The 55,563-nt window shown below is 41.9% G+C and carries 44 protein-coding genes and 1 pseudogene; 11 read left to right on the top strand and 34 right to left on the bottom strand.

What is annotated here, in order from left to right; all coding sequences use genetic code 11:
* The first annotated feature begins 384 nt into the window (after nucleotides 1-384).
* From AB204_RS05450 to pcp, 3 genes are read left to right on the top strand one after another with little or no spacing between them, the layout of a single operon-like run.
* Nucleotides 385-1,113 carry a DUF969 domain-containing protein gene (locus tag AB204_RS05450; RefSeq protein ID WP_047962369.1) on the top strand — a complete coding sequence of 243 codons (729 nt, stop codon included), beginning with the start codon at nucleotides 385-387 and terminating at the stop codon, nucleotides 1,111-1,113.
* Nucleotides 1,110-2,129, top strand: coding sequence for a DUF979 domain-containing protein (locus AB204_RS05445; protein WP_200898204.1), 1,020 nt, complete (start codon nucleotides 1,110-1,112; stop codon nucleotides 2,127-2,129). The genes AB204_RS05450 and AB204_RS05445 overlap by 4 nt, the downstream gene beginning before the upstream one ends.
* A 20-nt stretch (nucleotides 2,130-2,149) precedes the next feature.
* A complete protein-coding gene (pcp, locus tag AB204_RS05440) occupies nucleotides 2,150-2,797 on the top strand; it encodes a pyroglutamyl-peptidase I (protein WP_047962367.1) in 648 nt (215 codons plus the stop codon).
* An 81-nt stretch (nucleotides 2,798-2,878) separates the two neighbouring features.
* Here pcp and pgpA read toward each other — a convergent pair whose 3' ends face one another.
* The 11 genes from pgpA to queA form a co-directional block, all read right to left on the bottom strand.
* Nucleotides 2,879-3,370, bottom strand: coding sequence for a phosphatidylglycerophosphatase A (gene pgpA / locus AB204_RS05435; protein WP_047962366.1), 492 nt, complete (start codon nucleotides 3,368-3,370; stop codon nucleotides 2,879-2,881).
* A complete protein-coding gene (thiL, locus tag AB204_RS05430) occupies nucleotides 3,363-4,409 on the bottom strand; it encodes a thiamine-phosphate kinase (protein ID WP_047962365.1) in 1,047 nt (348 codons plus the stop codon). The genes pgpA and thiL overlap by 8 nt, the downstream gene beginning before the upstream one ends.
* A 101-nt stretch (nucleotides 4,410-4,510) precedes the next feature.
* Nucleotides 4,511-4,927, bottom strand: coding sequence for a transcription antitermination factor NusB (gene nusB, locus AB204_RS05425; RefSeq protein WP_047962364.1), 417 nt, complete (start codon nucleotides 4,925-4,927; stop codon nucleotides 4,511-4,513).
* A 28-nt stretch (nucleotides 4,928-4,955) separates the two neighbouring features.
* A complete protein-coding gene (ribH, locus tag AB204_RS05420; protein ID WP_047962363.1) occupies nucleotides 4,956-5,426 on the bottom strand; it encodes a 6,7-dimethyl-8-ribityllumazine synthase in 471 nt (156 codons plus the stop codon).
* A gap of 98 nt (nucleotides 5,427-5,524) precedes the next feature.
* Nucleotides 5,525-6,646, bottom strand: a complete 1,122-nt coding sequence (gene ribD, locus AB204_RS05415; protein WP_047962362.1) for a bifunctional diaminohydroxyphosphoribosylaminopyrimidine deaminase/5-amino-6-(5-phosphoribosylamino)uracil reductase RibD — start codon at nucleotides 6,644-6,646, stop codon at nucleotides 5,525-5,527.
* A 5-nt stretch (nucleotides 6,647-6,651) separates the two neighbouring features.
* The gene (nrdR, locus tag AB204_RS05410; RefSeq protein WP_047962361.1) at nucleotides 6,652-7,101 is read right to left on the bottom strand and encodes a transcriptional regulator NrdR; all 450 of its coding nucleotides are present in this window, start codon (nucleotides 7,099-7,101) and stop codon (nucleotides 6,652-6,654) included.
* Nucleotides 7,102-7,223: 122 nt separating this feature from the next.
* Nucleotides 7,224-8,192, bottom strand: coding sequence for a protein translocase subunit SecF (secF, locus tag AB204_RS05405; RefSeq protein ID WP_047962360.1), 969 nt, complete (start codon nucleotides 8,190-8,192; stop codon nucleotides 7,224-7,226).
* A 10-nt stretch (nucleotides 8,193-8,202) separates the two neighbouring features.
* On the bottom strand, nucleotides 8,203-10,050 hold the full coding sequence (gene secD / locus AB204_RS05400) for a protein translocase subunit SecD (protein WP_072061395.1): 1,848 nt from the start codon (nucleotides 10,048-10,050) through the stop codon (nucleotides 8,203-8,205).
* A 28-nt stretch (nucleotides 10,051-10,078) separates the two neighbouring features.
* The gene (yajC, locus tag AB204_RS05395) at nucleotides 10,079-10,417 is read right to left on the bottom strand and encodes a preprotein translocase subunit YajC (protein ID WP_047962359.1); all 339 of its coding nucleotides are present in this window, start codon (nucleotides 10,415-10,417) and stop codon (nucleotides 10,079-10,081) included.
* Nucleotides 10,418-10,588: 171 nt separating this feature from the next.
* Nucleotides 10,589-11,713, bottom strand: a complete 1,125-nt coding sequence (gene tgt, locus AB204_RS05390) for a tRNA guanosine(34) transglycosylase Tgt (RefSeq protein ID WP_047962358.1) — start codon at nucleotides 11,711-11,713, stop codon at nucleotides 10,589-10,591.
* A gap of 111 nt (nucleotides 11,714-11,824) precedes the next feature.
* Nucleotides 11,825-12,925 carry a tRNA preQ1(34) S-adenosylmethionine ribosyltransferase-isomerase QueA gene (queA, locus tag AB204_RS05385; protein WP_047962357.1) on the bottom strand — a complete coding sequence of 367 codons (1,101 nt, stop codon included), beginning with the start codon at nucleotides 12,923-12,925 and terminating at the stop codon, nucleotides 11,825-11,827.
* 104 nt (nucleotides 12,926-13,029) lie between these two features.
* Here queA and AB204_RS05380 point away from each other — a divergent pair, with 104 nt between their 5' ends.
* The 3 genes from AB204_RS05380 (at nucleotide 13,030) to ggt (ending at nucleotide 16,430) form a co-directional block, all read left to right on the top strand.
* Nucleotides 13,030-13,617, top strand: a complete 588-nt coding sequence (locus AB204_RS05380) for an acyl carrier protein phosphodiesterase (protein WP_047962356.1) — start codon at nucleotides 13,030-13,032, stop codon at nucleotides 13,615-13,617.
* Between the two features lie 191 nt (nucleotides 13,618-13,808).
* Nucleotides 13,809-14,411 carry a peroxiredoxin C gene (locus tag AB204_RS05375; RefSeq protein WP_047962355.1) on the top strand — a complete coding sequence of 201 codons (603 nt, stop codon included), beginning with the start codon at nucleotides 13,809-13,811 and terminating at the stop codon, nucleotides 14,409-14,411.
* A gap of 255 nt (nucleotides 14,412-14,666) precedes the next feature.
* Nucleotides 14,667-16,430 (top strand): gamma-glutamyltransferase, encoded by a 1,764-nt coding sequence (gene ggt, locus AB204_RS05370; protein ID WP_047962354.1) that lies wholly within the window; start codon nucleotides 14,667-14,669, stop codon nucleotides 16,428-16,430.
* Between the two features lie 119 nt (nucleotides 16,431-16,549).
* Here the strand turns inward: ggt and brnQ are convergent, their stop codons facing one another.
* The 3 genes from brnQ to phoB all read right to left on the bottom strand — a co-directional run bounded on the left by brnQ (nucleotide 16,550) and on the right by phoB (nucleotide 20,406).
* Nucleotides 16,550-17,890, bottom strand: coding sequence for a branched-chain amino acid transport system II carrier protein (gene brnQ / locus AB204_RS05365; RefSeq protein ID WP_047962353.1), 1,341 nt, complete (start codon nucleotides 17,888-17,890; stop codon nucleotides 16,550-16,552).
* 381 nt (nucleotides 17,891-18,271) lie between these two features.
* Nucleotides 18,272-19,582, bottom strand: a complete 1,311-nt coding sequence (gene phoR, locus AB204_RS05360; RefSeq protein WP_047962352.1) for a phosphate regulon sensor histidine kinase PhoR — start codon at nucleotides 19,580-19,582, stop codon at nucleotides 18,272-18,274.
* A 134-nt stretch (nucleotides 19,583-19,716) separates the two neighbouring features.
* On the bottom strand, nucleotides 19,717-20,406 hold the full coding sequence (gene phoB, locus AB204_RS05355; protein WP_047962351.1) for a phosphate regulon transcriptional regulator PhoB: 690 nt from the start codon (nucleotides 20,404-20,406) through the stop codon (nucleotides 19,717-19,719).
* 277 nt (nucleotides 20,407-20,683) lie between these two features.
* Here phoB and sbcD point away from each other — a divergent pair, with 277 nt between their 5' ends.
* Nucleotides 20,684-21,922 (top strand): exonuclease subunit SbcD, encoded by a 1,239-nt coding sequence (sbcD, locus tag AB204_RS05350; protein WP_047962350.1) that lies wholly within the window; start codon nucleotides 20,684-20,686, stop codon nucleotides 21,920-21,922.
* The gene (locus AB204_RS05345; protein ID WP_047962349.1) at nucleotides 21,919-25,599 is read left to right on the top strand and encodes an AAA family ATPase; all 3,681 of its coding nucleotides are present in this window, start codon (nucleotides 21,919-21,921) and stop codon (nucleotides 25,597-25,599) included. The genes sbcD and AB204_RS05345 overlap by 4 nt, the downstream gene beginning before the upstream one ends.
* Before the next feature lie 295 nt (nucleotides 25,600-25,894).
* Here the strand turns inward: AB204_RS05345 and AB204_RS20775 are convergent, their stop codons facing one another.
* From AB204_RS20775 to mak, 17 genes and pseudogenes are all read right to left on the bottom strand, one after another.
* The gene (locus tag AB204_RS20775; RefSeq protein ID WP_053067837.1) at nucleotides 25,895-26,896 is read right to left on the bottom strand and encodes a sterol desaturase family protein; all 1,002 of its coding nucleotides are present in this window, start codon (nucleotides 26,894-26,896) and stop codon (nucleotides 25,895-25,897) included.
* A gap of 29 nt (nucleotides 26,897-26,925) precedes the next feature.
* Complete coding sequence (locus AB204_RS20770) at nucleotides 26,926-27,960, bottom strand: Gfo/Idh/MocA family protein (RefSeq protein ID WP_053067836.1); 1,035 nt, start codon at nucleotides 27,958-27,960, stop codon at nucleotides 26,926-26,928.
* On the bottom strand, nucleotides 27,935-28,228 hold the full coding sequence (locus tag AB204_RS05330; RefSeq protein WP_047962348.1) for a pyrimidine/purine nucleoside phosphorylase: 294 nt from the start codon (nucleotides 28,226-28,228) through the stop codon (nucleotides 27,935-27,937). Before AB204_RS05330 ends, AB204_RS20770 begins: the two co-directional genes overlap by 26 nt.
* On the bottom strand, nucleotides 28,221-28,823 hold the full coding sequence (locus AB204_RS05325) for a hypothetical protein (protein WP_047962347.1): 603 nt from the start codon (nucleotides 28,821-28,823) through the stop codon (nucleotides 28,221-28,223). Before AB204_RS05325 ends, AB204_RS05330 begins: the two co-directional genes overlap by 8 nt.
* Nucleotides 28,824-29,573 (bottom strand): ferritin-like domain-containing protein, encoded by a 750-nt coding sequence (locus AB204_RS05320; protein ID WP_047962346.1) that lies wholly within the window; start codon nucleotides 29,571-29,573, stop codon nucleotides 28,824-28,826.
* Complete coding sequence (locus AB204_RS05315) at nucleotides 29,557-30,735, bottom strand: MFS transporter (RefSeq protein ID WP_047962345.1); 1,179 nt, start codon at nucleotides 30,733-30,735, stop codon at nucleotides 29,557-29,559. The genes AB204_RS05320 and AB204_RS05315 overlap by 17 nt, the downstream gene beginning before the upstream one ends.
* Before the next feature lie 432 nt (nucleotides 30,736-31,167).
* Nucleotides 31,168-31,476, bottom strand: a complete 309-nt coding sequence (locus tag AB204_RS05310; RefSeq protein ID WP_047962344.1) for a hypothetical protein — start codon at nucleotides 31,474-31,476, stop codon at nucleotides 31,168-31,170.
* A 201-nt stretch (nucleotides 31,477-31,677) separates the two neighbouring features.
* A pseudogene (locus AB204_RS05305) lies at nucleotides 31,678-33,300 on the bottom strand (ABC transporter substrate-binding protein).
* 293 nt (nucleotides 33,301-33,593) lie between these two features.
* Nucleotides 33,594-33,749: a hypothetical protein gene (locus AB204_RS23010; RefSeq protein WP_167336738.1), complete on the bottom strand. Its 156-nt coding sequence runs from the start codon at nucleotides 33,747-33,749 to the stop codon at nucleotides 33,594-33,596.
* A gap of 81 nt (nucleotides 33,750-33,830) precedes the next feature.
* Nucleotides 33,831-35,453 carry an ABC transporter substrate-binding protein gene (locus AB204_RS05300; RefSeq protein ID WP_047962343.1) on the bottom strand — a complete coding sequence of 541 codons (1,623 nt, stop codon included), beginning with the start codon at nucleotides 35,451-35,453 and terminating at the stop codon, nucleotides 33,831-33,833.
* A 107-nt stretch (nucleotides 35,454-35,560) separates the two neighbouring features.
* Complete coding sequence (locus tag AB204_RS05295; protein WP_047962342.1) at nucleotides 35,561-37,195, bottom strand: ABC transporter substrate-binding protein; 1,635 nt, start codon at nucleotides 37,193-37,195, stop codon at nucleotides 35,561-35,563.
* A 128-nt stretch (nucleotides 37,196-37,323) separates the two neighbouring features.
* Entirely contained in the window at nucleotides 37,324-38,958 is a 1,635-nt protein-coding gene (locus tag AB204_RS05290) for an ABC transporter substrate-binding protein (protein WP_200898202.1), read from the bottom strand.
* 251 nt (nucleotides 38,959-39,209) lie between these two features.
* Nucleotides 39,210-40,847 carry a bifunctional metallophosphatase/5'-nucleotidase gene (locus AB204_RS05285; protein ID WP_047962341.1) on the bottom strand — a complete coding sequence of 546 codons (1,638 nt, stop codon included), beginning with the start codon at nucleotides 40,845-40,847 and terminating at the stop codon, nucleotides 39,210-39,212.
* 11 nt (nucleotides 40,848-40,858) lie between these two features.
* A complete protein-coding gene (locus tag AB204_RS05280; RefSeq protein WP_047962340.1) occupies nucleotides 40,859-41,632 on the bottom strand; it encodes a ribonuclease T2 family protein in 774 nt (257 codons plus the stop codon).
* 67 nt (nucleotides 41,633-41,699) lie between these two features.
* Nucleotides 41,700-43,655: a bifunctional 2',3'-cyclic-nucleotide 2'-phosphodiesterase/3'-nucleotidase gene (locus AB204_RS05275; protein WP_047962339.1), complete on the bottom strand. Its 1,956-nt coding sequence runs from the start codon at nucleotides 43,653-43,655 to the stop codon at nucleotides 41,700-41,702.
* A gap of 62 nt (nucleotides 43,656-43,717) precedes the next feature.
* A complete protein-coding gene (locus tag AB204_RS05270; protein ID WP_047962338.1) occupies nucleotides 43,718-44,914 on the bottom strand; it encodes a porin in 1,197 nt (398 codons plus the stop codon).
* 914 nt (nucleotides 44,915-45,828) lie between these two features.
* Nucleotides 45,829-46,737: a fructokinase gene (gene mak, locus AB204_RS05265; protein ID WP_047962337.1), complete on the bottom strand. Its 909-nt coding sequence runs from the start codon at nucleotides 46,735-46,737 to the stop codon at nucleotides 45,829-45,831.
* A 191-nt stretch (nucleotides 46,738-46,928) separates the two neighbouring features.
* Here mak and rdgC point away from each other — a divergent pair, with 191 nt between their 5' ends.
* Nucleotides 46,929-47,840: a recombination-associated protein RdgC gene (gene rdgC, locus AB204_RS05260; protein ID WP_047962336.1), complete on the top strand. Its 912-nt coding sequence runs from the start codon at nucleotides 46,929-46,931 to the stop codon at nucleotides 47,838-47,840.
* Between the two features lie 159 nt (nucleotides 47,841-47,999).
* Here rdgC and AB204_RS05255 read toward each other — a convergent pair whose 3' ends face one another.
* Nucleotides 48,000-49,148, bottom strand: coding sequence for a porin (locus AB204_RS05255; protein ID WP_047962335.1), 1,149 nt, complete (start codon nucleotides 49,146-49,148; stop codon nucleotides 48,000-48,002).
* Nucleotides 49,149-49,717: 569 nt separating this feature from the next.
* Here AB204_RS05255 and AB204_RS05250 point away from each other — a divergent pair.
* Both AB204_RS05250 and AB204_RS05245 read left to right on the top strand, forming a co-directional pair.
* A complete protein-coding gene (locus AB204_RS05250) occupies nucleotides 49,718-50,356 on the top strand; it encodes a TetR/AcrR family transcriptional regulator (protein WP_047962334.1) in 639 nt (212 codons plus the stop codon).
* A 94-nt stretch (nucleotides 50,357-50,450) separates the two neighbouring features.
* The gene (locus AB204_RS05245) at nucleotides 50,451-52,847 is read left to right on the top strand and encodes a beta-N-acetylhexosaminidase (protein WP_047962333.1); all 2,397 of its coding nucleotides are present in this window, start codon (nucleotides 50,451-50,453) and stop codon (nucleotides 52,845-52,847) included.
* A 68-nt stretch (nucleotides 52,848-52,915) separates the two neighbouring features.
* Here the strand turns inward: AB204_RS05245 and AB204_RS05240 are convergent, their stop codons facing one another.
* Together AB204_RS05240 and AB204_RS05235 are read right to left on the bottom strand one after the other, a co-directional pair.
* Nucleotides 52,916-53,968 carry an alpha-xenorhabdolysin family binary toxin subunit B gene (locus AB204_RS05240; RefSeq protein ID WP_047962332.1) on the bottom strand — a complete coding sequence of 351 codons (1,053 nt, stop codon included), beginning with the start codon at nucleotides 53,966-53,968 and terminating at the stop codon, nucleotides 52,916-52,918.
* Nucleotides 53,969-54,013: 45 nt separating this feature from the next.
* A complete protein-coding gene (locus AB204_RS05235) occupies nucleotides 54,014-55,228 on the bottom strand; it encodes an alpha-xenorhabdolysin family binary toxin subunit A (RefSeq protein WP_411354703.1) in 1,215 nt (404 codons plus the stop codon).
* Nucleotides 55,229-55,563: the final 335 nt, after the last annotated feature.

Genomic DNA, 55,563 nt, shown 5'->3' with positions numbered 1-55,563 from the left:
GAATTAATAACATACAAAAACTTATAATAAATAGCTCGTAAATACATATCAATCACTCCCGAAATGGAGTTTTTGGCATCATATTACTATTTATCAGAAATATATTTTTTATATTCATCATGTCGAATTTCTTCTCCGAATTCTGATACCTCTAAACATATCTCTTTATTTGTAGATAATGTGCAAAATATTTTCACCAAATAAGCTCGTTTTACATTCAATTAGTGATCTGCATTCCATTTTTACAATTCGATGCAGATTTTTCTTGCCTGTTTTTTGATCGCAATCTATTTATTGTTCAACAATATAAAAACAATGGATTAACAATAAAGGCATTTAAACCAACAATAAAACAACACCGTATTTGTCAGGGGGAAGTAGAATATGCAGCACACGATCAATTTTTGGCCCCTCATCGGGATTGCCGTCATTATCATTGGTTTTATCATCAGATTTAATCCTGTTCTGGTTGTTACCGTTGCCGGCCTTGTCACCGGGCTGTCAGCCAAAATGCCATTAGTCGATATTCTGGAAAAGCTAGGTTCAGGATTTATTAATACACTAAATCTGACGCTGACGATTTTGTTTCCCTTGGTCATCATTGGGCTATTGGAAAGACATGGATTAAAAGAACGCGCCCAGAAATCCATTGCCCATATCAAAACTGCCACTACCGGAAGGTTACTGATTATCTACCTGTTTATACGTGAAACTGCCGCCGCATTGGGATTAACCAGTTTAGGTGGTCATCCACAAATGGTTCGCCCTTTGCTGGCCCCTATGGCAGAAGGTGCGGCTGAAAACCAATATGGTGAATTACCGGATTCAGTCCGCTATCGCATTCGTGCTATGTCCGCCGCAACGGATAATACGGGTTTGTTCTTTGGTGAAGATATTTTTGTCGCCTTTGGGGCAATTATTTTTATGCACAATTTCATGCTGGAATCGGGTGGTATTCAAACCGAACCGCTGCATATTGCCCTTTGGGGTATTCCCACCGCCATTTGTGCTTTTCTTATCCATTCTGTTCGTTTATATCGCCTGGATTACCGTCTTGCCAATGAACTTGGCTCTTTAAATCACACCAGTACTAGCAGCAAGGAGACAAGATAATGTTTCAATTACAATATCTCTATGTGCTAGCTGGGCTACTCTTACTGGCTGTTGCCATTATGTCATGGCGTGATAAAGCCAATCCTCGCCGCTTAACAACAGGCTTATTCTGGGCACTGTATGGTTTGATTTTTCTGGTGGGGAAATGGAGCGGTCATCTGGCAGCTATCTGGATCAGTGATGAAGCCCACGCCCAGAAAATAGCCCATATCAGTGTTGGTGTGTTGGTCGTTGTTATGGCGCTGCTGGCAGGATTCGGTGGAGTGCGTTTGGGAAATTATCATCAACGTACACCAGAACAACGGCAGAAAAGTGCTGATCGTCTTGGTCACCGGTTATTTTTGCCCGCCCTGCTGATCCCTATCGTCACAATGCTAGGGGTGCTAATGTTTAACCACATTCCCGGCTTACAGCAGGCTGTATTTGGTGAAGGCAATCACTCCACGCTGGTAACACTCTTTTCCATTACTCTTGGTTGCCTGATTGGGTTAATTATCGCGTTGCGCATGAGCCGCGATACCATCACACAGCCTATACAGGAAACTCGCCGCCTGTTGGATGCCATTGGTTGTGTATTTATTTTGCCGCAGATTCTGGCAACGCTCGGATTGTTGTTTACCGCAGCCGGTGTGGGTACGGTGATTTCTTATTTAACTGAAAATTATTTGTATGTCGATAATCGTTTTATTGCAGTGGTAACGTATGTCTTTGGCATGGCTCTGCTGACTATGATAATGGGGAATGCTTTCGCCGCTTTCCCCATCATCACTGCCGGTATTGGCATCCCCATTCTGATTTTACAGCACGATGGTAATCCCGCAGTTATGGCGGCCATCGGGATGTTTTCCGGCTATTGCGGGACGTTGATGACACCTATGGCAGCAAATTTCAATATCGTTCCCGCAGCACTGTTAGAGTTGCCTGATCGCAATGCCGTTATCAAGGCTCAGATTCCCACAGGATGCGCTTTACTTATTACCAATGTGTTCTTGCTCTATTCTCTAATGTTCTTATAAAACAACAAAAAGGAATCATCATGAAAACTATTTTAGTCACTGGTTTTGAGCCTTTCGGAGGTGATAGGATAAATCCATCATGGGAAGCCATTAAACCATTACAGGGCTGCCAAGTCGCTGACGCGATTATTGAAGTTTGCCAACTCCCCTGTATTTTTGATATCGCCTTGCAACATCTTAATACAGCGATTGACCGGACTCAGCCAGAATTGGTGATTTCAGTAGGGCAGGCAGGAGGCAGGGCAGATATCAGCGTAGAACGCGTCGCAATTAATATCAATGATGCCAGTATTCCCGATAATAAAGGGAACCAGCCGATTGATACGCCTGTTATTTCCGGTGGCCCTGTAGCATATTTATCTAACCTACCGATCAAAACTATGGTTAATACGTTGAGGCAGGCGGGAATTCCTGCATCAGTTTCCCAAACTGCCGGTACTTTTGTTTGCAATCATGTGATGTATGGTTTATTGCATTATTTAACACAAAATTACCCCTCTGCACGTGGAGGATTTATCCATGTTCCTTATCTTCCAGAACAAGCCAAAATCCTCTTTGATACACCAAGCATGACGCTAGAATTGATGACAAAAGCACTAAAAGTAGCTATTGAAACTGCATGGGAAAATAAATCTGATACGGTTGTAACGGGCGGTGCTATACACTAAGAAATGTACGCATTAAGAGAATAAATCAGTACAGGAAATAGATTAGCCACTGTATTCAGTGGCTAATCAGAAAAACAATGGTCAGAAAGGCAATAATTGGTAGAAATTCAGTAACCAGATAACCACAACCGCAAAGATTGCCGCAATAATGTCATCCAGCATGATGCCGACACCGCCTTTTACATAGCGGTCAAACCAGCGAATCGGCCACGGTTTCCACATATCAAAAATGCGGAATACCACAAAGCCAACCAAAACCCATTGCCAGTTGAGCACCGGAATGGCCATCAGTGTGATCCACATGCCGATGAATTCATCCCAGACCACACAACCCGGATCTTCTACATTCATGGCATCGGCAGCTTTTTGACAAATCACACAACCAATGACAGTTCCTAACAAGATGGCTACCCATATTCCCCATGTAGGCAATTGCACCAGCAATAACCAGAAAGGGATCGCCGCCACTGAGCCCATCGTGCCCGGCATAATCGGCGATAAGCCACTACCGAACCCCGTAGCCAACAAATGCCACGGATTGCTCATCTTTAAGCGGCGCTTTGCATCATCCATGCGTTCCCTCCGTTTGGTCATTTTCCTCTTGCTGTGCGGCCGAACAAGGTGCTACAGGTTTTTTATCAGTTTTAAAATGGTCAAAACCGTTCAGATTCAGCTCAATTTCTTCGTTATGATTAAAATAGCGGATACCTTCTGATTCTGGCCTGATTTGCCCAATACAGCAGAAACTCGCACCAGAATGGGCCAATGCCATATTTAACGCACCACGGTTAAGCTCAGGTACAGTAAAGCACAATTCATAATCTTCACCACCGCTCAGCGCCCATTTCAATGCTTGCTCAGGGGCAACATATTGCTGCATGGCTTCCGAATAAGGCAGCGCATCCAGATTAATACGTGCACCACATTGGCTGGCTGTCAAAATATGGTTGAGATCAGAAATTAAACCATCGGACAGATCAATTGCGGAAGAAGCAAGATCGCGTAATGCCTGCCCTTGTAGAACCCGGGGTTGTGGACGGAGATGACGTTTGACCAACCAGTTATGGATCGCCGCATCCTCCACCGTCAGACGATCTTGCAGCAGAGCAAGCCCTGCGGCACTATCCCCCAGTGTTCCGGTTACATAAATCCAGTCACCATTTTTCGCCCCTGCACGGCGCAGTGCCCTGCCCGCCGGAACCAAACCATGTACGGTTAACGTCAAACTCATGGGGCCTTTCGTCGTATCCCCACCGATCAACTGCATACCATAATAATTCAGTTGCTCAAACAAACTGTCACTGAATCGCTTTAACCAATCCTCATTGACATCAGGTAGCGTTAAAGCCAATGATGCCCACGCGGGATCTGCCCCAACAGCGGCCAAGTCACTGATATTGACAGCCAGTGCCTTATAGGCCAAATCTTCCGGTGAGATGTCAGGGAGAAAATGAACGCCGGCAACCAACGTATCTGTAGTTACCGCTAATTCTTGCTTATCTGCAACGGTCATCAGAGCACAATCATCGCCAATCCCGAGATTGACATCACGGCGACGGCTGACATGGCGATTGAAATAACGTGCAATGAGGTCAAATTCACCACATGCCATAGTAGAATTCCAAAAAGTGACTAACGATGAGCACACAAGGCCGGGAAACCGGCCTCATAGGTAAAATCATCGAGTTATAATGGGGAACTCCTGGCAAGCAATCACTTTTTCTTGCGTGCTGCCGGGCCAGCTTTATCCAACACCCCATTCACGAATTTATGGCTATCTTCAGCACCAAACGTTTTTGCCAGTTCGATGCCTTCGTTAATAGCCACTTTGTAGGGAACATCATCACGAAAGCTTAGTTCAAACATTGCAACGCGCAAGATGGCTTTTTCTACCTGACCTAACTCTTCGAGCTGGCGTGAAAGATAAGGAGCCATCAGTGCATCTAATCTTGTAACATTGATCGCTACCCCGGACAGCAACTCACGGAAATAGGTGATATCAACACCAGTTACGTCCTGCTCTGACAGAAACTGCAATTCAACATCAGCAATGCTGTTTTTGGATAATTGCCATGAATAAATTGCCTGAACAGCACACTCACGAGCACGACGACGAGCAGCAGGTTTCACAAAATTCCCCTTAATTAAAACTAAAAATTCAGCCTTTGATGGCTTTGATTACATTAATCATTTCCAATGCGGTCAAGGCAGCTTCTGCCCCCTTATTACCCGCTTTAGTGCCAGCGCGTTCAATCGCCTGTTCAATATTTTCAGTCGTCAGAACACCAAATGTGACAGGAATGTTGCTGGACATTGCCACGTTGGACAAACCAGAGCTGCACTCGCCAGCAACATATTCGAAGTGGGCTGTACCGCCACGGATAACAGTACCCAAAGCGATAACCGCATCATATTTTTTGGACTCAGCCAGTGCCTTGACCGTCAGCGGCAGTTCATAAGCACCCGGTACCCATACTACGGTGATATTGTCTGAAGAAACCTGACCGATACGATCCAGCGCATCCACGGCCCCTTCCAGCAGGCTGTCATTAATGAAGTTGTTAAAGCGGGCAATCGCAATAGCGATACGAGCTTCAGGAGCTGCAACAACACCTTTGATTACGTTCATAGCCTTCCTTATATCTTATTCATATCCGCAGGGGCGCGGATCTTATCACATTCTTTTTCTCTGCGTCTTGATTTATGTCCAGACTTAGATCAGGACACTCAGAGTGGTCGTAAACGAAGACGCACATCAGGGCCAACCTGTTTTACATCAAACAGAGCAAATTCAGGCGCATCGGATAATCTTTGCAATTCAGGAATAGCAAACAATCCACGGGCATTATTTCCCAGCACCTTAGGAGCGATATAAAGGATCAATTCATCTACCAGCCCCAATGATAACAACGCCCCGGCCAGAGCAGGGCCGCATTCCGCCCAGACTGAATTTACCTGACGCTTACCCAGCTGCATCATCAACAGTACCAAGTCAACGCCATCACCATGTGTCGGCAATAAAATTTGTTCGACGTGATCAGGCCATTCCTGTTCATCTTTGTCAGTGCCCAGCAAGTTAGTACGTGCTAACCAACATTGCCCTGTTTGCCGGATAACATGGTGTTGTGGCGTCACGCGATTCTGGCTATCAGTAATGATACGGATTGGCTGGCGGAGACGTTCTTGGGGATAAGCCGCTTGTGTATCAGCATCCAGTTCATTCCAACGGACAGTCAGTGAAGGATCATCCGCCAATACTGTTGCACTGGAACTCAAAATGGCGCTGCACTGCGCTCGCAATTTCTGCACATCCTGACGCGCTTCAGGTGAAGTAATCCACTTACTTTCTCCCGAGGCCAACGCGGTACGGCCATCCAATGAAGCTCCCAGTTTCAATTGCAGGTAAGGGAAACCGGTGCGCATACGTTTAAGAAAACCTTTATTCAAGGATTCCGCCTGCGCCATCATCAGGCCATGTTCTACAGTGATGCCCGCCTGCTGCAATTTATACAAGCCGCGTCCAGCCACTTGGGGATTGGGGTCTTGCATCGCAACCACAACGCGACTTAAACCGGCAGCAATCAAAGCATCAGCACAAGGCGGTGTTTTGCCATGGTGACTGCATGGCTCAAGCGTGACATAAGCTGTGGCGCCTTTCGCTTTTTCACCGGCCATGCGTAGGGCATGGACCTCTGCATGCGGTTCACCGGCTCGTAAATGAAAACCTTCCCCGACTATCTGATCATCTTTAACGATGACACAACCTACATTTGGATTCGGAGAAGTTGTAAAACGCCCCTGTTGCGCTAATTCCAGCGCTCGGGACATATATATTTCATCGAGTGTCATGGTATTTAGTCTTGTAATCTGGCTATTTCTTCGCCGAATTCACGAATATCTTCAAAGCTGCGGTAAACAGATGCAAAACGGATATACGCCACTTTATCCAGTTTCTTCAGCTCATCCATGACAAAATTTCCAATCATCTTGGACGGAATTTCACGTTCACCTGTTGCCCGCACTTGTGATTTGATATGGATAATTGCCGTTTCCACATCATCAGAGCTGACAGGACGTTTTTCAAGTGCCTTTTGCATGCCACGACGCAATTTTTCTTCGTCGAAAGGCTCCCGAATATCATCACTTTTAATGACCCGTGGCATCACCAATTCTGCAATTTCAAATGTAGTGAAGCGTTCATGACATTCTAGGCACTGACGGCGACGGCGCACTTGTGAGCCATCCCCAACCAGACGGGAATCAATAACTTTAGTATCAACGGCTGCGCAAAATGGGCAATGCATATCGTTTCCTGACAGTTAACCGAAGGAATAACAGTGTACCTTGAAGTGATAATGAAAAACACCCTGTCAGTAAGTACTCACAGAGTGTTTAAGCGATATCAGAGCTTGATCATGCTAAATCGTTAAGGAAGAATAGAAGGCTGATCCGCCCCTTCTTTCTCAACTTTCTGCTGAATCATATGTTCACGCTTCATGCCCAACTTCAGAGCCAGTGCAGAAGCAACATAGATGGAAGACACTGTACCGATAGAAACACCGATTAACATTGCCAGTGAGAAGCCTTTCAACATTTCACCACCGAAAATGTACAGCATCAGTACAACCAGCAGCGTGGTTGCAGAAGTCATGATCGTACGGCTCAGAGTCTGAGTCAGGGAAACGTTCATGATTTCATAAGACGTACCACGGCGGATTTTGCGGAAGTTCTCACGAATACGATCCGATACCACGATGCTATCGTTCAATGAATAGCCGATAACGGACATCAACGATGCAACGATAGTCAGGTCAATCTCAATGTGGAACAACGACAAAGTGCCCAATGTAATGATCACGTCATGCGCAAGCGCGATAACCGCCCCTAATGCCAGACGCCACTCAAAGCGGAAACCGACATAAATCAGGATACTGATAAGGGCAACCAATAACGCCATCGCTCCGGTTTGCGCCAGCTCGCTACCCACACTTGGGCCGACAAACTCCACACGTTTGACCGTGGCATCTTTATCGATATTCTGGTTAATAATAGAAATAACTTTATTACCCAGTTCTTGCCCCGCATTCCCTTCCACTGGTGGCATGCGAACCATCACATCACGGCTGCTACCAAAATTTTGCAATAGTGGATCAACAAAACCATTCTGGGTCAGGCTCTCACGCATTTTGTCCAGATCCGCAGGCTTACTCAGGTTCACTTCAATTACCGTACCCCCGGTAAAATCAAGCCCCCAGTTAAATCCACGAACACCAATTATCACGATGGAAGCGACCAATAGCAGGAACGAAATCCCAAAGGCAACGTTGTCCCAGCGCATAAAGTCGATAACTTTACGCCCGTAGTTTAATTGTTCAACAGTATAATCCTGTGCCACAACGTGCTCCTTAAATTGACAACTTATTGATACGCTTGCCACCGTACAGCAAGTTCACGATTGCACGAGTTCCTACAATAGCAGTGAACATTGAAGTCGCCACACCAATACTGGTAGTAATCGCAAAGCCCTTGATAGAGCCAGTGCCCACGGCATACAGAATAACGGCTGTAATCAGCGTAGTCAGGTTTGCGTCGATGATACTGGAGAACGCGCCTTTATAGCCTTCGTGAATCGCTTGCTGCACCGTACGGCCATTACGCAGCTCTTCTTTGATACGTTCGTTTATCAACACGTTCGCATCCACAGCGACGGCAAGTGTCAGGACGATACCCGCAATCCCCGGCATGGTCAGCGTCGCTCCCGGCAACAGGGACATGATACCGACGATCAGCACCAGGTTAGCCAGCAGCGCACTGCTCGCAATCAGACCAAACTTGCGATAGTAAATCACCATGAACAAGATGGACGCAATCAGGCCCCATAAACACGCCTCAAGACCCTGCTCGATATTCTGCAAGCCCAGAGTTGGCCCAATAGTACGCTCTTCGACAATCTGAATTGGTGCAATCAATGCACCCGCACGTAGCAACAGCGACAACTGGCGAGCTTCGGTAGGATTGCCAATGCCAGTGATACGGAAACTGTTACCCAAACGTGACTGAATGGTGGCAATGTTAATGACTTCTTCTTTCTTAACTAAGATCGCACGACCATTGGCATCTTTCTTACCGCTGTCCTTATATTCCACAAACAGCGTTGCCATCGGTTTTTGCAGATTATCTTTGGTGAAATTGGACATCGCCGTGCCACCAGCACTATCCAGAGAAATATTCACCTGCGGATAACCGTTCTCATCCGTGCTGGACGTGGAGTCAGTAATATGGTCGCCTGTCAGAATAACACGCTTGTACAAGACAACAGGACTGCCATCACGGGTATATTTCAATTCTGAATCAGCCGGAATTCGGCCAGACAGTGCTGCATTCTGGTCAACATTACTATTCACCAGACGGAATTCCAATGTTGCGGTTGCACCGAGGATCTCTTTAGCGCGGGCTGTATCCTGGATACCTGGCAGCTCAACAACGATACGATCTGCACCCTGACGCTGCACCAAAGGTTCCGCAACCCCCAATTGGTTTACGCGGTTACGCAGAATAGTAATGTTCTGCTGTACTGCATAAGAACGGGCTTCACGCAGACGTTCATCACTCATGACAACTTTCAGAGTACTGTTGGCACCAGTAGAGAACACTAAATCACGGTGGCGAGGTTCAAGGTAGTTTTCTGCTTTGGAACGCGCATCGTTATCACGGAAACGAACTTCAACGCCGTAATTATCAATTTTGCGGATAGTAGAATAAGCGATGCCCTGATCACGCAGTTCAGAGCGCAGGCTATCAATATTTTGTTCCTGTAACTTGCTCAGTGCGGTTTCCATATCCACTTCCATCAAGAAGTGAACACCACCACGCAGGTCAAGCCCCAGTTTCATAGGCTCAGCATTGATTGTCCTTAACCAGACAGGCGTTGCAGGCGCGAGGTTCAATGCCACGACATACTGTTCGCCCAATGCAGAAACCAGTGCTTCACGAGCACGGAGCTGCACGTCAGTGCTGTTAAAACGAGCAAGAATTGCCCCATTTTCTAATGCAATGGACTTGCTCTGGATTTGATCTTTTTCTAAAACATTACGGACTTGGTCCAGCGTTTTTTCACTGGCGGCGATGCCTCGCGCGCCAGTGATTTGTACAGCCGGATCCTCACCATAAAGGTTGGGAAGTGCATAAAGCAAACCGATGAGGATCGCAGCGATCAGCATCAGATACTTCCACAAAGGATAACGGTTCAACACGGCAGTTCCCTTCGGGAAAATCAGAAAATTAAATAGCCTTCATTGTACCTTTCGGCAGAATGGCAGCGACGAAGTCACGTTTGACAGTTATTTCAGTGGTATCATTCAGGGCAATCACAACGTAGCCTGTTTCAGACACTTTAGAGACACGACCTACCAAACCACCAGAAGTCAGTACTTCATCTCCTTTGGAGATGGAATCCATCAATTTTTTATGTTCTTTGGTACGTTTTTGTTGTGGACGCAGGATCATAAAATAGAAAATCAAACCGAAAACAACCAGCATGATGATCAGAGAATATGGGTTACCCTGAGCTTGCGCTGGTGCACCAGCAGCTGCCGCAGCTTCAGAAATAAAAAAACTCATCAAATTTCCCTCATTGTTATCGAAAACATGTTACCGAAAATCGTGTCATCGAAAATATTACTTTCCGAAAATCTTACTTCTCGAAAATCGTGTTTGCCGAAAATCGACAGTGGCTCGATCAAAAACCAGCCCGATATGCTACACATATTGAGGCTGGTTAGTCACGCCAAATTATATATTTAACGGCGGAACGGACTTACCAATCCGCTGATAAAACGCTTCAACAAACTGTTCCAGTTTGCCTTCTTCAATGGCTTTGCGAATTCCAGCCATCAAACGCTGATAATACCTTAAATTATGGATTGTATTCAGCCTTGCACCAAGAATTTCGTTACAACGATCAAGGTGATGGAGATATGCACGGCTATAATTGCGACAAGTATAGCAGTCACAATGTTCATCCAGCGGAGAAGTATCTTCTTTATGTTTGGCATTACGGATCTTGATGACTCCTTCTGTCACAAACAAATGACCATTGCGGGCATTGCGGGTTGGCATCACACAGTCAAACATATCGATACCACGGCGAACGCCCTCGACCAGATCCTCCGGCTTGCCAACTCCCATCAAATAGCGTGGCTTATCCTGCGGGATCTGCGGACAAACATGTTCCAGAATACGGTGCATGTCTTCTTTAGGTTCACCTACGGCCAGACCACCCACAGCGTAGCCGTCAAAACCGATTTCCACCAGCCCTTTTATGGAAACATCACGCAAATCTTCGTAAACACTGCCCTGAATAATACCAAACAAGGCATTTTTATTGCTCAGTTCATCAAAACGTTGACGACTGCGCGCAGCCCAGCGCAATGACATTTCCATGGAACGCTTCGCATAATCCCAATCAGCAGGGTATGGCGTACATTCATCAAAAATCATGACAATATCGGAACCCAAGTCATATTGGATTTCCATGGATTTTTCTGGGCTGAGGAAAACAGGCGTTCCGTTGATTGGATTACGGAAATGAACGCCTTCTTCTTTAATTTTACGCATCGCACCGAGGCTGAAGACCTGAAAACCACCAGAGTCTGTCAGAATAGGCCCCTGCCACTGCATAAAATCATGCAGGTCACCATGCAATTTCATGATTTCCTGCCCCGGGCGCAGCCAGAGGTGGAAAGTATTCCCTAACAGAATCTGCGCACCAGTCTCTTTCACCTCTTCCGGTGTCATGCCTTTTACCGTACCGTAAGTGCCCACAGGCATGAACGCCGGGGTTTCCACTACGCCACGTTCAAAAATCAGGCGGCCACGACGGGCATTTCCGTCCGTCTTTTGTAACTCAAATTTCACTTAACCTCCAGACATCAGAAAAACAGTCTGATGCTATGTTTAGACACCGTTCAAACCAGCGGAGCTGAAATGACGATCATTCTGATTTAAAAATATTTAATTTCAAAATTTTTATTTCAACACCGCTTCTTTCGATACCATTTCTTTCGATGCCATCATATTGCGACTGATAAACATCGCATCACCATAACTAAAAAAGCGATATTTTTCTGTCACCGCTTCTTTATAGGCACTCATGGTATTTTTATAACCGGCGAACGCAGAAACCAGCATGATAAGCGTGGATTCTGGCAGATGGAAATTGGTAATCAATGCATCGACAACCTGATATTCAAAACCAGGATAGATAAAGATTTGGGTATCATCAAAAAAAGACGCGATAATCCCATTCTGGCAGGCTCTGGCTGCGCTTTCCAATGAGCGGACTGAAGTTGTTCCCACCGCGACAACTTTGTTACCACGCGCTTTACATGCCAGTACCGCATCCACGACATTCTGTGGCACTTCCGCATATTCAGCATGCATAACATGATCTTCAATGGTTTCCACTCGCACAGGCTGAAAAGTACCGGCGCCGACATGCAAGGTGACAAAAGCCATTTCAATGCCTTTTTCACGCAAAGCAGCCAAAAGCGGTTCATCAAAATGCAGCCCGGCAGTCGGTGCAGCCACTGCGCCCGGACGTTCACTATAGACCGTCTGATATAACTCACGATCTGCATCTTCATCAGGACGGGCAATATAAGGAGGCAATGGCATATGACCAATCTGATCCAAAATGGTCAACACATCACGATCATCATCAAAACGAATTTCAAACAATGTATCATGACGCGCCAGCATCGTTGCTTTAATGCTTCGATCTTCACCAAGAACATCTTCACCAAGAATCAGCTCAGCGCCTTCTTTCGGTGCCTTGGAAGCACGAACATGAGCAAGCACTCGCTTATTATCCAGCATCCTTTCAACTAAAACTTCCAATTTTCCCCCCGTCGCTTTGCGGCCGAACAGGCGCGCAGGAATGACGCGAGTATTATTGAAAACCAACAGATCACCGGCTTCCAGTTTATCCAGCACATCAGTAAAAACACCGTGCGTCAGCGTTCCCGTTTCACCGTCAAGGGAAAGCAGGCGACAAGCACTTCGCTGCGGCTGGGGATAGTGAGCAATCAGCTCTTCTGGCAGTTCAAATGTAAAATCAGCGACACGCATTTTATCTGTATCATTCAAAAAAACAGGCGGACTAGTCTAGTGCTGCAAACGCGAGGGTGCAACAAAGAAGCATCTGGTTTAGCGATTTACGGTATACTCTCATCATGAATTTTCTCGCTCACCTTCATTTAGCTGCATTATCGGAAAGCTCCTTATTGGGCAATCTGATGGCGGATTTTGTCCGTGGTTCACCAGAAGGGTTATTCAATTCCGACATTGTAGCGGGCATTCGTATGCACCGTCGGGTAGACAGTCTGACGGACAGACACCCGCTTGTTATAGAAGCGCGTCACTTATTCCGTTGCGAGTTTCGCCGCGTTGCCCCAATTACCCTTGATATCATCTGGGATCATTTTCTTGCCCTACATTGGGACAAACTTGAAAAAAATTATTCTTTACCTGAATTTGTCAACCTTGCCCGCAGCAACATAGAGCCTCATCTCAATTCAACCCCTGAAAAGTTTCAAGAATTGAACAGTTATCTCTGGTCACAAAACCTGCTCATCCGCTATGCGGATATGTCCTGCATTGCCAATGTACTGCAAAGCATGGCACGCAGACGCCCGAAATTATCAGCACTGGCAGGATCATATCAGGATATAGAAACCCATTACCTTGATTTTGAAACGCTATTTTTGCAATTCTACCCACAGATGATGGCATTGGCGTCAAATAAGCGCCTGCTTGAATAAGAAAACTTCCCAGAGCCTTGCACTTTTTTCAAATAGTTTTATCTTATGTAGGCCAAAAGGAATTAAAAACAGGTTATTGATAGGTAAAATCTATTGCAACAATTGGTATTTTATCCTTTATTGCTATACCCTAATTCCTTATGCTGTAACCCGTTTCTACATAACACCTTTTAAAATCACAGGAGTCAATTATGGTTTTAGTAACCCGCCAAGCCCCTGACTTTACAGCTGCTGCAGTTCTCGGTAACGGTGAAATCGTTGATAACTTCAATCTGAAAAAACACCTGAATGGCCGTCCTGCCGTTATTTTCTTCTGGCCAATGGACTTCACTTTTGTTTGCCCTTCTGAGTTGATCGCTTTTGATCACCGTTATGAAGAATTCCAGAAACGCGGCGTTGAAGTTATCGGCGTTTCCTTCGACTCTGAATTTGTTCACAACGCATGGCGTAAAACCCCAATCAGCGAAGGTGGCATCGGCGAAGTCAAATATCCAATGGTTGCTGACATCAAACGTGACATCATGAAAGCTTACGGCATTGAGCACCCAGAAGCTGGCGTTGCCTTGCGTGGTTCTTTCCTGGTTGACAAAAATGGTGTTGTCCGTCACCAAGTGGTTAACGATCTGCCATTGGGCCGTAACATCGATGAGATGGTACGTATGGTTGACGCTCTGCAATTCCACGAAGAACATGGCGAAGTTTGTCCTGCACAATGGGCAAAAGGTCAAGAAGGTATGGGCGCTTCACCTGAAGGCGTAGCAAAATACCTGACCAAAAATGCTGACAAACTGTAATATTCCGCAGCATTTAATCAGTTAATAACTTAATGTTATTAATCCTTCCAAACCAGCCGCTTGTCGGCTGGTTTTTTTCTCTCAAAACAGATCTTCCTGAAGCTCGCTGTTTTATCGGCTTGCATTAAATTGCGCACAAAAAATCACCCTTTCAAAAATCCTAAGCTTTAGATAAGGTAATCTACATATTACTAACAAAAACATTACAAACAATTGGGTCTACCCACAGTAGACTCACGCTTAGGAGAACAACACATGTTAAAAGCATGGAAAATATCGTTGATAGCTATATCCCTCCTCGTCTCCTCCCCACTTTATGCAGCCACTGAACCTGCTGTTGAAGCTAAACAAGGCATGGTTGTCAGCTCACAACGCCTTGCTTCACAGGCGGGTATCGATATTCTCAAAATGGGAGGGAACGCTATTGACGCCGCAGTTGCTGTTGGATATGCCCAGGCTGTCGTCAATCCTTGCTGTGGCAACATTGGTGGGGGTGGATTTATGACTATCCATCTCGCCAATGGCAAAGATACCTTTATTAACTTCCGTGAAACCGCACCCGCCGCAGCCAGCGCTAATATGTATCTGGATAAAGACGGCAATGTTATCAAAAATGCCAGCCTGTATGGCTATAAATCGGTTGCTGTACCGGGTACAGTCATGGGATTTGAAGAAGCCTTGAAAAAATATGGCACATTGACTCGCGAGCAAGTTATGGCTCCTGCCATCAAACTCGCTCGTGAAGGCTATATCCTGACCCGGGGCGATACCGATATTCTGGACACGACTGTTAAACGTTTTGCTCAAGATCCAGAAGCAACCCGTATTTTCCTGCGTAAAGATGGTACGCCATTCGAACCCGGGGACAGACTCATTCAAACCGATTTAGCCAATACATTGGAAATGATTGCCAAACAAGGGCCGGATGCTTTTTATCACGGTAAGATCCCTCAACTTGTCGAAGAAGCATCAAAAAAATCAGGGGGAATTATCACCGCAGCAGATTTTGCTAACTTTCATATCACCGAAACAGCCCCTGTCACCTGTAGCTATCGCGGCTACAAATTCATCTCTTCTCCACCTCCCAGCTCTGGTGGCGTCACGTTATGCGAAATATTGAACATTGTGGAAGGTTATGATCTTAAATCCATGGGATTCAATTCCGCTGCTTATATCCACACATTGACAGAAGCCATGCGCCACGCCTATATGGATAGAAATACCTATCTGGGCGATCCGGCATTTGTCAAAAATCCTCTTGATAGGCTGTTAAGTAAAAGCTACGCAGAATCTATCCGAAAAGAGATTCAACCTGACAAAGCCACTCCATCAGTAAATGTCCAACCTGGCATTGGTCCCCATGAAAAACCAGAAACCACGCATTATTCCGTCGTGGATAAAGAAGGAAATGCAGTATCAACCACTTACACAATTAATGGACGCTTTGGCGCTGTCGTGATTGCACCAGGAACCGGCTTTTTCCTGAACGATGAAATGGACGATTTCACAACCAAAGTGGGTGAAAAAAACCTGTACGGGCTAGTACAGGGCGCAACTAACTCCATTGCCCCTGGTAAGCGCCCACTATCATCAATGAGTCCAACCCTCGTGACCAAAGATGATAAAATCTTTCTGGTTCTGGGATCTCCGGGAGGTTCTCGCATTATCTCCATCACGCTACAGAGCGCCCTGAATATCATCGACTTTAATATGCCACCACAAGAAGCAGTCAATAGCCCACGTATACACCATCAATGGCTACCCGATGAAGTCTATTATGAGCAACGTGGACTGTCGAAAGACACCCTGAATTTACTGGAAAAAATGGGTTACAAAATGGTGAAGCAAACACCATGGGGAGCGACAGAGTTAATCATGATTGGATTGCCGGGCGCGGCTGGGGTTACTTCTGTAAATTCATCCGGCAATGATTCAGCGGTATCAGGCATTGTCCGTGAAGGTTACATCTACGGTTCCAATGATGTAAGGCGACCTGCTGGTGCTGCTATTGGTTACTGATTCAGATTGGTTACTGATTCAGGCTGAGTAAATAAGGGTGGGCATACTAAAGCAGCCCACCCTTATTATTAATATCATCAATTCAGTCATGAAGTTAGTAAATAACCACTTATTTTTTCTTACTGTTCTTCATGCTGAGCTTCATACTTTGGGAGTTTTACTCCTCCTGCGATGCGATCATAAACAGCACACACAACGATAGTCAGCAAAGTAGGCAGTAACCATGCCAAACCCTGATCTGCCAATGGCAAATGCTTCGCCAATTCTGGCAGTAAGTGAGACAGATATTCAGAAGATTTTACTGCATCCAAAATCCCAAACAGCAGGCTGATAGCCATTGCGGGAGCCAGAATACGCGAGAAGTTATTCCACCAGTTCATTGTAAAGCTCAGTAATACCAGAACGATGCATGGCGGGTAAATTGCCGTCAGCACTGGAATAGAGAACTTAATCAAGTGGCTCAGACCCAGATTAGACACCAGCATGGAGAAAGTGCCCAGAATCAGCACTAGCGCACGATAAGACAACGGTAAATAACGGCTGAAAAACTCAGAACAAGCACAAGTCAGACCTACCGCGGTAACCATACAGGCCACGAAAATCAGTACCGCCAGGAAGAAACTGCCGTAGTTACCAAAAACATTTTGGACATAAGCATGCAGGATCACCGCGCCATTTTCAGCATTCGGTACCAGTGTGCCACTGCTTTCCCCAAGCTTGAACAAAGAGAGATACACAAGTGCCAGACCAAGACCGGCAATCAGGCCAGCCCACATGGCATAGCGAGTCAGCAAAGAAGACGCTTCAACCCCTCGGGAACGAGCAGCATTGACAATAACAATGCCGAACACCATCGCGGCCAATGTATCCATCGTCAGATAACCATTTACAAAACCATTTGAGAACGGAATTTCCGTATAGGTTCCAACGGCTGGAATAGAGCCACCAGCAGGCCACAGCACAGCAGCGATACCCAGAATTGCCAGCGCCAGAATTTTGATTGGAGCCAGTATATGCCCGATGCTATCCAGTAGTTTACCCGGATACAGTGAAATCAGGATCACCAATGCAAAATAAACGACACTGTAGATGAACAAAGGAAGTTCACCAGTTCCGGTAATTGGTGCGATACCCACTTCAAAAGAAACTGTTGCGGTTCTGGGCGTTGCGAATAGAGGGCCTACAGCCAAATAGCAAACAGTTGCCAGAACCAAACCCGCAGTTTTACCAATAGGTGAACTAAGTGCTTCAATGCCACCACCTACTTTTGCTAAAGCAATTACGGTAATAACGGGCAAGCCAACAGCAGTTAGCAAAAAGCCAGCGGCTGCGATCCAAACATGTTCTCCAGCCTGCAAGCCAACCATAGGCGGAAAAATGATATTTCCCGCACCAACGAACAAGGCAAAAGTCATAAAACCTAATGCCCAAATATCCTTAGATGATAAACGGTATGCCATAATGATTGTTAATGTATTGTTGCCAAAAGAATTGCATGTACGATATTAAGTATCGCAAACACTTGAATTTTCACTGGCGAAACTGAATTCTGTTTTAACAATCAGTGAGCAACATAATATTCACTGATAAACGTGAAATATAAAATGATAGTGGTAATTACAGCCAGAATCGCCAACAACTGCCCACAAGTAAAACTTTTATAGCGTCAAAAGGCAAGCGGCAAACCAAAAACCAGAACAATATCCTAAACTAAATTTTAAAATCAGTGATTATTGTTATCTATCATTGAATACACACTATATGATTTGTACTTTCTTCATTCACATTGATTAATAAATAATTTTTCCCGTATTGTTACCATTAAATCCTATTAAACTTAGCTAGTTTTTATTCAAACTCTTTTTAGTTGAAACAATAAGTCGAGATGCTAATAGAAAGCTAAAAATAGATCCCTTTCCTAATGCACTAGAAATATCGAGATTGGTATTGTAGTGGTGCAGTGCATGTTTCACTATCGCCAGTCCTAGCCCGCTACCTCCGGTTTGTCGAGAACGGGCACGATCAACACGATAAAAACGTTCGGTAAGACGTGGCAAATGTTCTGCGCTAATTCCTCCGCCATTATCTTCCACTTTAAACAGCGCTCCCTGAGCCACCCTCTGCCAACTAACCTCAATTCGCGTTCCCTCAGGAGTATGTCTAATGGAGTTATAGACCAGATTAGACATCGCACTGCGCAGTTGTTCCTCATTACCAAAAACTTTCAGTTTTTCATCAACATTAAATATGATGTCATACTGGTTATTACCCAAGGCGAGGGTTTCCTGCTGCAATAGATTCAACATAACGGGAACATCAACCACTTTATTCATGTCCACTTGCGGCCCGACTTCAATTTTAGAGAGATGCAATAGTTGCGTAACCAGACTATCCATTCTCCGTATCTGTTCCTGCATCGTACTGACCGCTTTCTGGTTTACCTGACTACCAATTACCTGATCCTGCATCATTTCCAAATAACCTTGCAGTACAGTGAGCGGTGTTCTGAGTTCATGGCTGACATTGGCGAAAAAATCCCGTCTGGAATTTTCCAGCAATCTTTTTTGGGTAATATCACGCACCACCATCAATAACTGCCTTTCTGAATAGGGCATGACCCGGAATTCCATCATATTACCGTTGTTCAATTCGATGGTTAAAGGACGGGAGAAGTCATTTGCTGTGATATAGCGACTAAAATCGGGGTAGCGAAGTAAATTGAAAATATGTTGACCGTTATCCTCTGGCCAGCGAAAACCAAGTAAATGCTGTGCCAGACGATTACACCAGAAAATGTTGCCCTCTGTGGTCATCATCACAATGGCATCCGGTAGTGACTCAGCGCCACTACGAAAACGTTTGATCAATAATGCAAGTTCACGACGCCGTTTACGGTTACGCTGCTGCATCTGATAAATGCCGTAAAAGATAGGTTCCCATCCGCCGCGTCCCGCAGGAGGTAACATACTGCGATCTAACCATAACCAATGGGATAATTTCAGCAAATTATAGCTATGCCACACCAGTGCCAAAAATAGCGCGATAACCAATAACCAAGCCAAATGACCAACAAAAAGAGACAAAATGACAGCGGGCAAACAGAAAAGCACGAAGCCCAATACCAACTTTTTCCATGATAAACGCTCAAGCACGCTATTTTCTCCGGTACGAAAACGGTATTACCCGAAACCATTCCCCAAACTTCTGCCACTCAATACTATTACCATCAACACCACTATTACCCATCAACACCAATACCAATCAACACCAACGGGGTTCATAACCATCAATAACGGGTAGAAAAGCGATATCCTGTGCCACGAACGGTTTGCACCATTTTATCGTGTTTGCCGATTTCCAACGCTTTACGCAATCGCCGGATATGTACATCAACGGTGCGATCTTCCACATAAACATTCGTTCCCCACACATAATTGAGTAACTGCTCCCGGCTATAAACACGCTCTGGATGAGTCATAAAAAAGTGGAGAAGTTTGAATTCGGTTGGCCCCATCTCCAAATCCTGTCCCTGACTGGAAACTCGGTGAGATACCGGATCCAGTATCAATCCATTCATATCAATGACATCTTCTGCTTCTATGGGCGAGATACGCCGCAGAACTGCCTTGACACGGGCAATCAATTCCTTGGGTGAGAAAGGTTTAGTGATATAGTCATCAGCTCCGACATCAAGGCCACGCACCCGATCTTCTTCTTCTGAGCGAGCCGTTACCATAATGACTGGAATCGCCTTAGTATTATTATCCCGTTTGATTTGCTTGATAATCTGTACGCCTGAACCTCCGGGAAGCATCCAATCCAGTAACACTAAATCAGGATAAGGCTCTGACAGACGCCTTATTGCCGTATCATAATCTCCAGCTTCAACGGACTGATAACCGTTTTGCTCAAGTACAAAACAAACCATTTCACGAATCGGTACTTCATCTTCAACTACCAAAATGCGTTTAGCCATGGTTAATCCTGTCAATATCATTGAAGTCAGCAACATTAACTTTAGGTCATTATGAGTCAATTTTATGACAATTTTATGAAAACTCTTATCTCTCAATCATCAAGCTGTAATCTGGCTCGCAGGAAATATATACCTCATCTGTCATATTTCATTCTTGATGCGAAACTATTCGATAATTCAACAAAAGGGACTGAATTACGCAGGACATCTTTCACATACTCATTATAATTAGCGCTTGTCACAGGTAAGAGAAACTCACAGGCAACGGCGGGAAGACATGCGAATCATTCATACATCGGACTGGCATCTTGGACAATATTTCTTTACCAAAAGCCGCGCAGCAGAGCACAGGCACTTTTTGCAGTGGCTTATTGAAAAAATAATTCAATATCAGGTTGATGCATTAATTATTGCCGGAGATGTTTTTGATACAGGCTCCCCTCCCAGTTATGCACGTGAGCTTTACAACAAATTCATTGTGGCGCTACAGCCCACAGGCTGCCAACTTGTCATTCTTGGGGGAAACCATGATTCTGTCGCTACACTCAATGAGTCAAAAGCCCTGCTTTCTTACCTGAATACAACCGTGATTGCCAATGCGGAGACCAAAGAACCAGAGAAACAAATAAAAGTGCTGAATAATAAAGATGGTAATGCAGGAGCGATTCTCTGTGCTATTCCTTATCTTCGCCCGCGGGACGTCATGATCAGCCGGGCGGGACAATCTGGCACCCAAAAACAACAAGCATTACAAAATGCCATTACGGAACACTATCACCAGCTTTATCACCACGCCTGTGCGTTACGGGAACAACTCGGCCAGCCATTACCAATTATTGCCACCGGGCACCTCACTACCGTCGGGGCCTCCACCACAGACTCCGTCCGCGATATTTACATTGGCACATTGGATGCGTTCCCTGCCCAAGAATTTCCACCTGCTGACTATATTGCACTGGGGCATATTCATCGTCCACAAGTTATCGGAAAATCTGAGCACATCCGCTACAGCGGTTCGCCTATTCCACTGAGTTTTGATGAAGTTGGTCAGGAAAAAAGCATCTGCTTAGTTGACTTTAAGGCAGATAAGCTTGATAGCATCACGCTTTTACCCGTTCCAGACTATCAACCAATGCAGTTGATTCGTGGCAATTTGAAACAGATAGAGGAACAATTACAAGTTTTCAGGGAGCATCAAGGTGAACGCCCGGTCTGGCTGGATATTGAAGTTGCGACTCAAGATTACCTGCCCGATATCCAGAAGCGCATCCAAACTCTGAGTGAAGGTCTGCCCGTTGAGATCATTCTGCTGCGCCGCAGCAAAAATACCCGCCAATTGTCACTATCTGAACAAAATAAAGAAACCCTCAGCGAACTGAGTGTCAATGAGGTGTTCGAACGACGTTTGGCTTTGGAAGGATTAGAAGATTCGTCTAAAAAACAACGCCTGACTACCTTATTTAAGCAAACGCTGGATGATATTTCTCAGCAATCACATGAAGAGCCTCTCCCATGAAAATCCTTAGCTTACGGTTGAAAAATATCAATTCCCTGCAAGGTGAATGGAAGATTGACTTTACGGCAGAGCCTTTTGCCAGCAATGGATTATTTGCCATTACCGGTTCAACAGGTGCAGGTAAAACGTCTTTGTTGGATGCCATTTGCCTCGCTCTATATCATGAAACCCCAAGGCTCAAGACGATTTCCAGTTCACAAAACGAGCTAATGACCCGCCATACTGCTGAATGCCTCGCGGAAGTTGAATTCGAAGTTAAAGGCGTCGCATATCGGGCGTTTTGGAGCCAACGCCGCGCTCGTAACCAAGCAGATGGCAAGCTCCAACAGCCAAAAGGAGAACTGGCCCTCAAAAAAGACGGGAAAATTCTGGCTGATAAAATTCCAGAGAAAAAAGAAAAAATTGCCGAAATAACCGGATTGGATTTTGGTCGCTTTACCAAATCCATGCTCTTATCACAGGGTGATTTTGCTGCATTCTTAAATGCGCAGGATAAAGATCGGGCAGACTTACTGGAAGAGCTAACAGGCACAGAAATTTACGGTATTCTGTCTCAGGAAATTTATCGACGCCATAAAGATGCACAATCTGAACTGAATATTCAGAATACCAAAGCCTCCTCTATTGAATTACTCACACCAGAGCAGCAACAAGCGTACCAAAATCAGCAACAACAACTTATTGCAGAAGAAACCGAACTCAGTCAGCAAATTAAGGCATTACAAAAAACCGAGCAGTGGCTTATCAGAAAAGATGAACTACAGCAATCTCTGGCAAAGAACACATCACTTCTGCAACAAACTGAGCAAACCATTCAAGAAGCACAACCTCAGTTACAACAACTGGCTACCAGCGAGCCGGCTGAAAAAATCCGTCCATTATGGGATGCACAAAACCGTGTTTTTCATGAAAAACAGCGGCTCACTGAACAACGTATAAAAATAGAAAATGAACGCCAACAACAATTGGCGCTGCTGCAACCTGCTGAACAACAGCTTATACAGTTAGAAAAAAACCGGGAAGAGCACCAACAACATCAAAATCAGCAGGAAAAGCTCATCTCAGAACAAATTATGCCGCTCGATCATAAAATTGATATTCAATCAAAAGATCTGCTGACATTTGAGAAAGAAATAACGGTACAAGATCGTGAATACTCTGATATTCAATCCCAATACCAAACCACTCAAGATCAGACAGAGACACTGAATAAAGAGCAAAAAGGGCTGGAATCCTATTACGATCAACATCCTCATTACCTCAATTTAGACAGCAAACTATCTGAATGGAAACAGCTAATTACCCGCCAACAAGAGCGGCAAACGAAAATAAACCAACTCACACAAAACACGCAACAAATTACCACAGAAATCACTCACACAACTGAGCATTTGAATGCGCTGAATGCAGAATTAGCGAAACAAAAAGAACAGAGCCAGACATTACACAGTCATCTTGTTAATGCTGAAAATCAGCTCACTGCTTTACAGAAAACACATCCTTTAGCGCAGTTACATAAATATTTAGCAAATTATCAGAAACAACTGGCATCACAGAATCAACTGGAGATCTTACTGCCTCAGATCCAGCAACAACAAACTACGATCACTGCCGATCAAACCCAACTGGCACAACTTCAAGAATCGCTAAAACTCTTACCGGATCAGATCGCAACCCTCAATCAACAATTAGCAGAAAAGCAGCAACACTATGACGATCTTGATAATCGCATTCGTTTAGAACAACGGATCGTGAGCCTGGAAAAAGAACGTTCACAATTAAAAGAAGGTGAATCCTGCCCGCTTTGTGGTTCAACTCACCACCCTTTAATCAATGAATACCAAAATATTGCCCTGCCACAATCAGAAGAGCGATTAAAAACCCTGCGCCAGCAGGTTGAACAATTACAAGAAAACCGCACTGCCCTACAACAAAGGCAACAAATTCAACAGCAACATTGCGAACAATTGCAGAACAACATTGTACAATTCAACGTCAAATTGGCCGAATTGCTAGAACAATGGCAACACCATTGCCAACAATTACAGGCAATAGATTTACCGATAGATACAGAATCGGTTAATGATTTTATCAGCCAGAGACAATCTGCTTATTACCAGCATCAAGCCCAACAGGAAGCACTTTTACAAGCAGAAAAAAACCATCAGGCAGCCGAAAAAGCCCTCACAGCCAATCGTGAGCAGTACCAAGAGTGTGAAAAAAATATTGAGCTGGAAAAATTCAAACAGGATTCAGCCCAAAGACAATTAGACGAAAAAACGGCTGAAATTCGACAGATAGAAACAGATTACGCGGCAACAGAGCAACAATTAAAGACCGAATTACAATCGACACCTTTTACCTTGCCTTCCCATCAAGAAACAGAGAGTTGGCTACAGCAGCGTCAACAAGAATTAAAGAACTACCATGAATCCCGTGAAAGATGGCAACAACTACAGAAAGAACAAGCCGCCTTACAAAGCAAACTGAGTGAATTAGAAAAACAAAAAAATAAGCTAACCGCACATCTTCATGCTTTAAATCAGCAGCAACAACAACAAAAGCAGTTATTGGAACAAACGCGTCAGGAACGCCATCATTTATTTGGCGAACAATCTGTTACTAACGTTCGTCAGGGCTTACAACAAAAAGCCTATGAACTGGAAGCGGCTTATAAACAGGCCACTACCCATCTGCAAGAATTGCAAAACAAAATGAATCAATTGACCGGTGCAGCCAGTGAAATTGAAAGAAGCTGCATCACCACCGAAGCAGCCTGCAAACTTGCTGCCAGCCACTTCCAAACCGGATTGGAGCAGCAAGGTTTTCCCGATCAAGCCTCTTTTGAACACGCCTTATTGGAACCGGAACAGCGGGAAAAATTACAACAATTACAAGAAAAACTGGAACAACAACAATTACAAGCCAAAACACGGCATCACGAATCAGAAGTGGCATTGCAGCGACATGCAGAAGCACAACCGCAACTGCTTGAGCAATATGAAGCCCTGCAATTATCGATCATGTTGACCGACGTTACAGATAAGTTGAAACATAACAACCAACAACAAGGTGAAGTCAGGACCCTGCTAAATAGCGATGCAGCTCGCCGCCAGCAACAACAGGCACTACTGTCTCAAATTGCACTCTTACAACAAAACTATGATGACTGGAGCTATCTCAACAATCTCATTGGTTCCGCAGATGGTGCCAAATTCCGCCGTTTTGCTCAGGGATTAACATTGGATCATCTTGTCTATCTGGCAAATATCCGACTGGAAAAACTACATGGTCGTTACTACTTACAGCGCAAAAATGATGGTGGATTGGAATTACAGGTTGTTGATACCTGGCAAGCGGATGCCATTCGGGATACCAAAACCCTCTCCGGTGGAGAAAGTTTCCTTGTCAGCTTAGCCCTTGCGCTCGCCTTGTCTGATCTGGTGAGTAATAAAACACAGATAGAATCCCTGTTCCTTGATGAAGGTTTTGGTACGCTTGATGCTGAAACCCTCGATATCGCACTGGATGCGCTGGATCACCTCAATGCGTCAGGAAAAACTATCGGGGTAATCAGCCACGTAGAAGCATTAAAAGAACGAATTCCTGTTCAGATTAAAGTGGAAAAAAAGAATGGCTTAGGTTTCAGCCAATTAGCACCAGAATTTCGGGTTTAAATAAAACAAGATAATGTTATATCAATCAGTTACCGAAATAGAAGAAAATGGTGGAACCAGTGGTTGGTTTCTTGAATACACAAAACTTGGCAATCATCTAAGCAATCTAGGGCTCTCATGGGCCAAAAGAAACAGCTTTAATAAGTAGTGATAGGTCTCGTGCACTCTCTGTCATGAGTACGTCATGATCTTCAATGACGGAGAGTATTATGTGAATTCAAACCTCCACATCTTTCTTGAAATGTAGAGGCAATTTAGAAGCGTGCGGATTTGATCCTGATAGAAAATGATACAGTTACTGCCGCAAGCTGTATCGGGATATTTTTTTTCTTATTCGTTTAAATATTCTTTTAAAGGGCGTGAGATACATATTTTTTAAGCCTGAAAAGTTTTCATACTTTTCCCCACTGACTCCAAATGATAGTTCCACTGTTTTTGGAGGCATTACCTGACAGTCAAAAAACTTATCCCAGAACGAAAAGATGAACCCAAAATTCTTATCATGATGCTGTGAATCACTGCTATGATGTACCTGATGATATGCTGGACTTACAAAAATATTCCGAATAATCAGGGGGTATCTCAGATAGACTCTAGAATGTTGAAGATTAAGGCCTAACATAAGGAGAAGAAACATGAAGACATTTTGTCCGGCAAATACCACGTAAGCATGATTTTGATCAAAAAAATACCCAACGACCCCAGAATAAATACCAGTAATAAAACTTGCCAGTAAGATAAATGTCGACTGGTTGACCGGATGCGAACGGTAAGCAGTTAGTGGAGTTAAGTCTTCAGCAATATGATGGATTTTATGAAACTCCCATAAAATATGAATTTTATGGGATAAATAATGTTCAAAAAAAACTGCAAAATCAAAAGCAATCAGCGAACCCAGAGTAAGTAACAAACTAATAGCCGCACTAGCTACTCTATGTCCCGTCGGTATTCCTAGAATAGAAAAGAGTTCTATGACCTCTTGCCTGAAAAATAATGATATTCCCAAGATTAGTGAGTAAACAAACCCAAGAACTACTTTATCAAAAAAATATAGCTTAAGGTCATCTATCGATGATCTTGACTTAAAATTATGGATACGTATAACTTGGCCACTAACTTGAATAACATTCCAAGTTTTTAGGTGTACAGAAAACCAAATGACAGCAATTACAAATGAAATAAATAAATAGCCTATGAATAATCCATGATTAGGAGAAAAAAAGATGGTCAGCCTGTAGTAGAAAGGAATAATTATATCCTGATAGATGAAAATGAATATTGAATGGATATTAGTCATATTGTTCTCACCAGTTTTTTTGAGTATATCTATGTGATACGGAACAATTCTTGCCTCATTTTTTCCATTAATAACAGCGTATTCAGCGCGTTACGTTGATGAATGTATAATTTTTCAGTATCGACATGCCGTGTATAGCGGTGAAAATTCTGAAGCATACTTTTATGTTGTAACCCAGAGAATGTGAATGGTATCTCCTCAAAATCTATCAACGGCTTGAGTCCCCAAGAATGTCGGCAACTCATTGAAGGGAGCATTTTCCCATATACAAAAGAGCCACAATATGGCATCACAAAATCCTGCATGGAAATCTCCCCTTTTTCACCTGAAATAACACACTGCTGACGTGCTACCGTCCCGCGATAGGTTGAAGCCAGAGAAAAAGTTATACCTTCTTCAGAACAACCTATCGCATTGAATTCAACTATAGTTTTGCGATAATTCTCTCGAAGGAATCCGCTTAAATATTTAATACGAGAAGAGCCGATCACAGAAGATAAAAGTCTCATGGGATACCACCCCAAATCTCCCAACGCACCATCAGGTTCAAGATCGGGATTAAATTTAATTTGACCGTTATCCGAATCAGGCCAGAAGAAACTAGCATCAATGCGGGAAGGAAGCCCCACATTAGTTTCAATGAGTGAGTGGAGCTGTTCATACCATTCATTATGGATAAAATGAGCAGCATCAAGCCAGACTAAACCTAGCTCTTGCGCTTTATTACAAAACTTGCTGAAAAAATGCATATCATGCAACGGTTTTTCGATTAGAACATGTTTTTTATGGATCAAACATTGAGCAATAAATTTATGTTTTACTGAAGTTGGTGTTGCTATATAAACTGCCTCTAATTTCACATCACGGAAAAAAGCATCCAAATCGCTAAAAGCATTCTGTTGCTCAATATTATATTTTTGACAAAATAAGCGTGCTGAACTTTCTGTACGGGAAAGAACAGAATAAATGTTTATATCTGTTTCTTTGCACACAGCAGCGATAACATTGGCCATTAGCCCAGTACCTATAATTCCCAAATTAAGCATAATAACACCAATAATCAAGATGACTCCTCACGTTAACGTTAAAAGTCATACCCTTAGGAATGATGATTTCACTGCTAGGAGAGGCGACAAATTCGAAATTATCATAAGAAAAAATCGCTTCTCCTTCGTCAATAATAAAATGTTCTGCTTCCTCAGCCAGCCAACGATACTCACCCTTAGCCATAAAACCCAATGTGACACGAACACCGTTGGAAATGAAATTTCTTAGTATTACTCGCCCATCGAAAAAAACAAATGAATTATCATAAAATAATGGTTCAGACATAGAGGCTCCTTAATTCAGAAATATAGTCATCATCTATCGTAAGATGTTCTTTGAAGGGACTAGTAATAACTTCAGGAATAGGTTCAAATCCTAAATGCACTCTCTTATCAAAACGAAGAAATGGATCTCTGGTATAGCAAAGTATCAACTGTAGTCGGTTATTGTATGGACACGCTTCTCTCCAATGTTCAAAACGCTTGCCATCAAGAATCAGAATATCACCCACATCCATATTCATTTCTTTGCCATCCACAAATAGAGGCCATTCACATTCTGCCTGCTTATGGATACCAATAGAAATAATATAATCGACAGAGTTTCTATCCTTATGACGTGGAAGCTGGTAACCTTTCTTGTAATTCCATAAAAAAGAATAGCTAGGATAAACTTTTTCTTTTACTGTTTGTGAGATGACGTCAGTATAATGGCTCAACATCGCTTCAAAATAAGGCAATGCGTAATACATATGCGCATCAGTTGCGTCTTTGTTTCCTTTCAACTGCCCAATATTTTCGGAAACAGCCAGATAACGATAAATAATATCTAATTCTCTTTCACTAATTGCATTTTGTATAATACAAACACCTTCAAGCATTTAATTATTCTCCAATATTTTGTTGATAAAATTATCGTGTCGTTTTTTGGTTCTCTTATCAATTTCATCGGCAGGGATCTTACTAATACCAGATAACCAATCGATGCTGTCTTTGTTGACATGGATGATGTGCTTAAAGGTTGACAAATGTTCGTAAATCATTTCTTTTTTCGATGGCGATTGATCAATAAGACTTCTGAAATAGTTAATTCCCATCTGAACATGGCGGGCTTCATCTTGCATGGCACCTTTATAGATCTGACCAATCAGGCTTTGCTCACCAAAAGCATGAATAAAAATGTTAAACTGTTCCAATGCTCCATTTTCTAAAAAAACATGGCTCAAAAAAGTTTCATCAAAAGTTTTAAGCTGAGTAAAATGATAAAGATAGAGTTCACGTGTTTTTGAGAGGTCTTTGATGGCACCATTAGCCAAAATAGCGTACTTGGCAAACAGTTCAGAATGTCTAGCTTCATCATTGACCGCCTGAGCAAGCCCCATCTTTAATGCAAAATCGTTCGTCTGCAGCATTAATTCAGCAGCATTTTCCATTCCCAGTAGTTCAACATGCGCAGATAGGCTAGCCACTGTTACAGCAGCTTCATGCAAATTATCCGACAAGAGATCATTAGCTGCGAGCTCCCAGTCAAGATTACAATCCCAAGTTTGTTTGGTTTTCCCTTTTAAATATAAATCATAGTGCTTATCAGCAAGGAAGTTGATTTCACTTAATTTATTCTGATTTTTCATAGAGTTTATTTCCTTTGTGCATTTTGTCTTTGAATAAGATAAAGTAAACAAACGTCATCCCCAGAATGAAACTCGTTATTTTGAATGTAAAATTAATGGAAAAATTATTGGCGATAAATCCCCCCACAATTGGCATAAGGATTGCAAAAATAGACGATAACATCTGAATATTTCCTGTTGTTTTTCCCATATGTTGGTACCCTACTATGTTTCTCACACCATAACGAATTGAGAAAAATGTAAGTCCAGATGATATGCCCACCAGCAGGATATCGATATAGAATATATATATAGATGTCGTCTCTGGATTCAGATAACCAAAACAAGTAAATGCGGTTGTATTGATAAATACGGAAATTAATAAAATAAATTTTGCTCTTAGATCATTGACTAGAACAGCAGCAAGTTTGGTACCTAAAAATCCCCCAATGCCCAGTAGCGATATAATATACCCTACACTATTTTCGCTCTGGCCTAAGTGACGAAAGAAAATACTAAGCATATCGTTACTAAGGAAGAAAGCCAGATTTGCTAACGTATAAGCCACAACAAGGTTAAAAAGGTCTGTGTTATTTTTAACAATCTGATAAAAGGAATACTCTGCGCTTACCGCACTGCCTTTAGTGTCAGTGTAGAGATAATCTTCTTTATCATCAGATAGTGTCGATAATAATGCTACTAGATTAAGTAGCATAGAAATAGCAATCACACCCCATGTTCCAACAGTATGGTAGATAAAGATAATTACCAACGGGATGACAACCCTACTGAAATTAATCATATAGCCATAAATTTCATAGAATTTTTTGGACTCATCATCATTGATATTAAGTTTAGTGTTAGAAATATAGATTCCACATCGTGATGTCGTTTTAATAATAGCGACAAAATATAAAGTAACCATCGTACTAGAAAGACAAATAAGGGGCATGACAATAATATTGATAATGAATAAAAATGCCCGCCATTTCAGAATACTTACCTTATCAAAAATACGTCCAAACAAATAACTTGAAAGCAAAAAAGGAAAGGCAAAGCATGCACCCAATATGCCGATTTCGTATGGTTTTGACTGCAATATATAAACTGCAATGATACTTAATATGGCATAATCGAGATATGTATCCAGTTCATTGGCACCCACTCCAACGTATTTTATCATGTAGTTCCCCCATCCATTGTAAAGTAGAACAGGCATAAAATTTTCTTTATACCTGTCCAGTTTATTGGTTAACTAAATGCCTAAAGGTTGATAATCCATGACTTTCTCCTTTGTAATATAAGTAATGGTTGTATTTTATTTTTCTCTTGCAAGACAATAAAAACATATATTACCCACCCGAAAATGTAAATAAAATGATTCATAATTGTTTACATTTTGTTAAAAAATCTCATCTATTTGCTTAGGAGAAGTAACTATATCCAATTAGCTTGAAGATGCAGGTTTCAGTACTTAAAAATTGTCCTTGAATCGGCAAGTGAATTCATTCGATTACAATAATTGAAAGATAAAGGGATAAGTAGGATCTGGTAGCTGCTCCCTGCTCTATCAAGGGGTTCTCGCAAAATCTGAGACTAAACACTTAGTAATTTATTAACAATGCATTGGCACGTTAAATGCTACCAAGATAGCCATTCCCAGACGAAAAATCCCTTTTGTTCGGTTTCTGCTCGGAGGGAGTAAGATCGTTACTGATTCAAGTCTCATTTGAAAAAATAATGCCCAAAGGCCATAACCGTATATTTCCCAGTGCTTTTCTTTTTCTTTAACCCACATTCGGCACTGTTGCTCATCAAATTTATCCTTTGCTAAAGGCATTTGGCGGAGAACAAGAGGATGAGTGTTTAAAGCAATAATATCATTTCTATTAACTTTACTCAGTCGATTGAATTTAATATTCATTCCATATTCCCAACGAATGTGTATTTTGTTATTGTCAGCAAAAAGTATACCTGCCAGATATGGCGTGTAAACGTTTTACTGTTTTTATTTAAAGATGAGATAAATTAATCACTGTATTTTTTTACTATGGAAAAATACCCACTCATTATTTTGAATGAAGTTTTCTGGAAATCTAAGGGCCTGCTTAAGCAGGCCCTTAATTTAATGTTTAATAACATAAAGATCTTTCGTTGCAATAAATCCCATAAGATTAGAGTAATATCCACCGATATAAGGTTTCACTAATACTGCTGTAACATAATAATAGACAGGAATGACAGGTGTATCTTCTGTCAGAAGATCAAGTGCTTATTGAAAATCCTCTAGCTTATTAGTTTCTCCGGCCTTATGTACCAATGCGTCAAAATTCTTATTTGAATAAAATGAAGTATTATTCGTTTGATTTGTTGTAAATATATTTAGAAAAGACATCGGGCTATCATAATCGCCAATCCATCCATTTCTGACGACATCAAACTTCCCCTGGTGTTCGTTATCCAACAAAACTTTCCATTCCTGAGTTTGTATATTAACAATAACACCAAGATTCTTTTTCCACATCGAAGTTGCAGCAATAGCTATTTTCTTGTGTATTTCTGATGAGTTATAAACCAAATTAAATTCAAGAGGACTATCCTTATTAAACCCTGCTTCATTCAATAATTTTTGGGCTTTTTTAACACGTTGGGCTTGTGTCCATGATTGATAATCAGGTTGTTTGAATTTAAAACCGCCGATTCCCGGTGGGAAAATAGTATAAGCAGGTATTTGACCTTGAGCAACAATCTTATAAGCAATAATCTCTCTATCCAAGGCAAGACTTAATGCCTGTCGGACTTTAATATCATTAAATAGTGATTTTTTATTGTTGAATTCATAATAATATGTACTAAGTATTGGTGAAACATGAACCTGTGAACTTATTTTTTTCTTTAATGATGAGAAAGATGCCAATGGAATTGTAAATGTGATATCTATTTCTCCAGCCAGATAACGGTTTAAATCTGAAACATCTGATGAAAGCGGGAGATAAGTGACTTTATTAATTACCGTATTTTTGTTATCCCAGTAATTAGGATTTCTCATCCCAATAATTTTTTCATTTACTTTCCACTCTGCTAATTTAAACGCCCCACTGGAAACGAAAAATTCCGGCTGAGTCCATTGTTCACCATATTTTTCAACTACTTTTTCACTAATTGGAACCGTAATAGGGAAAGCCAATATCTGTAAAAAATACCCAACAGGTTTCTCTAACGTTACCTCCAAGGTCGAACTATCCAGCGCTTTGACACCCAGTTCTTCCGGTTTTTTCTTTCCTGCCAAAATTTCTCTGGCATTCACAACAGAAGCATCAGCGAAATAGCTACCATAAGGAGAGAGCGTTTTAGGATCGGTTAAACGCCGCCAGCTAAACACCACATCATGAGCTGTAATTGGTGTTCCATCAGACCACTTAATGCCTTTTCGTAAGTGGAAAATCCACGTTTTATTATCTTTCGTTTCCCAGCTTTCAGCCAGCCCGGGTTTAATCTTACCTTCTTTATCTGTGCGTACTAATGTATCAAAAAAGTCATTGATAATATTTAGTGCTATATTACCTTCAACCTTATCAACATCCAATGAAGCTGGCTCTGAACCGTTATTGCGAATAATTTCTTGTTTTTCAGAAAGTTGAGTGTCAGGTAGAATAACTGCGGCATAGGATAATGCAATACTACCCAATATAATACTGATAGAATAAGAAAGTGTTTTAATAATTTCTTTTCTGATTTTATTTAACATATTATAATCCTCTATAGCTGTGTGAGAATTATTTATTATTTAACCTCCATTGTTATGTACATTCTCATTTATGTTCTAAGAACCATTAATCTATTAATAGATTACATCGTGAAATAAAAATTACTGATAGCCTATCTCAGTAAATGTTAATTGTTGCATGCAGTTTGAATATGGACTGCGCTCAGAAATCGGGGCGTGCATATAGTATAGTATATGGAAATTAGTAAGTGAAGATTTTGCGCATAGCCAGATTAAAAATGGCAAATAAAATAGCCTAATGGATAAGCTTGGATTCACATATTAAGTGAAACATCACTTTCTGATTTATGTGGATCCAGTGAAGCAGGTTCAGAAAAATTATTACGGACAATTTCCTGCTTGGCTGCCAACTTTGCTCCGGCAGGAACCATGGCTGCATGGGATAAGACAATGTATCCTAAAAGGATCATAATTGAGCAAGATATTTATGGTTTTATTTATTATTCCACTGTTATCAGAGCCTATGTAGACAGGCTCTGATTATTTATTTTTTAATTCTCAATAATATAAAGATCTTTTGTGAAATATTCTCCCCTTGTGTTAGCATGAAAGCCACCAACATAAGGCTTAACCATATTATGATTAACATAAAAATAAATAGGAATAGCCGGCAATTCTTTTGTTAATATATCAGATGCCTTCTGATAATAATTTTTATCATTAGTTTCAGACACTTTTTCTAATAACTGATCAAATTCATCATTTGTATATAGAGATGTATTTTTTACTTGCTTAGATGAAAATAACGATAAGAACGTCATCGGACTATCATAATCTGCAACCCATGCCCGCCGGATAACATCAAATTTCCCTTGGTGCATATTATCTAACATGACTTTCCATTCCTGATTCTGCAAAACAGCATTTACACCAAGATTTTTTTTCCACATTGAGCTAACCGCAATGGCAATTTTTTTATGCCCCTCCTGCGTGTTATAAAGAAGATTAAAAGTAAGTGGATTATTTTGATTAAACCCAGCATCATTCAATAATTCTTTAGCTTTGGTAATACGCTGCTCTTGAGTCCACGAAGCATAATCAGGTTGTTTAAAATTAAAGCCCCCTATATCTGGTGTAAGCATAGTATAAGCGGGTAACTGTCCCTGCCCCAAGATTTTATCAACAATAATATTCCGATCTACTGCCAAACTTAGTGCCTGCCTGACTCTGACATCATTAAATGGTGGTTTTTTATTATTAAATTCATAAAAATATACGGTTGCTTTAGGAGAGAGCTTTATCTCATCAGGCAAAGATTTCTTCAATGATGGAAAAGATTCTGCGGCAATAGTAAAAGTAATATCGATTTCTCCCGCCAGATAACGGTTTAAATCCGCTTTTTCTGAAGAAAGAGGAAGATAAGTTACTTTATTAATCACTGTATTTTTATCATCCCAATGTTGGGTATTTCTGACTCCGACTATTTTTTCATTAACAACCCACTCAGAGAGTTTATAGGGCCCACTTCCTATAAATACTTCCGGTCTGGTCCATTTATCGCCATGTTTTTTTACTGCTTTTTCGCTAATCGGAAACATAGCAGGATGGGTCAGCATCTGTAGGAAATCTCCGACGGGTTTATCCAGCCGCACTTCCAGCGTCTTGTCATCCAGCGCTTTTATCCCAAGCTCTTCTGTTTTTTTCTTACCTGTCAGAACCTCATTTGCATTCACTACAGAAGCATTTTCAAGATAGCTGCCATAAGGAGAAACAGTATCAGGATCGATTAAACGCCGCCAACTGAATACAACGTCATGAGCTGTAATAGGTGAACCATCTGACCATTTGATATCTTTTCTTAAATGAAAAACCCATTTTTTATTATCTTGGGTTTCCCAACTGGCTGCTAACCTTGGCTCAATTTTGCCCTGCTTATTAACCTGAATCAGGCCATCAAAAAAGTCACTGATAATATTGAATTCAACATTACTTGAAACTTTATGTGTATCCAATGAAGCTGGCTCTGCGCCATTATTGCGCACAATTTCCTGCTTAGCTGCCAGCTTTGTTCCTTCAGGAATTACCGCAGCATAAGATAATGCAATATTGTTCAACATAAGTGCCATAGCACAAGTAAGTAATTTTATTTTTTTATTGTTGATTATTTTTGACATACTTTAGTTCTCCATCATTGTATTTACTATTACTTATCCAACTCATGATTTAAGTAACTTATCAATCGCTATAATCAGAGCCTGTATTAACAGGCTCTAACTTAATGTTAGTGCTTAATAATATAGAGATCTTTTGTCGATATATAATCCGTTGGGCTAACGTAGAAACCGCCGACATACGGTTTTACCATACGGTTAATAACATAATAATAAATAGGAATTACAGGCATATCATTGTTGAAAATATCAATTGCTTTTTGATAATAAGCCGTATCGTTGGTTTCACCTGCTTTAATCACCAACTGGTCGAAATCACGATTATCATATAATGGTGTATTATGGCTGCTTCCTGTCAGAAAAATCCCTAAGAAAGACATTGGGCTATTGTAGTCTGCCGTCCAAGCATATCTGACAACATCAAACTTATTCTGGTGCATATTATCCAACATCACTTTCCATTCCTGATTTTGTAAGCTGGCTCGAACCCCCAGATTCTGCTTCCACATTGCCGTCACAGCAATGGCGAGTTTTTTATGGGATTCTCTTGTGTTATAAAGCAAATTAAATTTGAGCGGATTTTTCTCGTTAAAACCGGCTTCGTTCAAGAGCTCTTTGGCTTTTTTAATTCTCTGTTCCTGTGTCCAGGAAGCATATTCTGGTGGGGTTAATGTGATACCGCCAATATTGGGAGGAAGAATATCGTAAGCGGGAAGCTGCCCCATTCCGAATACTTTTCCAGCAATCACATCCCTATCTATGGCTAAACTTAATGCCTTCCTGACTCTGACATCATTAAATGGTGGTTTTTTAGTATTGAAGGCGTAATAGTAAGTACTGAGCATCGGATCAACATGAACTTGATCGCCCAATGTTTTCTTTAATGATGCAAAGGAGTCCAAAGGAATGGTAAGAGTAATATCAATTTCACCCGCAAGGTAACGGTTTAAGTCTGATTTTTCTGATGTAAGGGCAAGATAAGTGACTTTATTAATGACCGTGTTTTTATCATCCCAATAATTAGGGTTCCTGACACCGATAACACTTTCATTCACTTTCCATTCAGCGAGTTTGAATGCACCGCTACCCACAAAATTATCTGGATGCGTCCATTTATCACTCTGTTTTTTAACTACTTTCTCACTAATCGGAACTAAAATCGGATGGGTCAGCATCTGCAAGAAATACGCCACGGGTTTATCGAGTTTTACTTCCAATGTGAGATCATCCAGTGCCTTAACACCAAGCTCTTCTGCTTTTTTCTTGCCTGACAATATATCGTCTGCATTAATAACATGAGCAGTTCCAAGATAGCTGCCATAAGGAGAGCCCATTGTTGGATCAAGTAAACGTCGCCAGCTAAATACCACATCATGGGCGGTAATCGGTGAGCCGTCAGACCATTTCGCCCCTTTTCTTAAGTGGAAAAGCCATGTTTGGTTATCCTGCGTTTCCCAGCTTTCAGCCAGTCTGGGTTCTATCTTGCCTTTTCTATCGGTGTAGACCAAGCCATCAAAAAAATCATGAATAATGTTCAGTTCAACATTACTTTCTACTTTATGGACATCCAAAGAAGCAGGAAAAGATCCATTGTTACGTACAATTTCTTGTTTTTCAGCCAATTGTGTCCCCGGTGGAACGACTGCGGCATGGACGGGTGCAATGTTTGTTAAGAGTATTCCCATTGAGCAGGTCAGGATTTGGGTGAGCCTATTTTTAATCAGGCCCGCCATGATTTTTTTCATGTTTTGAATCTCCATTAATTACTGTTTTTATTATTACATTACGCTACCATATTTATTTTTTACGATTTAAATTAACATTTTTAATTAATGAGAGCCTGCTAAAACAGGCTCGTAATTACTGAGATAGTTTATTGCTTAATAATATAGAGGTCTTTTGTCGGTATATTTCCCATTGAATCAATATGAACACCACCAACATAAGGCTTAATTAATTTAACACGGACATAATAGTAAACCGGAATAGCAGGCATCTCTTTATTGAGGATATCAATCGCTTGTTGATAATCAGCAGTGTCGTTAGTTTCATCTGCTTTTAAAGCCCACTTATCGAATTCCTTATTTTGGTATCTCATATGATTATTGGTATTTTCTGATGTGAAAATATCCAAGAAGGTGGTTGGGCTATTATAATCAGCATTCCATGCGTATCTCGTCACTTCAAAGTTACCCTGAGCCATACTATCACTCTGTGTTTTACTTTCCTGATTTTGTAAAACCACCTCTACTCCAAGATGTTTTTTCCACTCCGAACTGGCAGCAATAGCAATTTTTTTATGGGCATCGGACGTGTTATATAACAGGGTAAACTTAAGCGGATTATTTTTATTAAAACCAGATTCATTCAGTAACGCTTTCGCCTTTTCAATGCGTTGTTCTTGTGTCCAGTAAGCATATTCAGGATGTTTTAAATAAATACCTCCGGCCCCCGGAGAGACCACATCATAAGCGGGTTTTTGACCATTGCCTAATACCTTGTCAGTAATAATGTTCCTGTCCAGCGCTAAAGCCAGCGCTTGCCTGACCCGAATATCATTAAATGGCGGTTTTTGTGTATTAAACAGATAGTAATAAACGCTCAGTATGGGCTTAACATGTAGCTGGTCACCAAACTTTGTCTTAACCATTGGCAAGAATTCCGATGGCCCACCGTTGGATATATCAAGTTCTCCTGTCATATAACGATTAAAGTCAGCTTTATAATCGGATAATGGCAAGTAAGTGACTTTATTAATGATGGTATTTTTATCATCCCAATAATAGGGGTTTCTGACGCCGACAATTTTCTCATTCACTACCCATTCAGACAGTTTAAAAGGCCCGTTGCTGACAAAAAATTGGGGTTGCGTCCATTTACTGCCATATTTTTTGATCACCTTTTCACTGACAGGAGACGTCGCAGGGTGTGCCAGCATTTGCAGAAAACCGGCTTTGGGTCTTTCCAGAGCAATTTCTATCGTTGAATCATCCAGTGCTTTAATTCCCAGTTCTTCAGGCTTTTTCTTACCAGACAGTACATCTTGTGCATTCAAAACTGTGGCTTGAATCAGGTAGCTACCGTAAGGGGAAATCGTGTCAGGCGTTACCAAACGCTGAAAAGAAAAAACCACATCATGGGCGGTAATGGGTGTACCATCAGACCACTTAGCCCCTTTTCTTAAATGGAAAATCCACGTTTTATTATCTTTGGTTTCCCAGCTTTCAGCTAAAGCCGGGATGATTTTCTCTTCTTTATCTGTATCAACCAAGCGTTCAAAAAAATCCCGCAAGATATCAAATTCACTACTGCTATCAGATTTATGCGGATCTAAAGAACCGGGCTCGGAAAAATTATTGCGGGTAATTTCTTGTTTATCTGCTAATTGAACATCGGAAGGAACAACAGCAGCATAAGAAAATGTGATACTTCCTAATATTAAGCTAACAGAACAGGTTAATAATCTGGTTATTTTATGTTTTATCATCATTACCAGCATTTTCTGCATATTAGTGATCTCCATAACTATTTTTATTATTAAACAATCATTACATATATTACTGTCACCTTATTATCATTACCGATATAAATATTACTGAAACCAGTAATAAGAAATTTTTCCTAAATTTATTCGAATGTATAAGTGCAACGTATAATAATTAACGTTGCACTTATGATCTGGATCAAACAACCGTTACAGTATCTTTGATCTATTCGTTTTATCTAGCGTGTTCTGCGTTATCTTTTAACGCCATCACACTATTTTCTACCGAGATCAATAATTCGATCTTGTTTCGGATAATGAATCGGGGATTTTTCTGTGAAGTATTTAACCACCGCATCCACATCTGGCACGTTATAGACGGGATCGGTACCTTCTTTAAATACGGAGAAGTTACTTCCTCCCGTCGCCAGATATTCATTGGCCGCTACACGGTATTTAGCTTTCAGATCAATCGGTTTTCCATTGATTTTGATCGAGCTGACAATAACGCGATCACCAACCGGTTTGGTGCTGTCCCAAGAATACTGGAGGGTATGTGATACTGCCAATACCTGTGGACGTGTGCGATCCCATTGCTGTTCCAGCAGGCGTTTGATCTGCTCACCAGTCAGTGTCTTGGTTACCATTATGTTGGAGAACGGCTGGACAGTATAAATCGCGTTATAAGTCATATCTCCCGCATCCATAGGCGCCCGAATACCGCCGCTGTTGACGAATGCAATCTGTGCTCCGCCATTTTCTTTAGCCGTAGTTGCATACAAATGAGCATCCGCGATCACTTTGCCCAGTGCAGATTCTCCACTTTGGCTGGTTTCTTTGGTCAGATTGTTTTCCAATTTACCAACAATTCGGTTCGCCAGTGGTGTGGCAATTTTTTCATAGGATGACAGCAACTCGGTGATTTTTGGATCTTTGGTATATTTGCGGTTATCAACCCAAATATTTTCAGCCCTGAAATCCACGACATCTTTCGTGGTTTTATCCAGTTTCAGATCCAACTGAGTAAGCAGTGCGCCATTGGATTCGGCTGAAGTGACAGATTTTCCATTGATCACACAGTTATAAGCCTGATGGGTATGCCCGCTGATCACGAAGTCCACTTCTTCATCCAGATGATTGACGATCTCCAATATCTTACCTGTCACGTCATTACAGGCATTGACATCAATGCGCCCACCTTTACGTTTCTGTGCAGCACCTTCGTGGATCAGGACACCTATTGCTTTCACTCCTTTTTTCTGCAATTCCGGCACTAAAGCGTTGATGGTTTTGACTTCGTTAGAAAAAGTCAGCCCTTCAGTGCCTTGAGGAGTCACAATGGCCGAGGTTCCTTCCAGTGTCAGGCCGATAAAGGCAACCGGAACACCATCAAACTCTTTAATGACATATTCAGGAAAGAGTGTTTTGCCCGTTTCATTAACGGTGACATTGGCAGACAGGTATTTAAAATCTGCGCCTTTAAAGGGTTTTGGTCCCTGACAGCCCGTCACCGGATGGCAACCGCCATTTTGCTTACGCAGTAATTCATCCTTACCTTTGTCGAATTCATGGTTACCGACAGACGTTGCCTCCAATCCGGCCAGAGAGAGGGCTTCAATACTCGGTTCATCATGGAACATGGAAGAAAGCAATGGGCTGGCGCCAATCATATCTCCGGCAGCAACGACGATATTGTTCGGGTTTTCTTGTTTCAGTTCTTTAATCAAGGTAGCCATATGTTCAATGCCACCCGGCTGATTGGGACCGGGGGCCTTCAATGCGCCGTGAAAGTCATTCAGGCCCAGAACCCGCACATCCACCACATTTGCCGGATCATAGGCTGGTTTGGTTGCACACCCTACCAACAAGGCGGTACCAATCACAATCGGAAGTAATCTGTATTTATAATTCATTATGTTATCTCTTAACGTTCAGGCTTTGGACAATCAATCACTTCAAAATTCTTGCTATAGCAGATATAGAATTCGTCACGAATAATCTGAATATGTTTACCTTTCAATACCGGATTATGTTCTTGCAGGAATTGAATCAGTTTTTCATTGGATGGCCGGCCTTCCGGCAATATCAGGCTGTTGAAAAGCGCTTGCTGTTTGCTGAAATAGTGTTTTGCGGTATCGAAGGCACAAACACCGTGTTTTTCCCATTCTGCTTGCAGCAAATCGATGCCGGGAGAGGTACACAGGTAAGGTTTAATGGTTTGATAATTCAATGCAGGCAAATCCCCTTTGCACAAACGAGGATGTTTTCGAATATCTGACCAATCGCGGCACTCTTCCATGGATTTGCCATCGCAGGTTTCGGCCCACAAGCCATGCAGTATCCAGCCAAATTTATTGTCAGAGAAGCATTGCAGTTCGAACTTTTCATATTCGCGCTGTGCTTTGGCTTTCTCATTCTCGTTTTGCAGGCGTTTTATGTCGTCCTTTTTATAATCACAAAATGAAGGCGAGTAGTTAATAGCCAGTTTAAAGTAGTCAGTTGAAGCCTTGTCGTTCTGCCCATAATGATCCGTTTTTAGATCATAGTCGTAATTGGCGGTGGGTTGCTCTGGCACAATGCAGGCTGTCCCTTCCACCAAATGGGCTTGTGCCCTCAGAGGTTCATGAGTTACGGACGAAGTGGCACATCCCGCTGTCATTACTGCCAAAACAAGAGGTAACGGTTTTAGAAAACGCATAGCAATCAATCCACTGTCAGATAAATCGTCCGCCTGCTCCCAATGGAGCAGGCATCAATATCAAGTTTTATTTTTTCTCTGTCAGAGAGATTTGATAGATCGCAAAACCGATATCATCGTTTTTCAAGTATTTCACAGGATATTGGGCGTGTTCTTTAATGAATTTCGCCGCTTTTTCTGATGGTGAAGTTTCAAAGCGTACATCCAGCGTTTTATCTGTTTTAATTGGCAGGAATGACCAATTGTTTTCAGCCTGTGTGGAAACTACGCCCTTCTCTTTAGTGATTCTGGAAATGTAAGAAGCCAAAATGGTGCGGTTTTCATCCGGTGAAGCAAACGCAATGTGATCTTCTCCGGTTCCTGCAAATTTACCGCCGTAACCACGGTAGTTATTGGTGGCAATCAGGAAAGTGGCTTTCGGATCAATCGGCTTACCCTGATAGGTCACGTTTTTGATGCGATTCGCGCCTTTATTGATAAGCTGGCAATCTGTGTCATATTTGGCTGGCTGGGTCAGGTCTATCTTATAGTTAACACCTGTAATCGTGTCGAAGTTATAAGTACGGAAGCCATCCCAGTTCAGCAATTCTTGCGGTTTGGTGGATGTCGGATCGATCTGGTTAAACATGCCCGCAGAGCATTCCAGCCATTCAACTACATCCGCGCCCGTTGCTTTAACGACAACCAGTGTATTCGGGTAGAGATACAGGTCAGCCGCGTTACGGAAAGTCAGATCACCTTTTTCCACTTCCACAAAGTCAGCCGGCGCATTTTTACGCCCACCCGCTTTGAAAGGTGCGGCTGCCGCCAGGACAGGAATTCCTTCCAGATTCGGATCACCCTGAATGAAGCGCTTAGTGTAATCCACCTGCGCATCGTTGACGATCTGAACGGTTGGATCGCTTTGGATCAGCGCCAGATAGCTGTACATGTTGGCAGAGGCTTTACCAATGAATTTCCCAACGAAGTCGCGGGTTCCCTGATGATCTTTTTCGATGATGGAGGCCAGTTTGCTATCGCGATCGACCAGGGCTTTTTTATGGGTTTTGTCATAAATAGGGCGAGCTTCCGCCTTGGCAGATTCGACTTTCCATTCACCACTGTCGTTATTGATCACCATGTCAACAACACCCAGATGATCGCCCCACTGCCCCGGCATCACGGCAGGGATGCCATTCACCGTTCCGTTGGCAACATCAACGCCCTTAACTTCCGCATATTCTTTACTTGGGAACACACCATGGGCATGACCAAACATGATGGCATTAATACCGGGGACTTCACTCAGATAGTAAACCGAGTTTTCTGCCATTGCCTTATAAGGTTCTTGGGAAAAACCAGAGTGTGGAATGGCAATGATCAGATCAGCGCCCTCTTTCTTCATTTGAGGAACAAATTTTTTCGCGGTTTCCGTAATGTCATTAACAATAACTTTACCGTCCAGATTTGCTTTGTCCCAAATGCTGATTTGTGGTGGAACAAAGCCGATATAACCCACTTTAATTGTGTGCTCTTTACCATCCCGGTCTTTTACAGGGGTATCAACGATAATATAAGGCGTAAAGTAGTTTTTGCCGGTTTTGGCATCCATGATATTTGCGTTGATATAAGGGAATTTGGCACCGGCAATAGCCTGTTTCAGGTAATCCAGTCCAAAGTTGAATTCATGGTTACCAAAGTTGCCTACGGTGTAACCCATGGTATTCATCAGTTGATGGGCAGGATGAACGTCTCCTTTTTTCAGTCCTTTTGCCGCCATGTAATCTGCAAGCGGGCTGCCTTGAATTAAGTCACCGTTATCAACCAAAATTGCGTTGGTAGCTTCAGACTTGGCGGCCTTGATTAAGTTCGCAGTACGAACCAAACCAAATTGCTCCGTAGACTTATCTTTAAAGTAATCGAAATCCATCAGGTTGCTGTGAATATCCGAGGTTTCCATCACTCGTAAATCGACTGTCGCCGCGTTCACATTGAATGCTACCAACATTGCTAATGTTGATATTTTCAACACACTCTTCATCATGCTATGCCCCTTTATAGAATGATACGGGAGAACCCAAATGCGCCCTCCCTGTGGAATTTTGCTTAAAAAGACAAACGTGCTCCTGTTCCCAGAATGGTTTGTTTTTTATTTTTGTAAGCCGGATTGTCGCTACGGACATCATCGTATGCCGTTTCAACAAACAGGATCAGGCTATTGTACTTAGAAACCGCAAAACGTTTATCTAAACCGACCGTGTAAGTCTGTTTTTTATAGTTGAATGTATTGGCATCCCCATCACGCAGATAATATCCCGCATACATGCCGCTTCCTATTTTATCCCAATGCCACTTGCCAGCCAGACCGTAGAGATTGGCTTTCCAGTCACCTTTGACCGATTTTTCCTGTAAGTTTCCACTGCCTTCTTTGTACACCAGCCCGGAGTTTTTGGAACGCGCCAAGCCGTAATCGAAACCAACGGAGAATTCACGGCCGGGGAAATAATATTCTACGCCCAAAGCCAGCAGGCTATCTTGTGGAGAAGCCAATCCTGCATCGCTGACACTCTCTCCTTTATTGTCCCCTTGCTCTACCGTGACAGGTTTTCTGCTTTCCCCTGTCGCCTGAGCATAACCAGCACTGGCTTCCAGACCAAAGTCTGATTTATAAAAACCGGCCACCGAGTAAGCACTACGAATATCACCGTGTTGGCGTTCGTTATCAGCGCCGGATTTGCCGCTGTAGGTTGCAGCGAGGTTGAAACCTTTATAACTGTTGGTTTGGAAGAAGAGGGTCTGAGGCAAACGGGTGAGGAAGTTATTTTTACCAACACCACCTTTGTTATAGCCCGTCGCGCTGCTCAATACATCGCCAAAATAGAATACGCCGGTGTTGCCATAACCGGGGCTGGATTTTTTCACCCAATCGATAGGAATATAAGTACGACCAACCCGCATTTCACCAATATCACGATGAGAAGCACCGATATAGCCAACACGGTTATACATCTCAAAGCTTGTTTTATTATTGTCGCTATTGGATTTTTGCGTATCAGAACCCCACTCCATTTTACCGAACACTTTAATTTCTCTGGTCAGTTCATGGCTGGCGTTGACACCGATACGGCTACCATCATCTTTGATTCGGATATCACGATCTTCACTGCTCACGGTCGTTTTCAAACGAAACTGCCCCGTCAAATCCACCTTGGTTCCTTTATCGTTGTACACCGTCGCCGCATTGGCGCTGCCAGACATCACCAATAATCCAATTAAAGTCGCCAATGGCTTCATGCTTCTCATAATAAGACACCCATAAAATATTAAATTTAATAATCTGACTTTCTTTCAAGTAAAATATTTCAGGCAAAAACCCACCCTATCGCAGACTAAGCTGCAATATATTCAAGGCAATAAATACCCGTCACGATCCTTTAGCCAAAAGAAAATCGCTTAAAAAAATGACTAGTTTTGAATATTATTGAAAGTTATCTCTATTACATCTTCCTGTTGAGAGTTTTTATCAACACCAATATGGAGTAAGTAATCAAAATTGATTTGTAACAATCGTTAGTTTTATTTTTAAGCAAAAAACACGCGGAGAATTAAATTTTAATCTCCTTGAATTCCTAAATTCAGTTTATTGCATATATTAATAGTAACCTAAAAAAACAATATTTTTCGTGAAGAAAACCACATTAACACAAATATATAGACAAAATATTACAATTTAATGTGATTTATATCACAAAATTTTGCCAATCATCATTGGCAATACAAATATTAACCATACTAACATTCAAAGACCTTGTTTATCATGCCATTAAAAAAACTCATTTAGCCTATTCTTTTCATCCCACTTTTTATTTAATAGATCGTCTTTTTTATCACCTAAAGAGTTAATAAATTTAAAGTCAGGTACGATATTTTATTCATCAATAAATAAATATATTTTAATTCTGAATAAAATATTCATCATAAATATAATGAATCTATTAATTTATTATTCCCATTATTACGCGTAACATGGAAAAAAAATTAACGTATCAGGTTACAGATTTAACTTAAGTAAAACTTTAATAAGCCTGACATCTTTGTACAAAGAGGATATACCCTATGGATTTCAAGTTGCGGTTTTTATTTGCTTCCATTCTCCGGTGCACGCAACTTGAAATCTATTGAGGATATCGTGTTCAGGTATTTTCAATCGATACCTGTTATTGCTGAGGCCACAACCAAGCAGCGCCGCGAACACCACTGGAATCACCATGCACGGCTTTTCTAATCGGTGTGGAACACTCTCCGCCGAACACCCACTCTTTGACCAAATCTGGCAAGGTTTGGTAGAGACGATCAATGTTACTCATTCCACCTCCCAGTACAATCACATCCGGATCAAGTAAGTTAATGACTTGTGCCAAGGCCCGTGCCAAGCGCCTTTCATAACGACGCATTGCCAATTCGGCCAGTTCATCCCCTTGTACCACAGCCTCGATAATTTCATGGCCAGTTTTATGTAACCCACTTAACAGAAGGTAATCCCTCATAAAACCCGTTCCCGATACAAAAGTTTCGGTACATCCCGGTTTGCCACAAAAACAATGAACGTCTGCCTGATACGCTCGATCTTCTTCATCCATCCACGGTAACGGATTATGTCCCCATTCTCCTGCCAGCCCATTCCCGCCCGCATGAACCCGACCATCAAACGCAATCCCTGAACCACAACCCGTCCCAATGATAACAGCGAATACCATTGGCATTCCCGCCCCTGCACCATCAGTGGCTTCTGATACCGCCAAACAGTTTGCATCGTTGGCAATACGTATTTCACGCCCCAACAAAGCAGCAATATCCTTATCCAAGATTTGGCCGTTCATCCAGACAGAATTGGCATTTTTAACTTTTCCGGTAAGAGGCGAAATAGCACCGGGTATTCCGATTCCCACTGTACCTTGCTGACCAGTTGCCTGTTCTGCATCGTTAATCAGCTCAACAATCGCTTTCAATGTTTTTTGATAGTCGTTACGAGGTGTATCCACCCGTTTACGAAATAGCTCTTCACCCTGATCACCTAATGCGATCACTTCAATCTTGGTTCCACCCAGATCAATACCTATGCGCATAGCTTACCTTTTCTATTTAGTGCCTATTCTGACAGGCACTGCGTGCAATAAGACTTTTTATTATATGAGAATAAGGAAGTTATTATACGAAACTAATGAAGTTCTAGGGCTTCGTCACATGATTCGTTATTATGCACCCTTATGTTTTAATATGACCTTTGTCATGATGCGCAACAATATGGGGTAACTGCATGTTATGGTTCAAAAATTTAATGATTTACCGTTTAAACCGAGAGATATCTCTTTCTGCGGATGAACTGGAAAAACAATTAAGCCCATTGGCATTCACCCCGTGTGGCAGTCAGGATATGATGAAAACTGGCTGGGTTTCCCCAATGGGTTCCCACAGTGAAGCATTGACCCATGCTTCTGGCAATCAAATCCTGATTTGCGCACGTAAGGAAGAGAAAATGCTGCCTTCCCCTGTCATTAAGCAGGAATTACAGGCAAAAATAACTCGCCTGGAAGGTGAACAGCACCGTAAGCTGAAAAAAACAGAAAAAGACTCCCTGAAAGATGAAGTCATCCACACTCTGTTGCCAAGAGCATTTAGCCGTTTCAACCAAACCTATATTTGGATCGATACCGTTAATAACCTGATCATCGTTGATGCCGCCAGTGCAAAACGTGCTGAAGATAATCTGGCACTATTGAGAAAAACACTCGGCTCATTGCCGGTCGTTCCCCTGACATTCACCGATCCTATTGAGCTGACCTTAACCAAATGGGTACGTTCAGGTAATCTGCCTACAGGTTATGCTCTGATGGATGAAGCTGAACTGAAAGCGATTTTAGAAGAAGGTGGGGTTATCCGCTGTAAGAAGCAAGAATTGGTTTCAGACGAAATCGCAACTCATATTGAATCCGGCAAGTATGTCACCAAACTGGCATTGGATTGGGAGGAACGCGTTCAATTCATGCTGTCAGATGATGGTTCTTTTAAGCGCATTAAATTCAGCGAAACCCTGCGTGAACAAAACGATGATATCGATCGTGAAGATGTTGCCCAACGATTTGATGCCGATTTTACCCTGATGGCGGGTGAATTAAGCGCACTGATCAAAAACACCATTGATGCGCTGGGCGGCGAAGCAGAAAAATAATAGAAACAGAAAAATAATAGAAACAGAAAGGTAATAGAAGTAGAAAGGTAAATAACTGGCGAACTGCCTGCAACGGTGATATCCATTGAGGCAGTTCGACGAGATAATATGTGTTATTTTTCAGCAACCTGTTTTATCAGTTCAGTATAGTTATCTCAATCAGAAGCGGTAAACCAAACCAACGCCAAAAATGTCATCGGTGGTGATCTGAGCTTTCTTACTAAAATCATTGTCTTTCAGCAAGTTAAATTGATATTCAGCATAGGTGCCCATATTTTTGTTGAAATTGTAGAAAGCACCTACTGAAACATACTTCACCAAATCTTCAGAACCTTTGGATGCCAGAACGCTCTTGTCAGCCAGGTCTTTGCCCAGATCTTTGCCTTTAGAATAAACAAAAGCAAGGGATGGACGCAGGCCAAAATCAAACTGATACTGAGCAGTCAGCTCAATGTTCTGCGTTTTATTGGCAAACATGGTATGCCCGTCCACAGAGCTGCCAAATCTGGTTAAGTTACGGGTTTCACCATACATGGCCGCCAGATAGACGTTATTTCTGTCATATTTAGCAGAAACGCCCCAGGCTTCAGCTTTATTCCCTTTAGCCAGTACCTTAGCGCCATCACTCCCCAGTTTTTGGGCCGAAGTACGGTTAGAGTTACCATATGCAGCACCAATACTGAGACCGTTATCAAAATCATAGGAGCTGGAAAGGCCAAAGCCGTCACCGTTTTGCCTTGAAATATCACTACGACTATTTTTAGTACCGCCATCATTTTTAGCTTGATACTGCAAAGCAAAATTCAGCCCACTCGCCAAACCAAAAAAGTCAGTATTACGGTATGTCAGTAACCCTGTCGAACGCCCCATCATGAAATTATCAGTTGCCGCCATGGAATCACCACCAAATACTGGCAATGCATCTGTCCATGCGTTGACATCATAAACAACCCCCATATTACGTCCATAATCCAGTGAGCCGTATTCGCCATATTTCAAACCCGCAAACGCGTAACGTGTTCTGGTATTTTTACCACTCTCGGTTTCTACGCCGTTGGCACCCATATTAAATTCCCAGCGCCCGAAACCAGTCAGTTTATCCGTAACTTGGGTTGAACCTTTAATGCCTATACGACCAACGGAGCTATCTCCAGATTCTGTATTTGATTTAGAGAATGTTCTCTGAACATCCGCCTTACCATATAAGTCAATTTTGTTACCATCCTTATTATAAATCTCAGCTGCATTTGCAGCGCCTGTGATGAGGAGTACCGGAAGTGCCATTGCTATTGCGTTGTGTCTTATCATTATCATGATCCTCATTGGTATTGTTATTTTTTCGCCACCGCCAAGAAATTCACATTCCAAGAAATCTTTTCTGGAATAAATGATCAGGTGTGAGCGGAATATTTTTTACATGAACCAGTTACTAAAATGTTAAATTTGTAACAAGCAATAGCGATACTAAGATTTAACACAACCTTTTGCTAACAAAAATTGACGAAAAGTGCCATCCTGTGATGAGAGTCACAACGCGAGCATAAACTCAATGATCTTATAGTATTAAATATAAAAATAAATCACTTAAAACAGTTAGTTAGAAATATTAGATGATGTAATAAAAAATATTCTTTTGCCTCAATTAAGGCTTTTTTTTAACTTGATGTGTATTTTTCCGTTCTAATTTGTATTTTTCACGATCGTTAATAATGGAATTAGTTATAATAACTAATTGATATTGTTGACAAGTATCCTTGAGTTCTGTATTTGGTGAAAGGTGGTTTAGTCCTTCCATTTAAAATAAAATCAGTAATTTCTGTTTGTTAATGGAATCACGCCAATGCGGTGCAAGTATTAACAACTCATAAGGTGCTAAAATGGCAGAAAATCATTCACGTCCACGGGGTCGCCCTACAATTCCAGAGCAGGAAATACGCCAAAAGATTTACGATGTCACATTTTTACTTATTGTTAATCAAGGCTATAACAAAACAACGATGGATGTTGTTGCCAAGAAAGCCGGCATCGCCAAGAAAACTCTCTATCGCTTTGTTAAGAATCGAGAAGATTTGCTTGAACAAGTTGTCATGCGCTGGACAGACAATTTTATTCCCGTTTTTGAGAAAGAAGCCAATAATCCTCAACAACTCATCAAGTTATTAAAAATATATTTAGCAGAAATGGCGGAGAGGTCATTATCGACAAACGCTGTAGGTTTATTCAAATTACTGCAAACCGATTTTCCTTATCGTGAAATATTGCTGGATAAATATCAGCAAAGCAGCATTGAAAGAGACCAAAATATTCTCGCTAGTTGGCTTAAGCACCAATATCAACGGGGATTATTGAAAAAACTGGATTACCACCTTACCAGTGAATTGATGATCTCAATGGTCATTGCGGAACCCCTCAGGAAAATGGCGCTAGGTCTTCTCCCCCCCCTGCCAGAAACAGATATTATGCCTCGTATCACCGCAGCAATTACATTACTCAATAATGGGTTTATAAAGAAATAATCATTATTTACCCATTATGTTACTTTCATTAAAATATAAACCGGCGCTGAAACAACAAATAAATCAGCGCCTTCTCTAAGATGAGAAAGACATCATGAAATTTTCCTTTCATCCATTATTATTAATCGCAGCATTAAATTATAGTTGTTCATCTATTGCGGCTTCTGCCAATCACCTTCCCCTTATGCCGTGGCCACAACAAATTTCAGTGCAACAGGGAACTCTTTATAATATTGACAGAAAATTGAATATCACTGTTGCAGGGGATGACATGCAGGATGCGGTATCCCGCTGGCGAAAACGAATTGAAGCCCAAACGGGCTGGGTATTACCTCCCCCCGATGCGGCCTTTTCTCCTGTTCAGACAATCAGAATCACTATTGCTAAAAAAATATCTCCGATCCCTCAACCTGACAGCGATGAAAGTTACCAGTTACTCATTGATTCCCACGGCATCACACTGAAAGCCGTAACCCGTTTTGGTGCACTGCGTGGCATGGAAACATTGCTGCAATTACTGCAAAATGATGCCAAAGGAACTTATCTGCCACTGGTGAATATCACGGATAAACCGCGATTTCCATGGCGTGGGGTCATGCTTGATTCCGCCCGTCATTTCCTGCCAATTGAATCAATCAAACGTCAGTTAGAGGGTATGGCTGCCGCCAAAATAAATGTATTTCACTGGCATTTAACCGATGATCAAGGCTGGCGTTTCGCTTCTGAGCATTATCCTAAACTGCAACAACTTGCCAGCGATGGGCTGTTTTACAGCAAGGCTCAAATGCAGGAAGTGGTTGTTTATGCGAGTAGTTTGGGCATCCGTGTTGTGCCTGAAATCGATTTCCCCGGCCATGCCTCAGCAATTGCCGTTGCCTACCCTGAATTGATCAGTGCGCGTGGAACTTATGAGATGCAGCGCGGATGGGGAGTTCACAAACCAACGCTGGATCCGAGCAATCCTAAAGTACATCAGTTTGCCGATACCTTAATCGGCGAAGTTGCTGCGATTTTCCCTGATCCCTATATCCATATTGGCGGTGATGAAGTGGATACCTCTCAATGGCAGGCTTCCGATAAAATACAGGCATTTATGCAGGAAAAAGGGTTGAAAGATCCCTATGCCCTGCATACATGGTTCAATCAGGAGCTGGAAAAGATCCTTGCAAAGCACGGACGAAAAATGGTGGGTTGGGATGAGATCTATCATCCTTCCTTGCCTCGTTCGGTCGTTATCCAATCATGGCAAGGGCAGGATTCTCTGGGCAAAACCGCCGCTGATGGTTATCAGGGGATTTTGTCCACAGGTTTTTATCTCGACCAGCCTCAAAGTACCGCCTACCACTATCGTAATGAGGTACTGCCGCAAGCACTCAATATTGATGATAACCTGAAAGCAAATGAAACAGCTCAAAGCTGGTCATTTACGATGCCACGTTTAAAAGGCAGTCCTGTCACTGGCAGTTTTACCTTAATTGAGGATGAGAAAGGCAAATGGCGCGGTTTTATTGATTTTGCCGGAAAATCACGTCGTGCCGTTAATAAGATTGTCTGGCAAGGAGATACAGTCAAATTTACTGTGGATAGCTGGATGGGAGAAACGACGCCCGTTGTGAATCTCAATCAGAAGCAGAAAACTGCGGACGGTTATATTTTATTAGGCAATGTGCGCTATCCGATCACCGGCGAAAAGCTCGCGACAATGCCTGTCGGCAAGCAACCTGTCGTACCTGCCAGTCAGCATCAGCAAAATATTTTAGGTGCTGAAGCAGCATTATGGTCAGAAAACGTCACGGCTGAAATGCTGGATATTAAGCTCTGGCCACGAACTTTTGCCATTGCTGAACGGCTCTGGTCTGCCAAAGATGTGACGAATGAAAAACACATGTACCAGCGTTTACAAGCAATGGACACATGGACAACCGTATCTGTCGGCTTACAACAGCAGGCCAATGCGCAGCGGTTAATGACGCGTCTGGCAAACAGTACGAATATTGAGCCATTGCAAATCCTGGCGGAAGCCGTGGAACCCGCCCAATATTACTCCCGCCATCATGCCAAGTTTCAGGCAGGTAATTACCATCAATACGAACCGCTTTATCGTTTTGCCGATGCACTGGAGCCAGAAAGCTATGTTGTCAGGGAAATGGATGCTTTGATTGATCGACTACTCAAAAATAAGCGGGATTGGCAAGCGGAACAGGCATTACGTGATCGTCTGATACGCTGGCGGGACAATCATGATTCCGTGATGAAGATCGTCAAAGCAAATTACATGATGCGTGACCTTATCCCCGTTGCTAATGATGTGGGTGAAATTGCTGAACTCGGCTTGTTGATGCTGGATCATCTGAAAGCCGGGAAAACATTTTCTCCACAACAATGGCAGGATGCGCAAAAGCTACTGTCACAAGGGGCACAAATGCGGGATGAAGTTGTTATTCGGGCGGTATATCCGCTGGAACGGATGCTTGATTATCTGAATAAATAAAACGATATATTAAGAGCCTATTTTTCAATAGGCTCTGGACAAATTACGATCAGATAAGAAAGTAACGATTATTTCAGCTTATTATATTGTTCTGCCAAATTTTTCAGGAAGTCCAGTTGACCATTTATCAGGTTCGTCAAATTCTTCTGATCAACTTTATTGCCAGACAAACTGTGTAATTGGGTCGCAAATTCGTTCCACGCTTGCTCCAGTTTAACTGCTTCTGAAAGAAGAACGGTACGTTCTGCGTCGATTTGTACCACATCTTTTAAGCCGGAAATCCGCTGTTCTGTTTCCTGTAATGTCGTTTTCAGTACGTCAGTTTCTTTCATTACCTGATCGATTTGATCAGTGAGTTTCATTCTGGCATCTGCCAATTCTGAGTATTTCAACCCTTCAGAAATTTTGCCCAGTATTTTTCTGGCAATCTCAACACCTTGTTTAATCGCCTGTTTAATGGCTTCTTTTTTAGGTTGGGTAAAGTCTAAACCATCAATATCACTGGCGCTGGGAATAAAATCTTTAAACATATCTGCGATATTATTCGCACGAATAACATCCTGACTTTCGATGATTTTAGCCCGATCTTCATCCAGTTTTTTTCTTTTTTCTGCTTTACTCTCGATCTCACTCTGTAATTCTGCTTTTTTGGATTCCGCTTGCGCTACAAGATCTCCCAAGCGCTCTGCAATCACCATATTGCTAATATCATTAATTTTTCCGGTCAATTGACTGGTTTTGCCACTGAAATTGATAATCACATTATCGATATCTTTTGATAATTTCTCGATCAATTGATTACGTTCTTCCAGTAAGGCATTGCGATCATCGTCACTCAAATCAGGGGTTGCCAAAGCCTCATCAATTTGGCTAATTGTTTGGAAAGTCTCTCCCTCGGCAAACTGACTGAGTATTGGCGTTAATTGTGCTAGGGAATCACGAATCGATTCATTGAGATCACGGCTATAGAGCCTGACACGCTCAACTTTTTCACCAATAATTTCAATACCAGATGTTTGTCGTCCTGCCAAAAGCCAAATTGTATTTGCCGCTTGATTCAGAGCCGTGATATTAACTTCTGGATACAGGGTTTCTTTTTGTGAGGTATTCTTTTCAGACATTTTAATGTTCCTTTTTATTTTATAAATTCTTTATTCAAGAAGAAATCAGCTATAGAGTTTTCTATATTCTTCCAACGCCTGATCGAAAGTTTGAACCAATTGCGCAGAAGAACCTCGAACCTCTTTCCAAGGGCTAATAACTTGCTTAAACGTCGTCACAAAAGAAGTGAGCTTCAACGCATCATTAATTTCGGCAAATTTATCTTTTGAAGTCGTAATTTGCGTTAGCATGGTGCTCCACATGAAATCCAAATGTCTCAGGGCCACTTCCGCATCCACCATACGAATACCAATATCACTAAATTTGAGGGATAAATCCTGAATTGCAGTCTGCAATGCACTTTTACCTTCAACTTGCTCTTGCAAACCTTTAACTTCCTCAATCAATTCATTTTTACGTTTACGTGCTTTTTCTGCTTTGTCACCAAAAATACCGCCAGTAATCGCCCAACCAATAATGCCGCCTGCCATTCCAGAAAATGCCAGACCGACGTATTTATCGTAGTCTTTTTTGAGTTGTTCAATTTCACTGTTTTTACTGTCGATTTTATCTTGCAGCGCTTTAATGGTGGTAGAAAGGTTATATCTATCCATCAGATATTTTTTGTTATTGACCTGTGACTGTAACCCTTCCGCTTGATTACCATTTGATAATTCCCCACCAATCAAGGTTATTTTAAAATCGGTTACCGAATTTTTAACTCGCTGGGTATTTTCCTGCTGTTTCTCAATATCCTTCTTCATACTTTCAAGGATATTCCCTAATTCAACAGCGATTTCTTTATCATCATTGGTATAAGTGATTTCAGCGAGTTGCTTATCAGTTAAATCACCCAATTTTGTCTTTACACGTTCAATAATCGGCATCTGATCAATAATACTGATGATATCCCCGCCCGTTTCAGTAATTTGTCTGCCAGCATTTTCCAAATCGATACTTTGCTGTTGAATATTGCTTTCTACACCACTCCAGCTCAGCGTGTGGTCGTGAATGCCTTTAAACAAAGTCGTCATATCTGCAGGTTTTAAACCATCAATATCACTATCGTTGTAACCAATATATTGCTTAACGCCTTCCAAAGTATAAGGAAGCGCCAAGCCCTGTTTAACATATAATTTAATACTAATGAGATCTTCTTTAGTAAAGATACCACCCGGACGAGTTGCTCCCTCTATCTGGCTGGTCAATATTTTTAAGGTAACTGCGGGAACCTCTGATACAGGAATTTTATTTTCCGCCAATTCGTTATTTAATAACATTTCGTTCTCCATTACTGTTGCTGGTTTAATTTAAAGTTAATTAAACTTCGCATTTACCCATCTGAAAACATTTTTATTTTAGTATCTTTTCAATATGTGTAATTAAGTTACCCTTAATGTTAAAGGACGATATTTTCATCTAATAATATATTTTTTATCTATTGTTTTGTTTTATTGATTTTCATTATTTAAGCATATCAATAAAACTAAAATTCAATTTACTTAATTTTTAGTAAGTCTAAATTTACAGTTATTTTACCCATTATCAATATTTATTATTAATATATTACATAATGTGCTTTTTATCTTTTACACTACCCTGTTCAGAATATATT

Origin of the sequence: Xenorhabdus khoisanae (genome assembly GCF_001037465.1) — a bacterium.
Lineage (GTDB): Bacteria > Pseudomonadota > Gammaproteobacteria > Enterobacterales > Enterobacteriaceae > Xenorhabdus > Xenorhabdus khoisanae.
This window is presented reverse-complemented; position numbering and strand designations above follow the sequence as displayed.

What these genes read in the sequence shown, in the direction of transcription:
- AB204_RS05450 (WP_047962369.1), top strand. Translation starts at nt 385, where the DNA reads ATGCAGCACACGATCAATTTTTGGCCCCTCATCGGGATTGCCGTCATT.
- pcp (WP_047962367.1), top strand. Translation starts at nt 2,150, where the DNA reads ATGAAAACTATTTTAGTCACTGGTTTTGAGCCTTTCGGAGGTGATAGG.
- pgpA (WP_047962366.1), bottom strand. Translation starts at nt 3,370, where the DNA reads ATGGATGATGCAAAGCGCCGCTTAAAGATGAGCAATCCGTGGCATTTG.
- thiL (WP_047962365.1), bottom strand. Translation starts at nt 4,409, where the DNA reads ATGGCATGTGGTGAATTTGACCTCATTGCACGTTATTTCAATCGCCAT.
- ribH (WP_047962363.1), bottom strand. Translation starts at nt 5,426, where the DNA reads ATGAACGTAATCAAAGGTGTTGTTGCAGCTCCTGAAGCTCGTATCGCT.
- ribD (WP_047962362.1), bottom strand. Translation starts at nt 6,646, where the DNA reads ATGACACTCGATGAAATATATATGTCCCGAGCGCTGGAATTAGCGCAA.
- nrdR (WP_047962361.1), bottom strand. Translation starts at nt 7,101, where the DNA reads ATGCATTGCCCATTTTGCGCAGCCGTTGATACTAAAGTTATTGATTCC.
- yajC (WP_047962359.1), bottom strand. Translation starts at nt 10,417, where the DNA reads ATGAGTTTTTTTATTTCTGAAGCTGCGGCAGCTGCTGGTGCACCAGCG.
- queA (WP_047962357.1), bottom strand. Translation starts at nt 12,925, where the DNA reads ATGCGTGTCGCTGATTTTACATTTGAACTGCCAGAAGAGCTGATTGCT.
- AB204_RS05380 (WP_047962356.1), top strand. Translation starts at nt 13,030, where the DNA reads ATGAATTTTCTCGCTCACCTTCATTTAGCTGCATTATCGGAAAGCTCC.
- AB204_RS05375 (WP_047962355.1), top strand. Translation starts at nt 13,809, where the DNA reads ATGGTTTTAGTAACCCGCCAAGCCCCTGACTTTACAGCTGCTGCAGTT.
- ggt (WP_047962354.1), top strand. Translation starts at nt 14,667, where the DNA reads ATGTTAAAAGCATGGAAAATATCGTTGATAGCTATATCCCTCCTCGTC.
- brnQ (WP_047962353.1), bottom strand. Translation starts at nt 17,890, where the DNA reads ATGGCATACCGTTTATCATCTAAGGATATTTGGGCATTAGGTTTTATG.
- phoB (WP_047962351.1), bottom strand. Translation starts at nt 20,406, where the DNA reads ATGGCTAAACGCATTTTGGTAGTTGAAGATGAAGTACCGATTCGTGAA.
- sbcD (WP_047962350.1), top strand. Translation starts at nt 20,684, where the DNA reads ATGCGAATCATTCATACATCGGACTGGCATCTTGGACAATATTTCTTT.
- AB204_RS05345 (WP_047962349.1), top strand. Translation starts at nt 21,919, where the DNA reads ATGAAAATCCTTAGCTTACGGTTGAAAAATATCAATTCCCTGCAAGGT.
- AB204_RS20775 (WP_053067837.1), bottom strand. Translation starts at nt 26,896, where the DNA reads ATGACTAATATCCATTCAATATTCATTTTCATCTATCAGGATATAATT.
- AB204_RS05330 (WP_047962348.1), bottom strand. Translation starts at nt 28,228, where the DNA reads ATGTCTGAACCATTATTTTATGATAATTCATTTGTTTTTTTCGATGGG.
- AB204_RS05325 (WP_047962347.1), bottom strand. Translation starts at nt 28,823, where the DNA reads ATGCTTGAAGGTGTTTGTATTATACAAAATGCAATTAGTGAAAGAGAA.
- AB204_RS05320 (WP_047962346.1), bottom strand. Translation starts at nt 29,573, where the DNA reads ATGAAAAATCAGAATAAATTAAGTGAAATCAACTTCCTTGCTGATAAG.
- AB204_RS05315 (WP_047962345.1), bottom strand. Translation starts at nt 30,735, where the DNA reads ATGATAAAATACGTTGGAGTGGGTGCCAATGAACTGGATACATATCTC.
- AB204_RS05310 (WP_047962344.1), bottom strand. Translation starts at nt 31,476, where the DNA reads ATGAATATTAAATTCAATCGACTGAGTAAAGTTAATAGAAATGATATT.
- AB204_RS23010 (WP_167336738.1), bottom strand. Translation starts at nt 33,749, where the DNA reads ATGATCCTTTTAGGATACATTGTCTTATCCCATGCAGCCATGGTTCCT.
- AB204_RS05300 (WP_047962343.1), bottom strand. Translation starts at nt 35,453, where the DNA reads ATGTCAAAAATAATCAACAATAAAAAAATAAAATTACTTACTTGTGCT.
- AB204_RS05295 (WP_047962342.1), bottom strand. Translation starts at nt 37,195, where the DNA reads ATGAAAAAAATCATGGCGGGCCTGATTAAAAATAGGCTCACCCAAATC.
- AB204_RS05290 (WP_200898202.1), bottom strand. Translation starts at nt 38,958, where the DNA reads ATGCAGAAAATGCTGGTAATGATGATAAAACATAAAATAACCAGATTA.
- AB204_RS05285 (WP_047962341.1), bottom strand. Translation starts at nt 40,847, where the DNA reads ATGAATTATAAATACAGATTACTTCCGATTGTGATTGGTACCGCCTTG.
- AB204_RS05280 (WP_047962340.1), bottom strand. Translation starts at nt 41,632, where the DNA reads ATGCGTTTTCTAAAACCGTTACCTCTTGTTTTGGCAGTAATGACAGCG.
- AB204_RS05275 (WP_047962339.1), bottom strand. Translation starts at nt 43,655, where the DNA reads ATGATGAAGAGTGTGTTGAAAATATCAACATTAGCAATGTTGGTAGCA.
- AB204_RS05270 (WP_047962338.1), bottom strand. Translation starts at nt 44,914, where the DNA reads ATGAGAAGCATGAAGCCATTGGCGACTTTAATTGGATTATTGGTGATG.
- mak (WP_047962337.1), bottom strand. Translation starts at nt 46,737, where the DNA reads ATGCGCATAGGTATTGATCTGGGTGGAACCAAGATTGAAGTGATCGCA.
- rdgC (WP_047962336.1), top strand. Translation starts at nt 46,929, where the DNA reads ATGTTATGGTTCAAAAATTTAATGATTTACCGTTTAAACCGAGAGATA.
- AB204_RS05255 (WP_047962335.1), bottom strand. Translation starts at nt 49,148, where the DNA reads ATGATAAGACACAACGCAATAGCAATGGCACTTCCGGTACTCCTCATC.
- AB204_RS05250 (WP_047962334.1), top strand. Translation starts at nt 49,718, where the DNA reads ATGGCAGAAAATCATTCACGTCCACGGGGTCGCCCTACAATTCCAGAG.
- AB204_RS05245 (WP_047962333.1), top strand. Translation starts at nt 50,451, where the DNA reads ATGAAATTTTCCTTTCATCCATTATTATTAATCGCAGCATTAAATTAT.
- AB204_RS05240 (WP_047962332.1), bottom strand. Translation starts at nt 53,968, where the DNA reads ATGTCTGAAAAGAATACCTCACAAAAAGAAACCCTGTATCCAGAAGTT.
- AB204_RS05235 (WP_411354703.1), bottom strand. Translation starts at nt 55,228, where the DNA reads ATGTTATTAAATAACGAATTGGCGGAAAATAAAATTCCTGTATCAGAG.